This window comes from Stenotrophomonas sp. KH_052, from assembly GCF_057838755.1.
In genome coordinates, this window is record NZ_CM174475.1 from 1,432,791 (window position 1) to 1,489,417 (window position 56,627).

General features: G+C 66.9%; 47 protein-coding genes and 1 pseudogene (2 of these 48 cut by a window edge). 21 read left to right on the forward strand and 27 right to left on the reverse strand.

What is annotated here, in order from left to right:
- From AC3ITW_RS06580 to AC3ITW_RS06595, 4 genes are all read right to left on the reverse strand, one after another.
- Nucleotides 1-526, reverse strand: the 5' portion of a protein-coding gene (locus AC3ITW_RS06580; protein WP_004150414.1) for an HlyD family secretion protein. Its footprint begins 635 nt before the window's first position; 526 of the gene's 1,161 nt are visible here — the first part of the coding sequence; its start codon is at nt 524-526; the stop codon falls past the left edge of the window.
- Nucleotides 527-536: 10 nt separating this feature from the next.
- Nucleotides 537-2,210 (reverse strand): MFS transporter, encoded by a 1,674-nt coding sequence (locus tag AC3ITW_RS06585; protein WP_004150416.1) that lies wholly within the window; start codon nt 2,208-2,210, stop codon nt 537-539.
- On the reverse strand, nt 2,210-2,776 hold the full coding sequence (locus AC3ITW_RS06590) for a TetR/AcrR family transcriptional regulator (protein WP_010483118.1): 567 nt from the start codon (nt 2,774-2,776) through the stop codon (nt 2,210-2,212). The genes AC3ITW_RS06585 and AC3ITW_RS06590 overlap by 1 nt, the downstream gene beginning before the upstream one ends.
- 229 nt (nt 2,777-3,005) lie before the next feature.
- Complete coding sequence (locus AC3ITW_RS06595) at nt 3,006-5,210, reverse strand: TonB-dependent receptor (protein WP_004150460.1); 2,205 nt, start codon at nt 5,208-5,210, stop codon at nt 3,006-3,008.
- A 139-nt stretch (nt 5,211-5,349) separates the two neighbouring features.
- On the opposite strand from AC3ITW_RS06595, the gene AC3ITW_RS06600 reads away from it, so the two are divergent.
- Nucleotides 5,350-5,763, forward strand: a complete 414-nt coding sequence (locus AC3ITW_RS06600) for a MerC domain-containing protein (protein ID WP_008264835.1) — start codon at nt 5,350-5,352, stop codon at nt 5,761-5,763.
- Nucleotides 5,764-5,873: 110 nt separating this feature from the next.
- A complete protein-coding gene (locus AC3ITW_RS06605) occupies nt 5,874-6,053 on the forward strand; it encodes a 30S ribosomal protein THX (protein ID WP_004150462.1) in 180 nt (59 codons plus the stop codon).
- Between the two features lie 153 nt (nt 6,054-6,206).
- Here the strand turns inward: AC3ITW_RS06605 and AC3ITW_RS06610 are convergent, their stop codons facing one another.
- From AC3ITW_RS06610 to AC3ITW_RS06620, 3 genes are all read right to left on the reverse strand, one after another.
- Entirely contained in the window at nt 6,207-7,460 is a 1,254-nt protein-coding gene (locus tag AC3ITW_RS06610; protein ID WP_012510483.1) for an alkaline phosphatase family protein, read from the reverse strand.
- Nucleotides 7,461-7,894: 434 nt separating this feature from the next.
- Entirely contained in the window at nt 7,895-8,386 is a 492-nt protein-coding gene (locus tag AC3ITW_RS06615; RefSeq protein WP_012510484.1) for a methylated-DNA--[protein]-cysteine S-methyltransferase, read from the reverse strand.
- On the reverse strand, nt 8,383-9,861 hold the full coding sequence (locus AC3ITW_RS06620) for an AlkA N-terminal domain-containing protein (RefSeq protein ID WP_012510485.1): 1,479 nt from the start codon (nt 9,859-9,861) through the stop codon (nt 8,383-8,385). Before AC3ITW_RS06620 ends, AC3ITW_RS06615 begins: the two co-directional genes overlap by 4 nt.
- Before the next feature lie 438 nt (nt 9,862-10,299).
- Between AC3ITW_RS06620 and AC3ITW_RS06625 the strand changes: the two genes are divergently transcribed.
- From AC3ITW_RS06625 to ubiM, 4 genes are all read left to right on the forward strand, one after another.
- Complete coding sequence (locus AC3ITW_RS06625; protein WP_012510486.1) at nt 10,300-11,463, forward strand: COG3904 family protein; 1,164 nt, start codon at nt 10,300-10,302, stop codon at nt 11,461-11,463.
- Between the two features lie 58 nt (nt 11,464-11,521).
- Nucleotides 11,522-12,067, forward strand: coding sequence for a DUF4019 domain-containing protein (locus AC3ITW_RS06630; protein WP_012510487.1), 546 nt, complete (start codon nt 11,522-11,524; stop codon nt 12,065-12,067).
- Between the two features lie 11 nt (nt 12,068-12,078).
- Nucleotides 12,079-12,468, forward strand: coding sequence for an MAPEG family protein (locus tag AC3ITW_RS06635; RefSeq protein ID WP_004150677.1), 390 nt, complete (start codon nt 12,079-12,081; stop codon nt 12,466-12,468).
- An 80-nt stretch (nt 12,469-12,548) separates the two neighbouring features.
- The gene (ubiM, locus tag AC3ITW_RS06640; RefSeq protein WP_004150679.1) at nt 12,549-13,727 is read left to right on the forward strand and encodes a 5-demethoxyubiquinol-8 5-hydroxylase UbiM; all 1,179 of its coding nucleotides are present in this window, start codon (nt 12,549-12,551) and stop codon (nt 13,725-13,727) included.
- Between the two features lie 25 nt (nt 13,728-13,752).
- Here ubiM and AC3ITW_RS06645 read toward each other — a convergent pair whose 3' ends face one another.
- Entirely contained in the window at nt 13,753-13,974 is a 222-nt protein-coding gene (locus AC3ITW_RS06645; protein ID WP_004150681.1) for an RNA-binding S4 domain-containing protein, read from the reverse strand.
- Nucleotides 13,975-14,239: 265 nt separating this feature from the next.
- On the opposite strand from AC3ITW_RS06645, the gene AC3ITW_RS06650 reads away from it, so the two are divergent.
- From AC3ITW_RS06650 to AC3ITW_RS06675, 6 genes and pseudogenes are all read left to right on the forward strand, one after another.
- On the forward strand, nt 14,240-16,180 hold the full coding sequence (locus tag AC3ITW_RS06650) for a DEAD/DEAH box helicase (protein ID WP_004150682.1): 1,941 nt from the start codon (nt 14,240-14,242) through the stop codon (nt 16,178-16,180).
- A 227-nt stretch (nt 16,181-16,407) separates the two neighbouring features.
- A pseudogene (locus AC3ITW_RS06655) lies at nt 16,408-18,830 on the forward strand (putative bifunctional diguanylate cyclase/phosphodiesterase).
- 109 nt (nt 18,831-18,939) lie between these two features.
- Nucleotides 18,940-20,604 carry a sensor domain-containing diguanylate cyclase gene (locus AC3ITW_RS06660; RefSeq protein ID WP_489390165.1) on the forward strand — a complete coding sequence of 555 codons (1,665 nt, stop codon included), beginning with the start codon at nt 18,940-18,942 and terminating at the stop codon, nt 20,602-20,604.
- Between the two features lie 34 nt (nt 20,605-20,638).
- Nucleotides 20,639-21,361, forward strand: a complete 723-nt coding sequence (locus tag AC3ITW_RS06665; protein ID WP_012510490.1) for a pseudouridine synthase — start codon at nt 20,639-20,641, stop codon at nt 21,359-21,361.
- A 144-nt stretch (nt 21,362-21,505) separates the two neighbouring features.
- Nucleotides 21,506-22,576, forward strand: a complete 1,071-nt coding sequence (locus tag AC3ITW_RS06670; protein WP_489390166.1) for a sensor domain-containing diguanylate cyclase — start codon at nt 21,506-21,508, stop codon at nt 22,574-22,576.
- Nucleotides 22,577-22,696: 120 nt separating this feature from the next.
- The gene (locus AC3ITW_RS06675; RefSeq protein WP_489390351.1) at nt 22,697-23,857 is read left to right on the forward strand and encodes an AAA family ATPase; all 1,161 of its coding nucleotides are present in this window, start codon (nt 22,697-22,699) and stop codon (nt 23,855-23,857) included.
- A gap of 30 nt (nt 23,858-23,887) precedes the next feature.
- On the opposite strand, the gene AC3ITW_RS06680 is transcribed toward AC3ITW_RS06675, so the two are convergent.
- The 3 genes from AC3ITW_RS06680 to AC3ITW_RS06690 are packed head-to-tail and all read right to left on the reverse strand — an operon-like array spanning nt 23,888 to nt 26,136.
- The gene (locus tag AC3ITW_RS06680; RefSeq protein WP_100434323.1) at nt 23,888-24,835 is read right to left on the reverse strand and encodes a DMT family transporter; all 948 of its coding nucleotides are present in this window, start codon (nt 24,833-24,835) and stop codon (nt 23,888-23,890) included.
- Between the two features lie 45 nt (nt 24,836-24,880).
- The gene (locus tag AC3ITW_RS06685; protein WP_100434324.1) at nt 24,881-25,693 is read right to left on the reverse strand and encodes a DUF72 domain-containing protein; all 813 of its coding nucleotides are present in this window, start codon (nt 25,691-25,693) and stop codon (nt 24,881-24,883) included.
- A complete protein-coding gene (locus tag AC3ITW_RS06690) occupies nt 25,693-26,136 on the reverse strand; it encodes a VOC family protein (RefSeq protein WP_100434325.1) in 444 nt (147 codons plus the stop codon). The genes AC3ITW_RS06685 and AC3ITW_RS06690 overlap by 1 nt, the downstream gene beginning before the upstream one ends.
- Nucleotides 26,137-26,246: 110 nt before the next feature.
- On the opposite strand from AC3ITW_RS06690, the gene AC3ITW_RS06695 reads away from it, so the two are divergent.
- From AC3ITW_RS06695 to agp, 3 genes are all read left to right on the forward strand, one after another.
- Nucleotides 26,247-27,806: a serine hydrolase gene (locus AC3ITW_RS06695; RefSeq protein WP_489390167.1), complete on the forward strand. Its 1,560-nt coding sequence runs from the start codon at nt 26,247-26,249 to the stop codon at nt 27,804-27,806.
- 171 nt (nt 27,807-27,977) lie between these two features.
- Nucleotides 27,978-29,810: a multidrug efflux ABC transporter SmrA gene (gene smrA, locus AC3ITW_RS06700; RefSeq protein WP_012510494.1), complete on the forward strand. Its 1,833-nt coding sequence runs from the start codon at nt 27,978-27,980 to the stop codon at nt 29,808-29,810.
- 34 nt (nt 29,811-29,844) lie between these two features.
- Entirely contained in the window at nt 29,845-31,068 is a 1,224-nt protein-coding gene (gene agp, locus AC3ITW_RS06705) for a bifunctional glucose-1-phosphatase/inositol phosphatase (RefSeq protein ID WP_012510495.1), read from the forward strand.
- A gap of 141 nt (nt 31,069-31,209) precedes the next feature.
- On the opposite strand, the gene AC3ITW_RS06710 is transcribed toward agp, so the two are convergent.
- The gene (locus AC3ITW_RS06710; RefSeq protein WP_046983157.1) at nt 31,210-33,018 is read right to left on the reverse strand and encodes a DUF885 domain-containing protein; all 1,809 of its coding nucleotides are present in this window, start codon (nt 33,016-33,018) and stop codon (nt 31,210-31,212) included.
- 113 nt (nt 33,019-33,131) lie between these two features.
- Between AC3ITW_RS06710 and AC3ITW_RS06715 the strand changes: the two genes are divergently transcribed.
- Both AC3ITW_RS06715 and AC3ITW_RS06720 read left to right on the forward strand, forming a co-directional pair.
- Complete coding sequence (locus AC3ITW_RS06715) at nt 33,132-33,488, forward strand: GFA family protein (RefSeq protein ID WP_004150849.1); 357 nt, start codon at nt 33,132-33,134, stop codon at nt 33,486-33,488.
- Between the two features lie 32 nt (nt 33,489-33,520).
- A complete protein-coding gene (locus tag AC3ITW_RS06720) occupies nt 33,521-34,288 on the forward strand; it encodes a DUF4349 domain-containing protein (RefSeq protein ID WP_174238320.1) in 768 nt (255 codons plus the stop codon).
- Between the two features lie 112 nt (nt 34,289-34,400).
- On the opposite strand, the gene AC3ITW_RS06725 is transcribed toward AC3ITW_RS06720, so the two are convergent.
- Together AC3ITW_RS06725 and AC3ITW_RS06730 are read right to left on the reverse strand one after the other, a co-directional pair.
- Nucleotides 34,401-34,694, reverse strand: a complete 294-nt coding sequence (locus AC3ITW_RS06725; protein ID WP_012510497.1) for a hypothetical protein — start codon at nt 34,692-34,694, stop codon at nt 34,401-34,403.
- A gap of 68 nt (nt 34,695-34,762) precedes the next feature.
- A complete protein-coding gene (locus AC3ITW_RS06730; protein ID WP_004150868.1) occupies nt 34,763-35,707 on the reverse strand; it encodes a LysR substrate-binding domain-containing protein in 945 nt (314 codons plus the stop codon).
- Nucleotides 35,708-35,823: 116 nt separating this feature from the next.
- Here AC3ITW_RS06730 and AC3ITW_RS06735 point away from each other — a divergent pair, with 116 nt between their 5' ends.
- The gene (locus AC3ITW_RS06735) at nt 35,824-36,696 is read left to right on the forward strand and encodes a DMT family transporter (protein ID WP_012510498.1); all 873 of its coding nucleotides are present in this window, start codon (nt 35,824-35,826) and stop codon (nt 36,694-36,696) included.
- 577 nt (nt 36,697-37,273) lie between these two features.
- On the opposite strand, the gene AC3ITW_RS06740 is transcribed toward AC3ITW_RS06735, so the two are convergent.
- Nucleotides 37,274-38,176, reverse strand: a complete 903-nt coding sequence (locus AC3ITW_RS06740) for a peptidylprolyl isomerase (protein WP_197583473.1) — start codon at nt 38,174-38,176, stop codon at nt 37,274-37,276.
- A 136-nt stretch (nt 38,177-38,312) separates the two neighbouring features.
- Between AC3ITW_RS06740 and AC3ITW_RS06745 the strand changes: the two genes are divergently transcribed.
- Both AC3ITW_RS06745 and AC3ITW_RS06750 read left to right on the forward strand, forming a co-directional pair.
- Complete coding sequence (locus tag AC3ITW_RS06745) at nt 38,313-38,678, forward strand: PadR family transcriptional regulator (RefSeq protein WP_004150914.1); 366 nt, start codon at nt 38,313-38,315, stop codon at nt 38,676-38,678.
- Nucleotides 38,675-39,664, forward strand: a complete 990-nt coding sequence (locus AC3ITW_RS06750) for a sensor domain-containing protein (protein ID WP_197583477.1) — start codon at nt 38,675-38,677, stop codon at nt 39,662-39,664. The genes AC3ITW_RS06745 and AC3ITW_RS06750 overlap by 4 nt, the downstream gene beginning before the upstream one ends.
- Nucleotides 39,665-39,802: 138 nt before the next feature.
- Here the strand turns inward: AC3ITW_RS06750 and AC3ITW_RS06755 are convergent, their stop codons facing one another.
- Together AC3ITW_RS06755 and AC3ITW_RS06760 are read right to left on the reverse strand one after the other, a co-directional pair.
- Nucleotides 39,803-41,110 carry a polyhydroxyalkanoate depolymerase gene (locus tag AC3ITW_RS06755; RefSeq protein ID WP_065722413.1) on the reverse strand — a complete coding sequence of 436 codons (1,308 nt, stop codon included), beginning with the start codon at nt 41,108-41,110 and terminating at the stop codon, nt 39,803-39,805.
- A 93-nt stretch (nt 41,111-41,203) separates the two neighbouring features.
- The gene (locus AC3ITW_RS06760) at nt 41,204-41,794 is read right to left on the reverse strand and encodes a class I SAM-dependent DNA methyltransferase (RefSeq protein ID WP_100434331.1); all 591 of its coding nucleotides are present in this window, start codon (nt 41,792-41,794) and stop codon (nt 41,204-41,206) included.
- Nucleotides 41,795-41,941: 147 nt separating this feature from the next.
- On the opposite strand from AC3ITW_RS06760, the gene AC3ITW_RS06765 reads away from it, so the two are divergent.
- On the forward strand, nt 41,942-42,397 hold the full coding sequence (locus AC3ITW_RS06765) for a CopD family protein (RefSeq protein WP_012510503.1): 456 nt from the start codon (nt 41,942-41,944) through the stop codon (nt 42,395-42,397).
- Nucleotides 42,398-42,537: 140 nt separating this feature from the next.
- Here the strand turns inward: AC3ITW_RS06765 and AC3ITW_RS06770 are convergent, their stop codons facing one another.
- From AC3ITW_RS06770 to rseP, 10 genes are all read right to left on the reverse strand, one after another.
- On the reverse strand, nt 42,538-43,497 hold the full coding sequence (locus AC3ITW_RS06770; protein WP_012510504.1) for an acetyl-CoA carboxylase carboxyltransferase subunit alpha: 960 nt from the start codon (nt 43,495-43,497) through the stop codon (nt 42,538-42,540).
- Nucleotides 43,498-43,610: 113 nt separating this feature from the next.
- Nucleotides 43,611-44,480 carry a hypothetical protein gene (locus AC3ITW_RS06775; protein WP_004150956.1) on the reverse strand — a complete coding sequence of 290 codons (870 nt, stop codon included), beginning with the start codon at nt 44,478-44,480 and terminating at the stop codon, nt 43,611-43,613.
- Between the two features lie 55 nt (nt 44,481-44,535).
- Nucleotides 44,536-48,126, reverse strand: coding sequence for a DNA polymerase III subunit alpha (gene dnaE, locus AC3ITW_RS06780; RefSeq protein WP_065722410.1), 3,591 nt, complete (start codon nt 48,124-48,126; stop codon nt 44,536-44,538).
- Nucleotides 48,127-48,385: 259 nt separating this feature from the next.
- Nucleotides 48,386-49,060: a ribonuclease HII gene (gene rnhB, locus AC3ITW_RS06785; protein WP_012510506.1), complete on the reverse strand. Its 675-nt coding sequence runs from the start codon at nt 49,058-49,060 to the stop codon at nt 48,386-48,388.
- Nucleotides 49,057-50,259, reverse strand: coding sequence for a lipid-A-disaccharide synthase (gene lpxB, locus AC3ITW_RS06790; RefSeq protein WP_065722854.1), 1,203 nt, complete (start codon nt 50,257-50,259; stop codon nt 49,057-49,059). The genes rnhB and lpxB overlap by 4 nt, the downstream gene beginning before the upstream one ends.
- A 53-nt stretch (nt 50,260-50,312) precedes the next feature.
- Nucleotides 50,313-51,104: an acyl-ACP--UDP-N-acetylglucosamine O-acyltransferase gene (gene lpxA, locus AC3ITW_RS06795; protein WP_012510508.1), complete on the reverse strand. Its 792-nt coding sequence runs from the start codon at nt 51,102-51,104 to the stop codon at nt 50,313-50,315.
- A gap of 16 nt (nt 51,105-51,120) precedes the next feature.
- A complete protein-coding gene (gene fabZ, locus AC3ITW_RS06800; RefSeq protein WP_004150978.1) occupies nt 51,121-51,579 on the reverse strand; it encodes a 3-hydroxyacyl-ACP dehydratase FabZ in 459 nt (152 codons plus the stop codon).
- The gene (lpxD, locus tag AC3ITW_RS06805) at nt 51,576-52,598 is read right to left on the reverse strand and encodes a UDP-3-O-(3-hydroxymyristoyl)glucosamine N-acyltransferase (protein ID WP_004150979.1); all 1,023 of its coding nucleotides are present in this window, start codon (nt 52,596-52,598) and stop codon (nt 51,576-51,578) included. Before lpxD ends, fabZ begins: the two co-directional genes overlap by 4 nt.
- Nucleotides 52,599-53,061: 463 nt before the next feature.
- Nucleotides 53,062-55,425, reverse strand: coding sequence for an outer membrane protein assembly factor BamA (gene bamA / locus AC3ITW_RS06810; RefSeq protein ID WP_489390168.1), 2,364 nt, complete (start codon nt 55,423-55,425; stop codon nt 53,062-53,064).
- A 74-nt stretch (nt 55,426-55,499) separates the two neighbouring features.
- On the reverse strand, nt 55,500-56,627 hold the 3' portion of the coding sequence (gene rseP, locus AC3ITW_RS06815; protein ID WP_004151030.1) for an RIP metalloprotease RseP. 231 nt of this gene lie beyond the right edge of the window; 1,128 of the gene's 1,359 nt are visible here — the last part of the coding sequence; the start codon falls outside the window, past its right edge; it ends in the stop codon at nt 55,500-55,502.

Sequence of the window (56,627 nt, forward strand, 5' to 3'; positions counted from 1 at the left end):
TCAGCTCGTTGCGCGAGCGTTGCAGCTCCGCCTGGCCGGCTGACAGCGTGGCCTGCGCAGAGGCGATCTGCGCACGGTTCTGCGCCTGCGACTGGTCCGAGTTGGCCAGTGCCGCGCGTGCGCTGTCCAGGGTCGCCTGCGCCTGGGCGACACGCTGCGTGTAGATGCGGTCATCGATGCGCAGCAGCGGCTCGCCCTCCGTCACGTGCTGGAAGTCCTTCACCAGCACTTCGGTCACGTAACCGTTCACCTGTGGCGCCATCACCGTGATCTGTCCGCGTACATAAGCGTTGTCGGTCACCATCACGCTGCTGGTGAACGGCCACAGGTGCCAGGCACGCAGGATCAACGCGATGCCCAGCAGCGCCACTACCACCATCACCACCACGCTGCGCGCGCTGGGCTTGAGATATTTCGGCGCGGCAGCCGGTGCCGCCGGCGTGGGCGCTGGTGCCGCATCGGTCGGCGGCGGTGGAGTGACGTTGTCGGCGTCGATGTCGTCGGGGCGGGGCGGAACGGGAGGCATGGAGGAGGACTCAGCGGGGTGCGGCCGGCGTGGCCGCAGCGAGGGAGGTGGGGTGGCGCTTGCGCCATTGCTTGAGCACGGCGGTGCGCAGTGACAGCAGCAGCAACCAGCACAGGAAGCCGATCGCCAGCCAGCCGCTGAGGGTGAACACGTCGTTGAAGCCACGCACGTTGGCTTCGCGGCGCGTGGTCTGCGCCAGCTGCGCGCTGCCCTGCGCACTGCGCAGCACCGGGTCGGTGATCTGTGCGCTGTACAGTTGTTGCTGGATGCGCAGGCGCTGCGCCACCACCGGGTCGGCCGGGTCGAGCTGGCTGGTCAACGCGCTGGAGTACAGCTGCTCGCGGTGCAGCTGGAAGGTACCCAGCACCGCCGAACCGGCCAGGCCGCCCAGCGTCTGGGTGATCGACAGCGTCACCAGAAAGGTGATCATGTGGTCCACACCCTGCTTCAGCGCGGCGGAAATGCCGAGCATGATCAGAGGGCCCATGAACATGCCGGCACCCACCGAAGCCAGGAACTGGCTGACGTAGAAATCGTGCGGCCGATCCATGCTGGTGCGGTGCTGATCGAAGAAGGCGGCAGCGCCCAGCAGCAGGATCGCCATCAGCAGCTGCGGAATCAGCCGCTTCGGGCCGAAGGTCAGCGATGCACCAGCGATGCCGGTGACCACGCCCGCGAGGATCACCACGAACAGCGGGCGCATCTGGTCAGGCCCCATGCCCAGTGTGCGCATCAGGTTGACCACGCCGTAGGACTGTTCGGTGGTCAGGAAGCGGATCAGGAACGCGCCGACGATGAAGTGCAGTACCGGCAGCTTCGACAGCCAGCGGATCTGCAGCAGCGGATTGCGCCGGTAGTGTTCGATGATGAAGGCGGTGGTGGACAGCACGATCGCGGCGACCAGCGCCCAGCCCAGCCACGGTGTGTTGAGCCACCAGCGGGTGTAGCCCTGCGCCAGCACGATCACCAGCAGGGCGACGGCGGGGGCGAGCAGGGCGAAGGTGAGGAAGTCCAGCGGCTCGAAGGCTTTCACCTGGATGCCGGGCGGCAGCTTCAGCACCACCACCGCCGCGAACGCGCACAGCGCCAGCCCGGCTTCGAACGAATACAGCTGGTGCCACTGGCCGGTATCGACCAGGCCTGGCGAGACGATCCAGGCGATCGGCACCGCCAGCTGCGAGAGGCCCACGCCAACCACCAGCAGGTTGCCGGTGAATCGGCGTGGCAGCGCCTGCAGCATGTACAGCGTGCCCAGTGTCGAACAGGCCGCGCCGGCGAAGCCGCTGGCGGCACGGGTCAGCATCGTGGTCTCGAAGCTGCCGACGAACAGATGCAGGACGGCCAGAGCTGCGTACAGCCCCAGCCCGATCTCGGCGAACAGGCGGATGCCGTACTGCTGGCGGAACTTGAAGGCCAGCAGGTTGGCCGTGACGTTGACCATGGCATAGGCCGCCACCAGCCAGCTGCCCTGGGTCGGGGTCAGTGCCAGCTGGCCCTGCAGGAAGGGCAGGTTGGCGGTGACCAGCGCATTGCCGAGGCCACCGGTGATCGCCACCAGCAGCGACACCAGTGCGTAGGCCACACGTCGATACGGTGGGTGCCAGGGCATCGACGCCGAACCGGGCATGGTCGGCTTCTCGTGCTCCTCCCAATCCGGAACCGGCTTCAGATACGGCTGGACCATCAGCGGGCCTCGCTGGTTGCTCCCTGGAGACCCCCGCGCAGCAGCTGCAGGGCACGCCCGGCAAGGTGGGCGCGCTCGTCGCGGGTTTTGCCGCGCAGGGCTGCGCCCAGCATGCCCGAGATCAGTGAAATGTCCGTCTTCTCCAGGTCGGCACGGCACAGTCCGGCGGCCTTGGCACGGGCGATCGGTGCTTCCAGCAGATCGCGCACGGTCTCGCGCGCGGTGCGCATGGCCGGCACGTCCGAATCGACTGCACGCCAGTAATCGGCCAGTGCCGGCGAATCGATGATGCGCTGGGCCATACCCTCGAACACTTCGAACAGGGCATCGTCGCGGTCGCCGAGCTGCTCGACCTGGCGCCGGATGCGATCGACCGTACGTTGCAGCAGTGCCTGGATCAGCGCGGTGCGGTCGGGGAAGTTGCGGTACAGGGTGGCGCGGCCCACCTGGGCGCGTTCGACCACCAGGTCCAGCGGGGCGGTGACACCGTGTTGGCCGAACACATGATCGGCGGCGTCGAGGATAAGGGCGCGGCGGGCAGCAGCATCGGCACGTTGGGCTGTCATGGGTTCATTTTCGGACAAAAGTGTCCGATTGGCGAGACATTGAGTGACGGGATTGTCCGCTTGTTGTGGTACGCACATCTTTGTGACGGATGCGTGATGGACGCTGCACAGAGAGATGGGGGCCAGAAGGCCCCCATCGAATCTGCTTGCAGTGGATCCACGCCATGCGTGGTCTGAGGCTGGGGTCAGAGCCCATTCCTGAGGAATGGGATCCGACCCCGCGGCACGATCAGAAGAACGCGCGGATGCCGAATGCGACACCGCGGCCCGGCAGCGGCGAGTAGTCACGCAGCAGCGAGGTATGCGGACGCACTTCGCGGTTGGTCAGGTTGCTGCCATCCAGGAACACCTCGTAGCTGTTGCTCGCGTTGCGATCCCAGCGGTAGGCCAGGTGCGCGTCGACCAGGGTGTAGCCGTCGCTCGGCGCTTCGTTCTGGGCGACATCCTTCTGGCGGCTGTAGCGGACCGCACCGACCGAGGCGCGCCAGCCGTCCTTCGACCAGCGCAGATCGGCGCCGACGCGGGCCGGGGCGATACGCGGCAGGTAGCCGGTGTTGGCCAGCTCCACGCTGTAGTTGTGGTTGTGGTCGCCATGCGGCACGGCGATGTCGAGGTTGCGGCTGCCGCTGCCATCCAGCTTGGCCTTCACATAGTCGCCGAACACGCGCAGGTCCCAATCACCGGCGCCGCCTTCAAACAGGTGCACCAGCGCTTCGGCTTCGGCACCGCGGAACACCGCATCCTGCTGCGTCCAGGCGCGGACCGGCAGGCCCTCGGTGACGCCGGTGTCGGCCAGGTAGATGAAGTCCTTGAACCTGGTCTGGTAGACCGACGCGGAGAAGTCCAGGCGTTCGCTGTGGGTGTGGATACCCAGTTCCACGCGCTGGCCGCGCTCGGTCTTCAGGTTGGCGTCGCCGATTTCCAGCGAGCGGGTGGCGATATGCGCGCCGGCGGCATACAGCTCTTCGTTGGTCGGTGCACGCTCGGAGCTGTCTACGCCGATGCGCAGGTCGACGGTGTCGTTGAGCTTCCAGATGCCGGCCGCAGACAGGTTGGTGGCGCCGAAGGTGCGGCGGCGATAGTCACCGGTCGGGTCCAGCTTGACCTGGTCGTGGCGGCCGCCCAGTTCCAGCTTGAACGGGCCGAACTGTTTTTCCTGCAGTACGAACAGGCCGATGTTCCTGGTGCCGGTATCCGGAACGAACGCCTCTTCGCCCTTGGCACCGAAATCACTGTTGCCGAACTGCAGGCCGAAGGCGCCGTCCCAGCCACCGATCTGCTGCTGCACCGCTTCCAGGCGCGCCTCGATGCCACGGTTGGTGAAGCGGGTGGACGGCGTGCCGGCTTCCAGCTCCACGTGTTCGTAGTCGGTGTAGGCCACGCGTGCATTGATGTTCTTCAGGAACGAGACCGGGTTGTAGATGCCGGCCTTGGTCTCGAAGCGGTTCTGCACCATGTCGATGCGCACGTCATGCTCGTCGCCGCCTTCCTCTTCATCGCCATGGTCGTGGCCGTGGTCATGGCCATGATCATCGCCATCGGCATGCACGTGCGCGCCATTGGGAATGCCGTAGTTGGTGCGATAGGTGCTGGCCGATACGCCGAAGTAGCCGCCGTCGCCCAGCCAGGTCGCGCCGACGCCGCCGGCGCGGGTGCGGATGGAGCTGTTGTCGAGGCGGCCGCGGCGCGGCTCTTCGCCTTCCTCGCCCGCGTGCTCATGGTCGTGATCGTGATGGTCTTCAAGGCTGTCGATCACTGCATAGCCGGGAATGCGGTAGTCGTCGCCGTTGCGGACCAGGCCGTCAACATGCAGCACGACATTGCCGCTGACGCCATCGAGGCGGAACATGCCGCTGCGCTCGTTGTTCACCGAATTGCCGCGCAGTTCGGCGCGGCCGCTGAGCGGGCGCTCCGGCAGTTCGCGCGCGATGCGGCCATCCACCACATTGACCGCGCCACCGATCGCGCCGCTGCCGAACAGCAGCGTGGCCGGGCCCTTCAGCACTTCGATCTGGTCGGCCAGGAAAGGCTCGATGCTGGTGGCATGGTCGGCGCTGACGGTGGAGGCATCCATGTTGCCCATGCCATTGGACAGCACGGCCACGCGCGGGCCTTCCTGGCCGCGGATGATCGGGCGACCGACACCGGGGCCGAAGAAGGTGCTCTGCACGCCGGGCAGCTTGGCTACGGTATCGCCCAGGGTGCCGGCCTTCTGCTCGTCCAGGCGTTCGCCGGCCAGCACATCAACCGGGCGCGCCAGCGATTCGGCATCGCCCTGCAGCGGCGAGGCAGTCACCTGCACCGACGACAGTTCGGTCAGGTGGCGGTCACGATGCGAGGAGTCCTGGCCGGCTGCAAAAGCGACGGACGGCAGGAGGGTGGCGAGGGCCAGGGCCAGGGAATGCGGCTTGAGCCGCGGGGTGTGGGCGGGCATGAAAGAGTCCTTTGTTACTGTATATCAATCGCTGGGCGCACGAATCCCGTCGGCGGGACAGGGGGGAGGGAAACCGTGCGGGTCGGGAATGGATGTTATATTATTATTCCATAACGATTCGCCGACCCTGCTGGAAGTCATGTCCCTGTCCTCACGCCTGCGCCACCTGCTTGACCGTTTCGGCGCCACCGGTTCGATGCTGTGCGCGGTGCACTGCGCAGTGATCCCCGTGCTGCTGGCGGCGGCGCCGTCGCTGGGCCTGTCGTTCTGGCTGAGCGATGGGGTGGAACAGGCGCTGGTGGTGTTCGTCACCCTGCTGGGGCTGTTCAGCCTGGTCTGGGGTTATCGCCGGCATGGCGCACTGCGCGCGCTGGGCTTCCTGATTCCCGGCCTGGTCGCGTTGTGGGCTGGCGTGCTGTACGACCCGCTGCACCACAACGCGGTGCCACATGCGGTGGTGATGACCATCGGCGGCCTGCTGGTCGGTGTCGCGCACCTGGTCAACCTGCGCCTCAACCACGGCCACGTACACGACGCCAGCTGCGCGCACTAGGCGCTCCGTGATAGGCTTTCTGATCGTGCGCGGGGGCGCCCAGCAAGGCGGCCCCGCCGAACCCGTGTCAGTACGGGGTAACCAGATTTCACATTTGAGGAGTTGAAGACATGGGTAAGGGTGACCGCAAGACCGCCAAGGGCAAGCGCTACAACGCCAGCTACGGCAACGCCCGTTCGCACACCGCGAGCAAGGTCGCCGTAGGCGCCGCCGCCCCGGTTGCCAAGAAGACCGTGGCCAAGGCTCCGGCGAAGAAGGCTGTGGCGAAGAAGGCCGTCGCCAAGGCCTGATCCGGCTGGTCGACCGCTTCAAAGAAAAACGCGGCGCCTGGCGCCGCGTTTTTTTGTGCTCGTCGTTCCGCTTGCTGCGTTCGCCGGGCATGGCCCGGCGCTACCCATTGCTGGCACTGTAGCGCCGGACCATGCACGGCGGATGACGTACGATCAGCGCAGCGTCTTCGTCAGCGTCTCCGCATTCCCGTCGTTCGGCGCCGCCGGTACCTGCAGCAGGTGCGCCAGCAGCGGGTAGACGTCGACATTGTCGAAGCCGTCGATCACCAGGCCCTGGCGGAACGACGGGCCGCTGGCCACGAACACCGCACGCATCGACGGCAGGGCATTGTCATAGCCGTGCGAGCCACGATCCTGATGGTCGCGCTTGGCGATCTTCTCCTGATGCAGGGCATCCCAGCCTTCATCCATCACGCAGACAATGGCGGGAACGCGCGGATGAGTGCCGTAGTGCAGGCGCGCCGGCAGATTCTCTTTCTTCCAGCACTCATACCGGTCGTGACGACCGAGCAGGGCGCGCTCGGCGGCGGCCTCGTGACCGACCAACGGCGCAAAACCCACCGACTGGCCCTGGCTGACGTTGCGTGCGATGGCCGGGTCGACCATTGATTCGGTGGAGATCACCTGGCCGACCGGGACGCTGGCCATGCCATGGTCGGAGACCACGATCACGTTGGTGGTCGCGGCCAGGCCGCGTTGCTGCAGGCCGTCGAGTACCTGGCCGATGATCTGGTCGGCGCGCACGATGGCGTCGGCGTACTGCTTCGATTCGGGGCCGTAGTTGTGGCCGGCCTTGTCCACGTGTTCCATGTACAGCGTAGTCAGGCGCGGTGCGTCGGCATCGGTCTGTGCAAGCCAGTCCAGCACGGTGCCCGCGCGTTGTTCCAGCGGTTCCTTGCCGTCGTACACGCGCCACTGGCTCGGGCGCACACCGCGGATTTCCGATTCACTGCCCGGCCACGAGGTGGTGGCCGAACGCACCCCGGCGTTCTCGGCGCCGACCCAGATCGGTTCGCCGCCCCACCAGCCGCTGGTGGTGACCGCCTCACGGTTGCTCAGCTCGAACCGGCCCAACGCTGCATCGTCCATGCTGTTGTTGACGATGCCGTGGTGGTCCGGGCGCAGGCCGGTGACGATGGTGTAGTGGTTGGGGAAGGTCAGCGACGGATAGGACGGGGTCATCCAGCGTGCACGCACGCCGCCGTCGATCAGTCGCTGCAGGTTCGGGGTCAGGCCGCGGTCCAGCGCATCGGCGCGCAGGCCGTCGATGGAGATCAGCAGCAGCTTCGGCGGTGCAGCCGCAGCGACGGAAGTGGGAACGGAGGTGGAAGGGGCGGGCGCGGTGGTGGTGCAGGCCGCCAATGGCAGCAGCAGCGCCAGCGCGCAGGTCAGGCGTACGGAAGTCATCCGCGCATGATAAGCCGGCGCAATGACGCGCCCAAGACACGGCGCGCTATCGCGCGCCGTGTCCGCGCATTTTTCCTTATCCCCGCGCCTTTCGGCGCGCCCCCTTCAACAAGAAGGGGGCTTTTCCCCAGGCATGTTCCCGATGCTTCCATCCCCGCATGGCGTGGATCTGCCGTGTCGACCAAGGTCGGCACCTACCCACAGCCGCGCGTACCAATAATCGCCGTTACCAGCAGCCGCGTGAACCTGTCGAAGGCGGGGCGGTGTCGGATTGCGGGGTGTCCGCGGCATGGATGCCGCGGCCAAGCCTACAAGGACGTACTTGCGGCGTCCCCGCAATCCGACACCGCCCCGCCAACCCACGGATAGCCCGCTTTTGACGTTGACGGTGATTCGGCGGGTGCAGGGCGCAGCCCTGCCGGAAAACCTGCCCCTCAGGCGAACAGCGGGGCCTGGCGTTGTTCCAGTCGCAGCAGTGCGGCCTTGGTTTCCAGGCCGCCACCGAAGCCGGTCAGTGCCCCGTTGCTGCCGATTACACGATGGCAGGGCAGGATGATCGGCAGCGGATTGCGCCCATTGGCAGCGCCGACGGCGCGGGTCGCACTGGGTTGGCCCAGATGCTGCGCCAGCTGCAGGTAGCTCCAGGTCTGGCCGAACGGGATCAGAGCCAGCGCCTGCCACACGCGCAGCTGGAACGGCGTGCCGCGTGGCGCAAGCTCAAGGTCAAAGCTGCTGCGTTCGCCGTGCAGGAACTGCAACAGCTGCTCGCGTGCTTCCGGCAGCGCATCCGGCGCGTAGTGCCAGTCGTCGCGCCCGCGTGCCGGGTGGCGGTTTTCCGGGAACAGCACGTGGGACAGGCCACGCTCGTCACCGGCGATGGTCAGCACGCCGATCGGGCTGTCGAAACGGTCGAACAACAAGGTCATGTCGGTTCTCCAACGAAAGTGCCGGACAGGTGCCAAAGATGCAGCACGGCATAGGCGCGCCAAGGGCGCCACGGTTGCGAGCGTGCTTCGGTGGCACGTTCGCTCAGGCGCTGGCCCTGCGCATGGCCGAGCACCTGCTGCAGTACCAGGTCGCCGGCGGGGAAAGCATCGGGCTGGCCGAGCCCGCGCAGGGCGATGTACTGCGCGGTCCACGGACCGATGCCGGGTAGTGCCACGCAGCGGGAAACGAACTCTTCCAGCGCCTGGCCCGGGCCGAAGTCGAGCGCGCCACTGGCACAGGCGGCGGCAAGCGCACGCACGGTGGCGGCGCGGCTGCGTGGCAGGCCGATCGATTCCAGTGGCGCTTCTGCCAGCAGCTCGGGGGCCGGGAACTGGCGATCGAATTCCGGCGGCATGCCCGGCAGGTGTGCGCCATAGGCATCCACCAGCCGCCGCGCGAAGGTGGTGGCCGCGGCCACGCTGACCTGCTGTCCGAGCACGGCGCGTACGCCCACCTCGAAGCCATCCCAGCCGCCGGGGACGCGCAGCCCGGGGCGCTCGGCGATGCCACGCGCCAGCAAGGGTTCCTCATCCAGTGCGGCGTGGACCTGCTGCAGGTCGGCATCCAGATCGAATACGCGACGCACACGGCGGACGATGTCGGGGATCAGGCGCGGATCGACCGCGCCCAGCTGCAGGCGCAGTTCCGGGCGCTTCGGGTCGGCGGTGACGCGCAGCAGGGTGGGGCGCTCCGGCGTGCCGAGCACGCGCTGGTAGCTGTCTTCGCCGATCAGCTCGATGCCGGGCAGGCTGCGCTTGCGCAGGAAGGCCAGCATGCGTGGGAAATCCAGTGGTGGCCGGTATGCCAGACGCAGTACCAGGCAGCCATCGTCGGCGGCCAGCGGCTGGTGCTGGCGACGCAGTGCCGTCGGTGCCATGCCACAGCCCTGCAGGAAGGCGGTATTGAAACGGCGCAGGCTGTTGTAGCCGGCGGCCAGCGCGACGTCGGTCACCGGCAGCGTGGTCTCGGTCAGCAGCTGCTTGGCCAGCAGCAGGCGATGGGTGGCGTGGATCTGCCCTGGCGTTGCGCCCAGATGTTCGACGAACAGGCGCTGCAGCTGGCGCGCGCTGAGTCCGATCTTCTCTGCGAGGTCGGCTACCGGCTGTTCCTGCAGGAAGCCACCATGGATCAGGGCCAGTGCGCGCTGCACGGTCTGCCCGGCCAGTGCCTGCTGCGCCTGCGGTGCCAGCTCGGGGCGGCAGCGCAGGCACGGGCGGTAACCGGCTGCCGCGGCAGCGGCCGCAGTCGGGTAGTAAGTGATGTTGCGCGGCTTCGGCGGCGGTGCCGGGCACATGGGGCGGCAATAGATGCCGGTGCTGCGCACGGCGGTGAAGAACACGCCGTCGAAGCGTGCGTCGCGGGCCAGGCGGGCGCGGTCGCAGGCGGCGGTGTCGAGGGCGAGGGCGGTGTCCATGACGCCAGTCTAGGCGTGTGCGGGCGGCGATACTCGCCGGATTCGGACATGGATGCTGGAGGGGGTTCTGGCAGGGCTTGCAGCCCTGCACCCGCAACGTCACCGTCACCGTCAACGTCTCAATCAAAAGCTGGCAGTCCGTGGGATGGCGGGGCGGTGTGGGCTGTCAGGACACGCCGTAAACCCGTCCATGGGGGCTCGATGGCGCCATCCATGGCGCCAACGGTCCTGTCAGCCCACACCGCCCCACCTCTGACAGTTGGTCGCTGCAGTTGGTGGGTGCCGACCGTTGGTCGGCACGCTTTTGCTGTTGGTAGGTGTCGACCTTGGTCGGCACGCTTTTTTCCCAAGGGTCAGAAGGGGTTCAGTGCCACGCGCTGAATGCGCGCCCTGGACGGGTAGACTGTGGCTCTTGCTCCCATGAATCCCGGTTGCCCGATGTCCGCCAAATTCCGCTGGTTGCCCCTGTTGTGCCTGGCCCTGGCGGGCTGCAGTCAGCTGGAGAATCCGGGCAATGTGACCGCTGCCGACAAGGCGGCGCGGGCGCCGGCCAGCGATGGCGAGAACATGGTGTCGATCAATGCGGCTGACGCACCGCCACCGCCGGCGCCGCCGCGCAGCCGGGCGGATCGGCCGTGGCCGCAGGCGCAGTTGGAGAATGGCCGCGCCTGGGTCAGCTGCAGTACCGAGTACGCCGGTGAGGCGGGCGATGGCGTCGAGCTGGAGGGCCTGCAGCGCGAGCAGATAGCCCAGGCCCTGGCGCCGTGTGCCGAGCGTGGTCTGATGCGGGTGCGTTACGCCGGCAAGATCAATCCGGGCTTCGCCGAAATGATGTGGCGACTTGCCGTGGTCGCCGATGAACAGAAGATCCACAAGCGCATCCTTGACCTGGACTCCAGTGGTGGCCAGGTCGAATCGGCGATCGTCGCCGGTGACAGCATCGGTGAATCAGGCTGGACCATCTGGGTGCGCGAAGGCTCGATCTGCCACAGCGCCTGCGTGTTCGTGCTGGCCGCCGGTGACAACCGGTTGCTGTCAGGCAAGGTCGGCATCCACCGCATGATGCGCATCAGTTCCAAGGCGACCTCGCGCGCTGAGCTCAACCGCGAGCTGCACGAGGTCTACGACAACGTGAAGGACTATCTGCAGCGCAACGGCGTGGCGGTGGGCGTGGCCGATCTGATGATGACGGTGCCCAATCGCAGCCTGCGCCTGCTGACGCCGGACGAACTGCGCCAGTACGGCCTGGACGGCACCAACGCGGTGCAGGACGACCTGGAGCGGATCAAGCAGATGCGTGCCTGTGGTGACGACTTCGTGCAGCGCAAGGATGCGTTCCTGATCGCCTTCGACCAGCAGTGCAAGCACGAAGGCGCCGACATGGAATCGATCAACAGCTGCGGCCAGGCGTTGAAGCAGCGCTTCGGCTTCCCCGATGCGGTGTGCCCGGAAGAAAGCCCGCTGTCGGAGATCGATGTAGCAACGCTGCCGCCTGCGCCTTCGGAGCCACCGCCGGTGGCCGAACAGGCACCGGTGAACACTGCCGCGCCCGCTGCACAGGTCGATGCAGCAGTGGTGGAAGGCAACGCCCCGGCACGCTGACGGCGTAGTCACTGCGCTGGCGTAGACTGCGGTTCTTTCCCGAGAACCGGCGGTGTCCATGAAGCGCGTGCTCCTGCTGCTGTCCTTGCTGCCCTTGATTGCACTGGCGCAGGCGCCTGCACCCGTCACGCCCGCCCCGGCGCCCGCCCGCCCGGCACCCACGTCGCCAGCAGCAGCAAAACCGGCCACGGCCGGCGCGCCGGCGCTGACCGCCGCGCAGCAGGCCCAGGTGCAGAAACAGGACGCGGAAATGGGCGCGGCCGCAGTGAAGGCTGCGCAGCTGGTCGATGCCAACCGCGCCGGCGAATTGTGGGATGGCGCTTCGGCCGTCGCGCGCCGCGCAGTACCGAAGGCGGCCTTCGTCAGCCAGCTGACCAGCGAGCGTGCGCGGCTGGGCGCCCTGGCTGGCCGCGGCCAGCCGACCATCACCCGGGTCAAGTACAACGCCGGTGCTGCGGTGCCCGAAGGCCTGTACATCAACGTCAGCTTCCCGACCCGTTTCGCCAACAGCGCACAACCGGTGCGCGAACTGGTGTCGTTCCGTTTCGACGAGGACCAGGTGTGGCGTTTGGCCGGCTACAGCCTGCGCGCGTCCGGGCCCTGAGGAGATAGACCATGGCAACCGAACTGACAATGCTGGCCTGGGCGATGCTGCTGGGCTTTGTCTACATCTTCGCTACCTCCACCGTGGTCACCCGCGAGCGCGGGATGAAGTGGAATGCCTCGGCGCGTGATGGCGAAGCCAGGCCACTCAGCCCGCTGGCCGGTCGCCTGCAGCGGGCCCAGGCCAACTTCCTGGAGACCTTCCCGTTCTTCGCCGCTGCTGCGATCGCAGTGGTGGTGGCTGGGCGCGGCAACGACACCACCGCATTGGCGGCGCAGGCTTACTTCTGGGCACGGGTGGTCTATCTGCCGTTGTATGCCGCAGGCGTGCCGTACGTGCGCAGCCTGGTCTGGCTGGTGTCGCTGTTGTCGATCCTGGCCCTGGTGTTCGCGCTGCTGTGATCGCGGCCTGATCCAGATCAAGGCCGCTCGGGTCCGCAGCGCTATGCTGGCGGCGACTGAATCAACGGCAGGAGGCGCGCATGCGCAGGATGGACGTGGTGGTGGTCGGCGCCGGACCGGCGGGTCTGTGCTTCGCGCGTGCGCTGGCCGGTAGCGGCCTGCAGGTCGGCATGGTCGAAGTGCAGCCGCGCCAGGCACTGGCCGAGGCTGCCTTCGATGGCCGTGAGATCGCGTTGACCCATGCCTCAAGGCAGAGCATGGAACAGCTGGGCCTGTGGCAACGCCTGCCGGACGCCGAAGTCGCCGAATTGCGCGATGCCAAGGTGATGAACGGCGGCTCGCCGTTCGCGCTGACCTTCGCCAGCGGCCAGGTCGATGGCCAGCCGCTGGGCTGGCTGGTACCCAACCATCTGATCCGCCGCGCCGCATGGGATGCCGTGCAGGACCAGGATGGACTGGAACTGTTCGACGGGCGCAAGGTGCAGAGCGTGCAGGCCGATGCGCAGGGCCATGTGGTCACGCTGGACGACGGCAGCACGCTGCACGCGCGCCTGCTGGTGGCCGCCGACAGCCGCTTCTCCGCAACCCGCCGCATGCTCGGCATCGGTGCGCAGATGCGCGACTTCGGCAAGTCGATGCTGGTGTGCCGCATGCAGGTCGAGCGCGATCATCACCACACTGCCTGGGAATGGTTCGGCTACGGCCGCACCATGGCGCTGCTGCCGCTCAACGAGGGCCAAGCGTCTGCGGTGATCACCTTGCCGCCGCGCCAGATTGAAGAACTGCTGGCGATGGATGAGGTGGCCTTCGGTGAGGCCATCAGCGGTTGCTTCGAGCACCGCCTGGGCCGCATGCAGCCGGTGGCGACGCCGCAGGCGTATCCGCTGGTCGGCGTCTATGCGCACCGTTTTGTCGGCGAGCGTTCGGCGTTGATCGGCGATGCCGCGGTGGGCATGCATCCGGTCACCGCCCATGGCTTCAATCTGGGCCTGGCCAGCGCGCAGCGGCTGGCGCAGGGCATCGTCGAACAGCAGCGTCGCGGTGCCGATATCGCCGCCGCCGGCATGCTGGCCAGCTACCAGCGCGGTCATCGGCTGGCATCGCGGCCACTGTACGAGGCCACCAACGCGATCGCCAGCCTGTATACCGACGATCGCCGCCCGGCGCGGCTGCTGCGCGCGGCCGGCCTGCGTCTGGCACAGGGCGTGGCACCGTTCAGGCAGTTGATCGCCTCACACCTGACCCAGCGCGTGGCCTGAACCGGTTCAGATCAGGCCGTTCACATCAGCCGGCGGCCAGCACGCGGATCTGGCTGTCGGCGAATTCAACCACCTGGCCTGCGCGGATCTTGCAGGCCTTGCGCAGCTCGACCTCGCCGTCGACCAGCACCTGGCCGTCGCTGATGACCATCTTGGCCTCGCCGCCGCTGGTGACCAGGTCGGCCAGCTTGAGCAGCTGCTTGAGCTCGACGTAGTCGCCGTCGAGGTCGAATTCGAGAATCTGCATGGAACGGGTTTCCTGGGAAGGGGCGCCGGATTCTGGCCGGGCCGGGAGAGGGCGCGTATTGTGCGCCAGCACGGGGCATGACGGCACACGCACGGCAACCTGTATGCATGGTTCAGGATCAATGCGGTATGATTCCGCTCTGAGCGAGTGAAATCTCCTCCAACCGAGCAGCGCCAGGGCACGCGATAAGAAGGGCGCCCAAAGCGCGGACCATCACCTTTTTTATCGCACTGCCAGGAAGACGGCAGTGTCTTCGGAGTTCCCCATGTCCCAAGAATCCCAAGCGCAGCTGCAGTTCGCGCAGCTCGGCCTGTCCGAGTCTGTCATGCAGGCGGTCACCGCCATCGGCTACGAAACCCCGTCGCCGATCCAGGCTGCCACCATTCCGGCGATGCTGGAAGGCCGTGACGTGCTGGGCCAGGCCCAGACCGGTACCGGCAAGACCGCCGCCTTTGCGCTGCCGGTACTGTCCAACATCGACCTGCAGCAGATCAAGCCGCAGGCGCTGGTGCTGGCCCCGACCCGCGAGCTGGCCATCCAGGTCGCCGAGGCGTTCCAGTCCTATTCCTCGAAGATCCCCGGCTTCCGCGTGCTGCCGGTGTACGGCGGCCAGCCGTACGGCCAGCAGCTGTCGGCGCTGCGTCGCGGCGTGCACATCGTGGTCGGTACCCCCGGCCGCGTCATCGACCACCTGGATCGCAGCACGCTGGACCTGTCCGAGCTGAAGACGCTGGTGCTGGACGAAGCCGACGAAATGCTGCGCATGGGCTTCATCGACGACGTCGAAGCCGTGCTGAAGAAGCTGCCGGCCAAGCGCCAGGTCGCCCTGTTCTCGGCCACGATGCCGCCGCAGATCCGCCGCATCGCGCAGACCTACCTGCAGGACCCGGTGGAAGTGACCATCGCGGCCAAGACCACCACCTCGGCCAACATCCGCCAGCGCTACTGGTGGGTGAGCGGCATGCACAAGCTGGACGCGCTGACCCGCATCCTGGAAGTCGAGCCGTTCGACGCGATGATCATTTTCGCGCGCACCAAGGCCGGTACCGAGGAACTGGCCAGCAAGCTGCAGGCCCGTGGCCTGGCCGCTGCCGCCATCAACGGTGACATGCAGCAGGCGCAGCGTGAGCGCACCATCGCCATGCTGAAGGAAGGCAAGCTGGATATCCTGGTCGCCACCGACGTGGCTGCCCGCGGCCTGGACGTGGAACGCATCAGCCACGTGCTGAACTACGACATCCCGTACGACACCGAAAGCTACGTGCACCGCATCGGCCGTACTGGCCGTGCCGGCCGCAGCGGCGAGGCGATCCTGTTCGCCACCCCGCGCGAGAAGGGCATGCTGCGCCAGATCGAGCGTGCTACCCGCCAGCCGATCGAAGAAATGCAGCTGCCGAGCGTGGAAGCGGTCAACGACAACCGCATCAACAAGTTCACCTCGCGCATCACCGAGACCCTCGGCCAGGGCGGCCTGGACTTCTACCGCCAGCTGTTGGAACGCTTCGAGACCGAGCAGAACGTGCCGGCCATCGAAGTGGCTGCTGCGCTGGCGAAGATGATGCAGGGCGATACCCCGTTCCTGCTGCAGCCGCCGGTGCGTGCACCGCGCGAAGAACGTGCGCCGCGTGAGCGTTTCGAGCGCACTGAGCGCCCGGAACGTGGCGATCGCAACGAGCGTGGTCCGCGCTTCGAGCGTGGCCCGCGTCGTGACGATGCCGAGGGTGGCTTCGAGCAGCGCCCGCGCCGTGATGTGCCGCCGCGCGGTGCACCGGAGCAGGGCATGGAGACCTACCGCATTTCGGTCGGCCACCAGCACGGCGTGAAGCCGGCCAACATCGTCGGCGCCATCGCCAACGAGGCCGGCCTGGAAAGCCGTTTCATCGGCCGCATCGACATTCACGATGACTTCTCGCTGCTGGACCTGCCGGCGCAGATGCCGTCGGACGTGCTGACCCACCTGCAGAAGGTGTGGGTCTCCGGCCAGCAGCTGCAGATGCGTCCGCTGGCGGCTGGTGAAGAGATCAACCCGGCGCCGCGTCCGTTCAAGCCGCGCTTCGACAAGCGTGGTCCGGGTGGTCCGGGTGGCCCGCGCCGCAGTGGCCCGGGTGGCCCTGGTGGCGACCGCGGTGGTGACCGCGGTGGTGACCGCGACAGCCGCCCGCCGCGTCGTGACGGCTTCAAGCCGCGCGGCCCGCGCAGCTACTAAGCCCCACCTGCGGTCCTGAACAACGCCAGCCTCCGGGCTGGCGTTGTCCGTTGTGGGCCCGGAAAAGGGGACGGAGGGGATTAAGTCGTTTATGCCCGGCAGTGCGCTTATGCCGAAAACGACTTAATCCCCTCCGTCCCCTTTTCGCATGGCAAACACATTGGCGGTCATAGGCTGGCTCGGTTCCAAGGGAGGTTGTCACCGCAGCACATTCGGGGGGATCCGGGATGGGTAGGAGTGGCACGGACCAACACAGCCGGCGGGTGCCGATGACCCGTGGGCTGGGACTGCGATTTGCGTTGCTGACGGGCATGGCGATCGGGCTGGTCGCCTTGTCCGCCCTGATCCAGGAGCTGCAGGCGGCGTCCACGGCCTGGATTGCCGGGCAGGGCTACTGGTCGCGGGGGCAGCAGGATGCGACCGCTGCGCTCAGCCGCTATCTGGCGCGCGGCGACGCACAGGACCTGGACGATGCGCGGCAGGCGCTGCAGGTGCCCTTGGGCGACCTGCAGGGGCGGCTGGCACTGGAGCAGGCTGAACCCGATGAGTCACGGGCCCGGCAGGGCTTCCTGCAGGGCGGCAATGCCCGTGCCGATGTACCGCGGTTGGTGTTCTCGTTCCGCTATGCGCGCGATCTGGGCGCTTTCCGCGAAGCAACCGCGCTGTGGCGGCAGACCGATGGCGACCTGATGGCGGTGCAGAATCTGGTCGCGGAGCTGCAGCGACGGCATGCCGGAGGCAGCTTGCCGGTGGCCGATCGCGATCGCTACCTGCAGCAGCTGCGGGATCTTGATCGACGCCTGCAGGTACAGGCGCAGGCGTTCTCGCAGGCGCTGCTGCGGATGGCCACGATGGTGCGGGTGGCGACGCTGATGGTCGGCGGCCTGTCGGTACTGGCGATCAGCCTGATGGCGGTGGCCCTGGCGCGTCGCGTCGGCAAGGACCTGACCGAGCACGAGAGCCGCTTCCGAGCCGCGTTCTACCAGGCCAACGTCGGCATGCTCAAGCTCGACACCGATGGCAAGGTGATGGAAGCCAACCAGGCGATGGCCGATATCCTCGACTATCGCCGCGACGTGCTGCTGCAGATGTCACTGGGTGATCTGCTGATGGAGGGCGAACTGGTCATCGATGGCGTGGGCCGCATCGACTGGGACCGGCAGCTGCGACCGAGCGAGCTGCGCTTCTGCCGCCGCGATGGCAGCCTGGTCTGGGGGCGCTGGAGTGGTACCGGCGTGCGCAGTGCCGGTGGTGGGCTGTCGGTGTTTGCGATCATCGAGGACGTCAGCCAGAACCATGCACTGGCGCGCGAGATCGAGCATCACGCCAGCCACGATCCGTTGACAGGTCTGATCAACCGCCGCGAGATCGAGCGGCTGCTGGAACGTTCGCTGCTGCAGGTGCGCAGCGAGGGCGGCACGCATTCGCTGTGCTACATCAACCTGGATCACTTCAAGCTGGTCAACGACAGTTTCGGCCACGCTGCCGGTGACCAGATGCTGCGCAGTTTCGCCGACTACCTGGTGGCAGCGGTGCGTGATGGCGACTGGGTGGGCCGGCTCGGTGCCGACGAATTTGCGGTGTTCCTCGCCCATGCCGGGCAGGACGAGGCCAAGCGGGTACTGCAACGGGTAATCCGCAACCTGGGCCAGGCCACGTTCCCGATCAGCGAGGGCAGCCCGCAGTTGAGCTGCAGCATCGGCGTGGTCGAGGTCAATGCCGAGGCGCCGGACGCGAACTGGTTGATGAGCGCCGCCGACAGCGCCTGCTATGCGGCCAAGCAGGCCGGCCGCAACCGTGTGCACTGCTTCAACGAGAACCGCCTGGCGCTGGAGGAGCGGCGCCAGGAAGCCGAGCGCCTGCAGGGCGTCAGCCTGGCGATGGCCGAGAACCGCATGCTGTTGTATGCACAACGCATCGCCCGGGTGGGGGATCCGTCCTACCTGCACTACGAAGTGCTGGTGCGCATGCGTGGTACCGATGGCAGCCTGCACCTGCCCGGCCAGTTCATGCCGGCCGTGGAGCGCTATGGCATGGCGGTGGCGCTGGACCGGCACGTGCTGGGGCTGCTGTTTCGCCACCTGCAGGTCTGCCCGGCACACGTGCGCCAGCTGGGGCTGTGCAACGTCAATGTGTCTGCGCAGTCGATCGCCGAGCCCGGCTTCCTTGCCTTCGTCTGCGATCTGCTCGAGCGCAACCGCGCGCTGGCCTCGAAGCTGTGTTTCGAGATCACCGAGACCGCGGCGATCAGCAACCTCAGCCAGGCCCGCGCTTTCATCGATGCGGTGAAGGCACGCGGCTGCCGGATGGCATTGGACGATTTCGGCTCTGGCCTGTCCTCGTTCGGCTACCTGCGCCAATTGCCGGCCGACATCCTGAAGATCGACGGCACCTTCGTGCGTGACATGGATACCGACCCGATCAGCCACGCCACCGTGCGTGCGATCAGCGAGCTCGGCCGCGAGCTGCAGATGGAGGTGGTGGCCGAATGGTGGAGACCGCCGAGGTGGCCGCCGCACTGACCCGGCTTGGCGTGCAGGGGCTGCAGGGGTATGCGATCGAGCGACCGCAGCCGCTGGAACGGATGACCCTCAGTGACCTGAGGCCGGTGCGCCTGGTGGCGGTGAAGGGGCCTCCGGCAGCTGGCTGAACGGCCGGTGGCGACTTTGGTCTACACATGCGCTGCGCGCCCGGCTGCGATAATGCGCGCCAGGGGCGACGCGCAGTGGGCGCGGACGTAAGCAGGAACAGGATGTGGCGTGGGCGTCAGGCAGTGGCGGTACGAAACAGGGACGCTGCTGGTCGTCCTGCTGATGGGAGTGCTGTTTCCCGATCCGGCGCACGCGCGCATGGCCGAGGCCGGCCGGGATTTCCTGCTGGTTGGTGCACCTACGGATGAACCGACGCCGCATCGTGGCTGCACGCCCGCGATGCTGGCCGGGCCACGCGAGCAGGTAGAGGTATCGGCGCCTCCCGGGGGCTGGTCGGGGCAACCCCAGGCCCTGGATGTGTTCAACGTGTTCGCTGGCGAAGTGCGCGTACAGCATGGCGACCGCGAGATCTGCGGCAACATGCACGATGCACGCACCCGTGATTCGCGCTTCCGTGCCGGCATCGGCCTGGTGGCGGTGCCGGCGGCTGGCAGCCATGAGCCGTTCCTGGTGTCGTGGCAGGCGCCGCTGAAGGCGCGCTGGGTGCCGACGTTGCGGCTGGGTGCGCCCAGTCCGGTCCAGCAGAACGATACCGCCCGCCTGCTGGTGCGCGCGGCGTGCATCGCGGTGGCGATCGCGCTGGCGCTGTCGGCATTGATGGCTTACCTGACCACCCGTGACCGCAGCTTCCTGGTCTACATCGGCGCGACGTTCGTGGTGGTGTTGTGGCAGGCGATTCTTGGCGGCTTGAGCGGCTACCCCGAACCCTGGCTGCCGGTGGGGGAGCGCGGCGCATGGTGGCTGCTGGCGCTGACCGCTGCGACCCAGGCGCTGGTACTGCCTGCTCTGTGGCGCCTCAACGGCGGGGACCGCCTGCTGCCACGCTCGCGGCCGGCACAGCAGGGCGTGCTCTGGGGCCTGCTGGGGCTGGCCGCGCTGGTGCCGTGGCTGCGCTGGGAAACCCTGGCGCTGGTCGCGGAGGGCCTGCAGCTGAGCTTCATCCTCGGTTGCCTGCTGTCACTGGCCGCCGGCATACGGGCGTGGTTGCGTGGTGACTGCTGGGCGCTGGCAGGCCTGGCGGCGCTGGTGCCGCTGCTGGTGATGATCGCCGCCGATGCCAGCAGTGCGGGGTGGCTGCTGGAATACCGGGTGGAAGCGCTGCAGCTGTCGGTGACCTGGCTGCTGATGATGGCCGCCTATGCCATGAACCAGCGGCTGGGCCGACTGCGCCAGCAGCGCGATGAACTGCGCCAGCTGGCCGAAACCGATGGCCTGACCGGGCTACCCAATCGCAGGGCCGGCCTGCAGCAGCTGGCCCGCCACCTGGCGCAGGTCGACCGTGAGCGCGGCCCGCTGGTGATCGGTTTCCTGGACATCGACCTGTTCAAGGACATCAACGACCGCCATGGCCACGCGGTGGGCGACCAGGTGCTGGTGGCGGTGGCGCGCGCGCTGCGCACGGCAGTGCGCAGCCAGGACGAGGTGGTGCGGATGGGCGGCGAGGAGTTCCTGCTGCTGATGCCGGGCATGCCGCGCGAAGCGGCGTCGGCCCGGCTGGATCGGCTGCGCCAGCGCATCATCGAGGCCGGCCAGGCATTGCAGGTCCCTGGGCTGGAGGTCACAGCCAGCATCGGGCTGGCACAGTGGCGGCCGGGCGAGGATGATCTGGCCGCGCTGCTGCGCCGGGCCGACCATGCCATGTACGTGGCCAAGCGGGCGGGCCGCAACCGGGTCTTCGATGGTGAAGAACTCGATCCACCCGTGCCGGAATGAAGCGCAGCGGGCGGCGATGCCGGATAATGGGCCGATGACCACCCGACTCAACAAACATATCGCCGACACCGGCTTCTGCTCCCGCCGCGAGGCCGATCGCCTGATCGCCGCCCGCCGGGTCACCGTCAACGGCCACCCGGCCGGTACCGGCGCGGTGGTGGGCGAAGAAGACCAGGTGCTGGTCGACGGCCAGCCGCTGCGCGCGCGCGTTGCACGCAAGCCCGGTACCCGCCGCCACGTCTACATCGCGCTGAACAAGCCGGTGGGCGTGACCTGCACCACCGAAACCTCGGTCAAGGGCAACATCGTCGACTTCGTTGGCCATGAGCAGCGCATCTTCCCGATCGGCCGCCTCGACAAGGAGTCGGAAGGGTTGATCCTGATGACCAGCAACGGCGACATCGTCAACCAGATCCTGCGCGCCGAGAATGGCCACCAGAAGGAGTACCTGGTAGCGGTGAACAAGCCGGTCACCGACGAATTCCTGCGTGGCATGGCCCGCGGCGTGCGCATCCACGACCAGATGACGCTGCCGTGCAAGACCTCGCGCATCGCCAAGTTCGGTTTCCGCATCACCCTGCAGCAGGGCCTGAACCGGCAGATCCGCCTGATGGCTGCCGAGTTCGGCTATCGCGTGACCCAGCTGCGCCGCGTGCGCATCGACAACATCAAGATCGGCGCGCTGAAGCCGGGCCAGTGGCGCAACCTGACCGAGCAGGAACTGCAGGGCCTGCTGCCGAAGCAGCTGGACTGGTAACGCGAGGTAGTGCCGGCCGCTGGCCGGCTGCACCAGGCATCGGATGAGCGCGGGGTGCCGGCCAGCGGCCGGCACTACCCGTTGTGCGGATTGCGGACCGGCATCGGCTAGACTCCGCAGTGACCTGCCGGAACGTGACGCTGCATGATCAAGCCCGACAAGCCTGCCAACGAAGCCCTGCGGCTCGAGGCGCTGTACCGCTACCGGATCCTCGATTCGCAGCGTGAGAAATCCTTCGACGACCTGGTCGCGATCGCCAAGGCGGTGTGCGGTACCTCGATGGCGGCGGTGACCCTGATCGATGTGGAACGGCAGTGGTTCAAATCGATCCAGGGCATCGACGCGGCGGAGAACCTGCGCAGCGATTCGATGTGTGGCCACGCCATCCTGCAACCGCAGGAAATCATGGTGGTGGAGGACGCGTTGCAGGACGTCCGCTTCCATGACAACCCGGTGGTGACCGGCGACCCGCACATCCGCTTCTATGCCGGCGCGCCGCTGATCAGTTCCGATGGCCTGCCACTGGGCACGCTGTGCGTGTTCGATGAGCATCCGCAGCACCTGCCCAGCGACAAGGCCGAGGCGCTGGCAGCATTGTCGCGGCAGGTGATGCTGGTGATGGAGCTGCGCCGTTTCGCGCTCGACATCCAGAAGCACATGCTGGAACGTGATGATTACGAGCGCCTGCTGTCGGAATACCAGGACGTGCTGCTGGCGCAGAATGCCGACCTGGCCGAGCAGAGCCGCACCGATGCGCTGACCGGCCTGCCCAACCGCCGCGCGATGGCGGTGGCGCTGGAAGAAGCGGTTGCGGTGGTGGATGATCAACCCGGCGTCGCCTGCGTGGCGCTGCTCGACATCGACCATTTCAAGCACATCAACGATTTCCAGGGCCACGCCACCGGTGACCGGGTGCTGGCCGAGCTGGGTGTGCTGCTGCGCTCGCACTTCGCCGGCCGCGGCATGGCTGCGCGCTACGGCGGCGAGGAGTTCGTGGCGGTGATGCCGTCGACCGACCTGCACACGGCCGAACTGCAGTGCGAGTTCCTGCGCCTGGCGGTGGCCGACCTGCCGCTTGGATTCCCGGTCACGGTCAGCATCGGTGTTGCCCAGCACCAGCCAGGTGAAAGTGTGGATGACACGCTGGCCCGTGCCGACAAGGCGCTGTACCGGGCCAAGGGCAATGGCCGCAACCGGGTGGAACGGGCGGGCTGAAGCCCCCCAGGTAGATCCACGCCACGCGTGGATGAAATATCCATTCGAACGCCGTGCGCGTCGCATTCCCTGCGATCCACGTGCTGCACCATGCCGTTCCTGTTCCCACGGACGCCGACCATGCTGCAGACCCTGGCCATCGCCCACTACCGCTCGCTGCACGGGTTGGTGTTGCCGCTGCAGCAGCTGAACGTGGTCACCGGCGACAACGGTAGCGGCAAATCCAGCCTGTACCGCGCGCTGCGCCTGCTGGCGGAGACCGCGCAGGGCGGCGTCGCGGCGGTGCTGGCCCGGGAAGGCGGCCTCGCTTCGGCGCTTTGGGCGGGTCCGGAAAAAATGGACCGTCGGGTTGCTGCCGGCGAAATCCCATTGCAGGGCGGCCCACGGCAGGAATCGGTGGGATTGAAGCTGGGCTTCACCACCGACGAGTTCGGCTATGCCATCGACCTGGGCTACCCACCGCCCAGCCGTTCGGCCTTCGCACTGGACCCGCAGATCAAGGCCGAGGCGATCTGGGCCGGGCCGTTCCTGCGCAGTGCCAACCTGCTGGTCGACCGCCGTGGTGCAATGGTGCGGCAACGCCATGCGCATGGCTGGGATCTGGTTGACGAACACGTGTCACTGTTCGACAGCCTGTTCACCCAGGTCGGCGATCCGCAGCGCATGCCGGAGACCATCGCCCTGCGCGAGTACATCCGCCGCTGGCGCTTCTACGATCATTTCCGCAGTGATGCCGACGCACCGGCGCGACAGCCGGCGATGGCCACACGCACGCCGGTGCTGCATCACGACGGCCGCGATCTGGCCGCAGCGTGGGTGACCATTCTCGAGATCGGCGATCCGGGCGCACTGGCACGCAGCGTGGACGATGCTTTCCCGGGTGCCACGGTCAGCTTCGAGCCGCTGGATGGCCGGCTGGGCCTGCGCTTCCACCAACCCGGCCTGCTGCGGCCGTTGTCGATGGCCGAGCTGTCCGACGGCACGCTGCGCTTCCTGCTGTTGGCCGCTGCGCTGCACACGCCGCGCCCGCCGCCGCTGTTGGTGCTCAACGAGCCGGAGACCAGCCTGCATCCCGATCTCCTGCCGGCGCTGGCGCGGCTTATCATCGCCGCCAGCACACGCAGCCAGGTATGGGTGGTGTCACACGCCAGCCGCCTGATCGCGGCGCTGGAACAGGCACCCGGATGCCACTCGCTGCACCTGCAGAAGGAACAGGGACGCACGCTGTTGAGTGGGCAGGGCCTGCTGGATGCACCGGCATGGCATTGGCCGCAGCGCTGACAAGGCGATTCGCACCCTGCGCGGATACGCTCAGTCGGCGATGTTGCGTGCTTCCGACGTACCGAGAATCTCCGGGTGCTGCACCGGCTTGCGGCGGTTCAACAACGGGTGCAGGAACACGGCACCGACGATGATCGCCACGCCCAGATAGAACCACGGGGTCACTTCGTGCTGCTCGCGCAGCAGCACCACTGCCAGCAGTACGGCGTAGACCGGCTCCAGGTTGGTCACCAGCTGCACGGTGTAGGCGCTGAGGTGACGCAGTGCGACCAGTGCCAGCGCGAACGGCAGCAGCGTGCAGAGCCCGGCCAGCACCAGCAGCAGGATACCGTCGTGCAGGTTCGGGACCACCCACAGCGGGCTGGCCAGCGCCGGCAGCAGGTAGGGCATCAGCGGCGCCAGCAGGGTCAGGGTGAGGGTACCTGCACCCAGTTCCAGTGCCGTGACCGTAAGCGGATCAGCGTGGCTGACCATGCGCTTGTTGAGCGAGCCGAACACCGCCACCAGCAGCGCCGAGATCGCGCCGATCAGAACGCCCAGGCGCATGCCATCGGGTACGCCACCGACCACCAGTGCAACACCCGGCAGCACGGCCAGGCCGAAGGCGAGTTCACGCAGCTGGAACGGCCGCTTGGCCACCCAGGGTTCGATGATCGAGGTGAACACCGGTGCCAGCGCGATGCAGGTGGCAGCCACCGAAGCGTTGGCCAGTTTCACCGCACCGTAGAAGGTCAACCAGTGCAGGGCGACCAGCGCGCCGATGCCGGCATAACCGGCCACCAGTCGCAGTGGCAGGGTACGCAGCCCGCGCCAGACCCGCGGCAGCAGGGCCAGCATCGCTGTCACCAGCAGCATGCGCCACCACACCAGCGGCAGCGCGGGCAGGGTGATCAGCTTGCCGAGGATGGCGGTGACGCCCCACAGCAGGACACAGAAGTGAATCTGCCACAGCGCTTTGCGGGTGTCGGGTGTGCTCATCCGCCTATTGTGAGGCAAGGCGGCGCCCGTCGCGCATCGGTTGTGCTATGCGCCGCCGTCCACGTGCCGCTGTAGCGTGATCGCCGCCGCCGGGTTGTGCGCTTTGGCCGCGCCTATGCACAGCAGGTAGACCTCGCGCGGTGTTTCCGGGGCTGCCGTGGCGAGGCAGGGCAGGTCGGCCACCGGCTCGCCGCGTGACCAGCGTCGTGCGCGCTCCGCCCATCGCTGCTGCACCGGGGCCGGCAGGCCTCCGTTCAAGCGTGCCTGGCTGCGCTTGATCCGCGCGTAGACGAAGCCGGCACTGACATCACCATGCAATGGCGCCTCGTCGCTGTCCTCGATCACCAGCGCCACGCCATGGCGGCGCGCGGCGGCGACCAGTGCCGGGCCATGTGCTTCGGCGTTGCGGACCTCCAGCGCATGCTGCAGCGTCACGCCGTCCAACTGCTTCGGCAGCTGTGCCATCAGTGCGCCCAGCGTTTCGGCATCGGCCGGATGGCGTGGGTCGAACTGCCACAGCAAGGGGCCAAGCCGGTCACCCAGCGCGAGCGCCGCCTGCAGGAACGGCGCTGCAGCTTCCACGGTGCTGGACAGGTCGCGACGTTGCACCAGGTAGCGCGGCGCCTTCATCGAGAAGCGGAAACCCTCCGGCGTCTGCGCCGCCCATTGCGCGCACTGGGCGGCAGTGGGTGTGCGGTAGAAGGTGCCGTTGATCTCGATGCAGCGCAGCGCGCGGCTGGCATGGGCCAGTTCCTCGCGTTGCGGCAGGCCCGGCGGATAGAACATGCCACCGCGCCATTCGGGAAACACCCAGCCACCGATGCCGCAGCGGATCGCGGCCTGCGTTGTTGCAGCCATCACTGGCCGTGGTCCGCGCGCCACGGGTCGTAACTGCCGAACCACCACAGGTAACCTTCCGGGTCGGCACAGGCGTAGCCACGGCCACCGTAGTCCTGGTCGGCAATGTCGATGACGATACGGGCACCGGCAGCCTTGGCCCGTGCGTAATGCGCGTCAGCATCGGCAACGATCACGCAGGCGCTCTGGGTCTGGCGGCCGCCGACCTCGTCCGGCATCACCGCCAGCTTGGACCATTCGCCGCTACTGCTGCTCGAGCCGAGCATGATCATGCCGTTGCCGTATGTCAGCTGCGCATGGAACACCGTATCGCCGTCGGCATACACCGCCTGGACGTGAAAACCGAAGGCGCGTTGCAACCACTCGATGGCGGCCTGCGCGTCGCGGTAGCGCAGGCACGGAATGATGGTCGACCCGTTGCTCGGTTGTCCGTTCTCGCCCATGACACCCCTCCTATGGCACAGGGCAGGCTGCGCCCGGGGCCGTTACCATCGCGCGAAACCCTGGTGACGGCCTGCACATGGCCGCCACCCCTGTTCGGAGATCGTGCTGGATGAAAACCTGGATTGGAGGAGCCGTGCTGCTGGCGTGCACGACCATGGCGAATGCTGCGACCCCGGAGCAGCTGCAGGACCTGGATGCCACCGTCGAGCGCGTGCGCGCACAGTTCGACGTGCCCGGCATTGCCGTGGCCGTGGTCAAGGATGGCCAGGTGGTGCTGGAACGCGGCTGGGGTGTGCGCGAGCAGGGCAAGTCGGAGCCGGTGCAGGCCGATACCCTGTTTGCCATCGCTTCCAATACAAAGGCGTTCACCGCTACTTCGCTGAACCTGCTGGCAGAGGACGGCAAGCTGAAGATGGACGACAAGGTGATCGACCACCTGCCGTCGTTCCGCATGTCCGACCCGTTCGTGACCGGCCAGATGACGATCCGGGACCTGCTGTCGCACCGCAGCGGCCTGAGCCTGGGCGCCGGTGACCTGCTGTTCTGGCCGACCACCTCCTACAGCAACGCCGAAGTGGTGGAGCGTCTGGGCAAGGTGCCACTGAAGGGTGGGTTCCGCGAAAGCTACGCCTACGACAACATCCTGTACGCGGTCGCCCAGCAGGTGATCGAACATGTCTCCGGCATGAGCTACCAGCAGTTCCTGCAGACCCGCATCTTCGACAAGGTGGGCATGGCCGGCACGCGCTACAACGCCGATCACCTGAAGCCGGGCGACAAGGCGGCGGTCGGCCACGCCAAGTACGATTTCAAGGACCTGCGTACCGTTGCACCGCTGACCTGGTCGAACAACGCCGGCGCCGGTGGCATCTATTCCAGCGCGCACGACATGGCGCGCTGGATGCAGGTGCAGCTGGCCGAGGGCAAGCTGGCCGATGGCACGCAGCTGTTCAGCGACAAGAGCCAGCAGCAGATGTGGCGGATGATCACGCCACAGTCGATCCCGGCGTCGAGCGTGCCGGAGCTGGCACCGGCGCGGGCCAACTTTGCCGGTTACGGCGAAGGCTGGAGCCTGAGCGACTACCGCGGGCAGAAACTGGTCTGGCACACCGGTGGCTGGCCGGGCATGGTTTCACGGCTGACTCTGGTGCCGGGCGAGAAGCTGGGCGTGGTGGTGCTGACCAACCAGGAAGTGGGCGCAGCGTTCAACGCGATCACCCTGAGCGTGCTTGATGCCTATCTGGGCGGCGAGAAGCACGACTGGGTGGATGCCTATGCCAAGGCCGTGGCCAAGGGCCAGGACAAGGCCGACGAGGCCTGGGCCAAGCACCAGGCGGCGCGCGACAAGGGCAGCAAGCCGTCGCTGGCACTGGCTGGCTACAGCGGCACCTTCCGCGACCGCTGGTACGGCGACATGCAGGTCAGCGCCGAGGGCAAGGGCCTGCGCCTGCGCTTCATGAAGACCGCGCAGCTGAGCGGCCGGCTGGAGCATTGGCAGCACGACACCTTCATCGTGCGCTGGGACGACCGTTCGCTCAACGCCGATGCGTTCGTGAACTTCAGCCTGGACCCGGACGGCAAGGTGCGCGAGGTGCGCATGCAGTCGATCTCCGACCTGACCGATTTCAGCTTCGATTTCCAGGACCTGCTGTTCACCCCGGCAACGTAAACCGATGCGGTCCAGATGATCGGTAGCGCCGGGCCACGCCCGGCGAGCGCGCAGCGCGGTTGCAGGGGACCCGCCGGGCATGGCCCGGCGCTACCAGAACCGGAGCATCATCGGCTGGCGTACACATCCGGCGTGGGATACTTCGCCGCTTGCAAGAGGCGAGGGAATGCGATGTTCCGTTGGTTTGAATCCCTGATCCCGGTGTTTCCGCCCGTGGACGGGCGCATGCCGCCGCGCAAGGTGGTGCCGTTCTACCTGCACTACCTGCGCCCGGTGTGGCCGGTGCTGCTGGCCACCCTGATCGCCGGCCTGCTGCTGGCGCTGGTGGAAGTGGCGATGTTCGATTACCTGGGCCGCATCGTCGACATGGTCGCCGAGCAGCCCGGTGCCGGCTTCTTCCAGCGCCATGCCAACGAGCTGGGCTGGATGCTGTTCATCACGGTCATCGCTCGGCCGATCCTGGTCGGCCTGCACAACCTGCTGGTCAACCAGGCGATCGTGCCCGGCCTGAGCAACCGCTCGCGCTGGCTGATGCACAACTACGTGGTGCGGCAGAGCCTGAACTTCTTCCAGAACGACTTCGCTGGAAGCGTGGCCAACCGGGTGATGCAGACCGGTACCTCGCTGCGCGAATCGGCTGTGCAGATGGTCGATTCGCTGTGGTACATCGTGGTCTATACCGGCACTGCGCTGTACCTGTTCGCACAGGCCGACTGGCGCCTGATGGTGCCGTTGATCCTGTGGCTGCTGACCTATGCGGTGATCCTGGTGTACTTCGTGCCGCGCGCGAAGGAACGTGCGTGGATCGCCTCCGAAGCACGTTCCAAGGCGATGGGCCGCATCGTTGATGGCTACACCAACATCCCCACGCTGAAGCTGTTCGCCCATGGTGGCCGCGAGCAGGCCTATGTGGCCGAGTCGATCCAGGAACTGGCGGTCAAGCACCGCGCGCAGACCCGGGTCACCACCGGCATGGACCTGGCCATCGCCATCGTCAACGGTTTCCTGATCGCCGGTACCTGCGGCCTGGCGCTGTGGTTGTGGAACGGTGGCCACATCACTGTTGGCGCGATCACGCTGGCGACCGGCCTGGTGATCCGCATCCACAACATGTCCGGCTGGATCATGTGGACCATCAACGGCATCTTCGAGGACATCGGTACGGTGCAGGATGGCATCACTACCATCGCCCAGCCGCTGACCGTGCAGGACCGCGAGGATGCGGTGCCGTTGCAGGTGACCCGTGGTGGCGTGCACTTCCAGGACATCCACTTCCACTACGGCAAGAAGGGAGGTGTGATTGCCGGCCTCGATCTGGTGGTGAAGCCGGGCGAGAAGATCGGCCTGGTCGGCCCGTCCGGTGCCGGCAAGTCGACCCTGGTCAACGTGCTGCTGCGGCTCTACGACCTGGAAAGCGGCCGCATCCTGATCGACGATCAGGACATCGCCCATGTCACCCAGGAGAGCCTGCGCCAGCAGATCGGCGTGGTCACCCAGGACACCTCGCTGCTGCATCGCTCGATCCGCGACAACCTGCTGTATGGCCGCCCCGATGCCACTGACGAGCAGCTGCATGCCGCCGTGGCCAAGGCGCGCGCCGCAGCCTTCATCGATACGCTGGTGGACGGGCAGGGCCGGCGTGGCTACGACGCGCACGTGGGCGAGCGCGGAGTGAAGCTGTCCGGTGGCCAGCGCCAGCGCATCGCCATCGCCCGCGTGCTGCTGAAGGACGCACCGATCCTGGTGCTGGATGAGGCGACCTCGGCACTGGACTCGGAAGTGGAAGCGGCGATCCAGGACAGCCTGGACCAGCTGATGGGCGGCAAGACGGTGATCGCGATCGCGCACCGGCTGTCGACCATCGCACGCATGGACCGGCTGGTGGTGATGGACCAGGGCCGCATCGTCGAGACCGGCACCCATGCCGAGCTCATTGCGGCCGGTGGCCTGTACGCGCGGTTGTGGGCGCGGCAGACCGGTGGTTTTGTGGCTGCTGATCAGTGATCGTTTCGGGGTGGAGCCCTTTCCGGAAACCAGCATGATCCGATCCCTGTGCCCCCTGTTGCTGGCGCTCACCCTCGCCACCACGGTTGCAGCCGCTGCGCCAGCGCCCGTGGAAGGCGACCACCTCGAGCAGGTTGTCCTGCTCAGCCGCCACAACCTGCGCGCTCCGGTGGTGGCATCGGGTGCTTTGGCCAATGCCACGCCGGAGCGCTGGCCAAGCTGGGACGTAGGTGCTGGCGAGCTGACCACCAAGGGCGGGGTGTTGGAGGTCTACATGGGCCGCTACATCGGCCAGTGGCTGCGCCACGCACAGCTGCTGCCGGTATCAGGCTGCCCGCAGCCGGCGGATTTCCACGCCCATGCCAACAGCCTGCAGCGCACCCAGGCCACCGCGCAGTTCTTCATCGCCGGTGCGTTCCCGGGCTGCCATGTCACGGTCGAGCAGCGCATGCCGCTGGGCACGATGGATCCGTTGTTCAATCCGGTGATCCACAACGGTGATGCGGCCTTCCGCGAACGCGCGTTGTCGGCGATGCAACAGGCGCAGGTCGCATCGGATCTGGCACCGGCGTTGGCAGTGGTGGAGGCGATCACCCGCTACCCGCAGTCGGCTGCGTGCGCAGGCCGCAGCGAATGCCACCTGACGCCGGCCGATTCCATTCTCAGCGCAGAGCCGGGCAGGGAACCGCGTACTTCCGGTTCGCTGGCTCTGGCCAGCGGGCTGGTCGATGCCCTGTTGATGGAGCACTACCAGGGCAGTGGCATCCCCCGCGAAGGCTGGGGCCGATTGAACACGGAGACCCAATGGCAGGCGCTGGCGCAGATCCGCAACGGTTACCAGGACATCCTGTTCGGAACGCCCGAGGTGGCGCGTGACGTGGCCGCGCCGCTGCTGGCAAGAGTGAATGCGTTGTTCGAGGACCCGGCATCGCCGAAGGTGAGCCTGCTGGTCGGCCACGATTCCAACATTGGTTCGGTGCTGGCGGCGCTGGGAATCACGGACTACACGTTGCCGGGCCAGTACGAGAAGACGCCGATCGGCGGCCTGCTGCAATTTGAACGCTGGCGTGATCGTGGGGCCGGCGAAGTGCGTTTCCGCCTGGCCTACGTCTACCCGACCACCGCGCAACTGCGAGATGCGCTCCCGTTGAGCGATGTACAGCCACCCGGTCGGGTGGAGCTCGCGCTTCCCGGGTGTGGGCAGAATGGATGCAGTGACGTGCAGTTCGAGCGCGTGCTGCATCGCGCGGTGAATTGAATGCCATCCACGCATGGCGTGGATCTACTGGCAGGCGGGTAGTAGATCCACGCCATGCGTGGATGGGTCCATCCCGGGACGCCGAACAGAAAACGGCCCGGGTTTCCCCGGGCCGTTCTGCTTCCGCTCACACCGGCGCGATCACTCGATCGGCTGGTCCAGCATCAGCTGGCGTGCGAAGCGCACCGGCGGGGCGCCGTAGGACAGCATCTGGTCGTGATAGGCCTTGAGGTTGAACTTGTCGCCCAGCTTGTCCTGCATCGCCTTGCGGGTGTCGAAGTGTTCCTGCGCACCGACGAAGTAGGTCGGCAGCTGTGCCGAGGTCAGCTGCGCGCGCACCCACTTGCCCGAGGCTTCGCTCTCCTGCTGGAAGGCGTCGTGGGTCATCAGGTGCATCGCCTTTTCGCGATCCCAGTTGTCCACATGCACGCCCTGGTCGAGGATCGCGTTGGAGATCGTGCGCAGGTAGAACTTCAGCTGCACCAGGTGGAACAGCGGGTCGTTGTTGAGGTAACCCTGCTCCTGCATCATCCGCTCGGTGTAGACCGCCCAGCCTTCGGCGAACAGGCCCGAACGCAGCACTGCACGCAGGGTGGAGGGGAACTTGGCCGAATGCCAGCCTTCCAGGTAGTGCCCCGGGGTGCCTTCGTGGATGCTGAGCAGGTGAATCATGCGCGAGTTGTACTCACGCAGGAACGAGTCGACCTGCTTGTCGTTCCAGTCCTCCGGAATCGGCGAGACGGCGTAGAAGGTCTTCAGGTTCTTGTCCAGCGGGCCGGGCGAATCGCAGTAGGCCACGGCCACGCCGCGCTGGAATTCCGGCATCAGGATGATGTCCACCGGCGCGTCGGGCAGGGTCATCAGGTCGTGCTCGCGCACGAACGCGGTGGACTGGTCCAGCGCGGCCTTGGCATCGTCCACGACCTTGTCGCGCGCCGGCTTGTCGGCGTAGGCCAGTTCCAGCGCGGCCTCGATCGCCTTCTGCTGCTGCTCGTCGGTCGGCTGTGCCGGCATTTCCGGTGCGCCGGGCTTGTCCTTCAGCACGGTCTGCGCGATGCCGTACATGTCTTCGCGCACGCGCTTGAGTTCGGCGCGTGCTCGCTCGCCGATCTCCTGGCGCGACAGCGACGAGTTCAGCGCGAACTTCAGCTTCTGGTCGTACTTTTCCGCACCGATGCGGAAGTCGCCCTTGGCGTTCGGCACCAGGGTCTTGTCCAGCCAGGTCTGCTGCTCGTCCACGGCCTTCTTCAGGCCATCGATGGCGGCCTGCAGGCGCTGCTGGTCGGCCTGCGGCAGTTCGCCGATGTGCGGGGTGATGAAGGTATCGACGATGCTGAGGATGCCCTTGTTCTGCTTGGCCACCGTCTCGGCATGGATCTTCGGCACGCGGGCCGGATCCAGGTTCTCGCGGGCCTGGGCGAAGATCGCCGGCAGCTTCTCCATGCGCGCGGTGGCCGACTTCAGGCGCTCGGGCAGCGGTGCGAACTCACGGGCCATCAGGCCGTAGATCGCGCTGCCGGCCACGCCGTTGTACAGCTGCGGGTCCCACTTGCCGGACTGCATGACCTCGGCATTCCAGATCTCCGACTGCAGCTGGTTGCGCAGGATCGCCGCGTCCACCTGGTTTTCGCGGCCGAGCTTGGCCACCTCGATCTTGTCCAGCTCGCCCAGCAGCGCCTTGTAGGCGGCCAGGGTCTTCTGCTGGCCGGCGGCGCTCAGGTCGTCGATCTCGCTGTCGTAGCGGTGGTCACCGATCTGGGTGGCGCTGACCGGCGAGAGCTGCATCCAGGTGTCCAGGGCGCGCTTGGACAGGTCGGCGAAGGCGGCATCAACCGCCGCGTCACCGGCCTGCTGGCTGGCGGCCGGGGTGGAACCGTTGGTCGGGGCGTCGGCCGGCTGGCAACCGGCCAGGGCGGCGACCAGGGCGAGGGCAAGAAGATGCGGGCGCATCGGCGTTCCTGTACTGGGGTCAATTCCCGAGCATAGGCCTCCGGGGCTGCTTTGTCCCCGTGCCATAGGATTACCATGGGCACTGACAAGGACCCTCCAGCGGAGCGCAGGACATGGAATACCAGGGAAGCTGCCATTGCGGCAGGATCGCATTCACCGTACAGGCCGAGGCGCCGATCAGCGACGTCATCGACTGCAACTGCTCGATGTGCCGTCGCCGCGGCAGCCTGCTGTGGTTTGCCCCGCGCGAGGCGTTCCAGCTGAGCACCAATCCCGCGGACGTGGCCACCTACCACTTCAACAAAGCCCACATCGATCATCACCACTGCCGCGAGTGCGGCGTTGCTCCCTACAGCGAAGCGGTGGACCCGCACACCGGCACGCCGATGGTGGCGGTGAACGTGCGCTGCGTACCGCAGGTAGACCTGGCCACGCTGGCGGTGATGTCCTACGACGGAGCTGCACTGTGAGGCCGCTGCGGGCGTGGACGCGTGTGGTGGCAATGCCGGTGCTGCTGCTGGCGCTGGCGGCCTGTGCCAAGAACGGCGAGAGGGCGCAGGAGGCGGGTGCCGCTGCTGCCGATGCTGCTGTTGCTTCGCCGGAAGGTGCGTTCCTGGCCTACGAGCATGACGTGCAGATCCAGCTGGAAGCGGCGCAGATCGCTGTGCGCATCCAGCAGGTGGCGCAGGCCTGCCAGAGCGCGAAGTTCGGTGACTGCGCGGTGCTGCAGGTCGACCAGCGCAGTGGCGAGCAGCCCAGCGGTGAGGTCAAGGTACGCATCGCGCCGAAGGGCACCGAGCCCCTGATCGCGATGGCCGGTGAGGGTGGCACGCTGCAGTCGCGTAACACGCGCGCCGAAGATCTCGCGCAGCAGGTCGCCGACACCGCACTGACCAAGGCGCGGTTGGAGAAGGAACACGCGCGGCTGCTGTCCTACCAGGATCGCAAGGACCTGAAGATCGAGGACCTGATGGCGATCACCACGCGCCTGTCGGAGATCGAAGCGGGCGTCGAACAGGCCAACAAGGATTCGGCGCAGCAACGCCGGCGCATCGATACCCAGCTGGTCACGATGCACTTCGATACCACCTCGGGCCAGCGCAGCCGCAGCGAGATCGGCGAAGCGCTGAGCGAATCGGGCAGCATCCTCAGCACCAGCATTGCGTTCCTGATCCGCGCTGCCGCCGCGTTGTTGCCGGTAGCGGTGCTGGCGTTGATCGCGGCCTGGGGTGTGCGGGCGTGGTGGCGTCGCCGCCGTCGCAAGCCGTAATCGCACGTGTTCGCCGGGCATGGCCCGGCGCTACCGGAACAGACGGCGCATGGCCCGGCGTTACCGGGGTGCTTCGAGCATCGGGTAGCGCCGGGCCATGCCCGGCGAGCCCTCAGCCCTCGTCGGTCTCGTACTCGACGAACACATCAAGCTCCAGCGCAAGCTCCTGCACTGCATCGCGCACCTTCTGCGCGGTGCTCTCGTTGCCCACTTCCACCTCCAGTTCGTGGGTGCCCGGGCCGATGTCATCAGACAGCCCGGCCGAACTGGAATCGTCGTCGTCCATGTGCGGCATCAGGTCGTCGGTTTCCTCGACATGTTCGATGCCATCCAGGCCGAGCAGCAGGTCGCTGATCGCGCGGGCGTCGTCTTCGGTTCCGGTGATGCGCAGTCGCAGCATGGCCATGGCGTAGGTACGGTGTGGGGTTGCCTGCAGCCTAGCCGGCCGCGGGCAAAGACCGGGTGAGGGCACGGTCAGCCGGCTGTAGGCATGCGCCCCAGCAGGCTGTCCGGCAGCGCTGGGATCGGCGTGCGTTCGTCCTGGGCCTGTTCCAGCAACCAGTCGATGAACAGGCGCGCGGCCGGGCTCGGCGCTTGTCCTTCGGCATGCACCACGTAGTAGGCATAGCGCGCCTTCAACGCCGGGCCAGGCAGGCGCAGCAGCTCATAGCGTTGCAGATAGGGCTGTGCGACATGCGTGCGGGCCAGTACCGCGCCCATGCCGTACACCGCCGCACGCATCGCATCGGTGCTGTCGGCGAAGGTGTGCATCGGCGGCATCGGCGAGGGCGGGCGTACGCCGGCGTGGCGGAACCAGTCGCGCCAACCCTGCGGTGACAGATCACTGAGCAGCGGCAGCTCGGCGATGCGTGCCGGGTCCTGCAGCGTTTCGACCCCGGCCAGCGCCGGTGAGGCGACCGGGAACAGGTTGTCGTCCATCAGATGCTGCGCATGCAGGCCGGGCCATTGGCCAAGGCCGTAACGGATGCCGACCTCCGGCCCGTTGTCGTCGTAGCGGTCCAGGCCGCTGCCGGTGTGCAGCTCGATGCGTATGTGCGGATGGGCCTGGGTGAAGCGCGGCAGCCGTGGCAGCAGCCAGCAGTATGACAACGAGCGCAGCGTGGTGATCCGCAGCGGCACGCTGTCGGCGTCAGGCTGCAGATGATGGGCGACCGCAGCCACATCAGCGAAGGCCGCACTGGCGGCATCGGCCAGCTGCCGTCCCTCGGCGGTGAGGCGGACGCCTCGCGCATGACGCAGGAACAGCCGGGTCTCCAGCACCTCTTCCAGCCTGCGCACGTGGTGGCTGACCGCACTGGCGGTCAGGTGCAGCTCCTGCGCGGCCTGGGCGAAGTTCTGATGGCGCGCGGCGACCGCGAACACGGCCAGTGCCGGCAGCAGGGAAGGACGTAGCAACATGTCGAGCCTCAAACCATATTTGTGGCTGGCAGCGATACTACGCGCTTGTGTGGCGGTCGTCTGCGGCCGATCCTGTGAGGCCGGACGAGGAATGCAGTGATGGTTGGAGAACGGATATGAATGCGGTGCCACAGACGGCCGAACGTGACTGGCGCACACCGCTGGAACTGACCCTGCTGGGCGCCATCTGGGGCTGCTCGTTCCTGTTCATGCGGGTGGCAGTGCCGTCGTTCGGCCCCTTTGCGCTGGTCGAGATGCGTTTGGGACTGGGCGCGCTGGTGCTGCTGCCATTCCTGTGGCAAGCGCGGGCGCAGTTTCCGCCGCGGCGCTGGCTGTGGCTGGCACCGATCGGCCTGGTCAATTCGGCATTGCCGTTCGTGCTGTTCGCCTACGCAGCCGAACGTGCACCGGCAGCGATCGGCGCGATCTGCAATGCGATGACGGTGCTGTTCGCTGCGTTGATCGCCTTCCTGTTCTTTGGCGAGAAGATCGGCGCGCGGCGTGCGGGTGCGCTGCTGGTTGGTTTTGCCGGCGTAGTGGTGTTGGCCACGGCCAAGATCTCCGGCCTGAGCATCGGCACGGCGGTGCTGGCCGGCGCGGCCGCTTCGCTGTTGTACGGTATGGGCGTGAACCTGGTGAAGCGGCACATGACCGGGTTGCCCTCGGCTGCTGCGGCGGCCGCCACGCTGTCGTGCGCCTCGCTGTGGGTGCTGCCGATGGCGCTCACCCATCTGCCGCAGGGGCCGATCCCGGGCAAGGCCTGGGGCGCGGCGATCGCGTTGGGTGTGGTCTGCACCGGATTCGCCTTCCTGATGTTCTATCGCCTGATCGGCCGCATCGGCCCGTCGCGTGCATCGACGGTGACCTATCTGGTGCCGTTGTTCGGCGCAGCGTTCGCCTGGCTGTTCCTGGGTGAAGCGGTGACGGTGCAGATGTTGATTGCCGGTGCGTTGATTCTGGGGAGTGTGGCGGTAAGTCAGAAGGGCTGATGCGTTGGCGTTTTGCGCGTGGCGCGTGCTGAAGGTGCTTCATCGTTCATGGGCGTCACTTTTCTTTTCGCGCGAAAAGAAAAGTAACCAAAAGAAACGCGCCGCCAAGTCGCGAGCCGCCGTGCTTCGCACGTCGGTCCCCTGCGCTTCTCGGTGAATCAGGGGACGGTGCCGAACTCGCTACGCTCAGACATCGGCACCTCTTCGCCCCTGATTCCCCTGCGATGCTCGGCTCACTCAAGGCGGACCCAGATCAAAGGCCACAGCCGCGAGTGCGGGCAGCGACAGTGCCGGACCATGCACGGCGAATGATGCGGTCGCCTTGGACGTTGGGTCCGCCTTGAGCGAGCCGAGCACCGCAGGTCCGGCGAGGGCGAAGAGGCGCGGGTGTCTGAGCGCAGCGAGTTCCCGCGCCGTCCCTCGACGGGCCGAGGAGCACAGGGCACCGGTGCGCAGCATCGGCTCGCGGCTGGCGGAACGTTTCTTTTGGTTACTTTTCTTTGCGTACAAAGAAAAGCAACGCCCATGAACAGTGAAGCACCTTCAGCACGCGCCACGCGCAGAACCCGCGACGGCGTTACTTCACCGGTACCGGAATATTGCAAAGATCGATATGCCCCGCCGGGCGCTTGTAGAAATCGTCCACACGATTGCGTCGCGCTTCGACCGTATCGGCGAACGTCTTTGAATCAGTACGCAGTACCTGGATCGGCGTGCGCTCGGCCACCGGCACATCGCTGGCACGGCGGATCGACACGATCGGCGTACGCAGCTTCGGGTCGGCATAGAAACCCATCGGCGCCGGTCCGCGCGGCGTTGCGCTGAGCAGTTCCATGCCCTTCAGCACGCGACCGACCAGGGTGATGTTGCGGTCCAGCTGACGCGGTGACTGGCCGGTCACCACGTACAGTTCTGCGCCGATGCTGCTGTCTTCCTCGTTGCTGCGGCCAGCGCCGAGCATGCCGTAGCAGTGCGCCAGCCAGGCCTTGCCGGCCTGTGGGTCCTGGCCGACCGGGAAGCCGTCGACGAAACCGGTCTGCGCCGCCCAGCCATCACGGTCCGGCAGCACGCTGACCTTCAGGCCAGCGCTGGCGCGCTCGAACTCGGCCGGCAGCTTGCGCGCGGCACTGCCGAACGGCTTTGCCTTGGCCGCGTCATCGGCGTCGGCATCGCCGAACTGCACCACGAAGTTGTCCTGCGAACGGTAGATGCTGGTGCCGTCCCAGAAGTGCTCGTGGGCGAAGGTCTGGATGTTGGCGACATGGCGCGGGGCGAACTGCGGCGCCAGCTCGATGATCACCCGTCCGGCCGGCAGATCCATGTACAGCAGGTTGGCCGGGTCCGGGGTGCGCCAGTCGCTGGTTGCCGACGCATCGAGTATCTGCTGCGGGCTGCGGTACGGCGTGGCCGCGCTGGCCAGGGCGGGCAGCAGGCAGGACAGGGCAAGGGCGGTCAGGGCAAGGCGACGACGGTGCGGCATGGGAACCCCGGAACATGAACGAGGGTCTGATTCTGCGCGAGCCGTTCCGCCACGCCAACCGGCAGAGTGACTAACGACACATTCGCTATACCGAACTTCGCACTACTGTGGACTTCAACGTAGTGGAGGGCCGGTCATGTCCGAGGACGATGTCCACCTGAAGAAGTTCCAGAAGGAGCTCAGCGCCGGAACGGTGTCGCTGGCCCTGCTGGCGGTGCTGGCCCGGGCCGGGGAGCCGCTGTACGGGTACTTGATTGCCAAGGAACTGGAGCGGGTGGGTGAGGGCGTGCTGAGCGGCAAGCAGAGCGCGCTGTACCCGGTGCTGCGCAATCTGGAGGGCGCTGGCCTGCTGGAAAGTCATGTGGAGCCGTCCAGCAGCGGGCCGCCGCGACGCTACTACCGCATCAATGAACGTGGCCGCGAGGTGTTGGCGCAATGGCGCCAGGCCTGGCAGGCCACCCGCGATTCCGTCGATTCCGTGTTGGAGGGGGTACCACAATGAACGACCCGAGCCTGGCAGGCAGTGCCCTGCCGACCACCATTCCGCAGTATCTGGCGCAGCTGCGCGCGGCGCTGGAAGGCGCCGACCCGGCGATGGTGCAGGACGCGCTGTACGACGCCGAGGAGTATCTGCGCTCGGAGCTGGCAGCGCAGCCCGGGCGCAGTGAAACCGAGGTGATCGCCGACGTCGCCGGCAGCTATGGCGCGCCGGACGAAGTGGCCGAGATCTACCGCGAGACCGAGGTGACCGTGAACCGTGCGTTGCGCTCACCGCGTGCGGATACCGCGCCGATGCTGCGTGCGGCCGCGCAAGCGAGCGGTGTGGAGCCTGCCGCGCCGCCGCCGACGCCGGTGCAGCGCTCGCTGCTGGCGCGTTTCTTCGGCGTGCTGGCCGATCCGCATACCTATGGTGCGCTGTTCTACATGCTGCTGTCGCTGGCCACCGGCACCTTCTTCTTCACCTGGGTGGTCACCGGACTGTCGCTGTCGCTGGGTCTGATGATCCTGATCATCGGCATTCCGTTGACGGTGCTGTTCTTCGGTTCGGTGCGCGGGCTGGCGTTGCTGGAAGGGCGCCTGGTGGAAGCGCTGCTGGGCGAACGCATGCCGCGCCGGCCGCAGTACACCGACCGCAGCCGCAGCTGGCTGCAGCGCATTGGCGACATGTTCACCGATGGCCGCACCTGGCTGACGCTGCTGTACTTCGTGCTGATGCTGCCGCTGGGCATCATCTACTTCACCATCGCGGTGACGCTGCTGTCGCTGTCGCTGAGCCTGATCTGGGCACCGGTCGCAGCGATCTTCAGTGGCGACATCCCCGGCGTGTACATCAACGACGTGAACGTGCTGCCGATGGCGGCCTCGCCGCTGGTGGCGATCGCGGTTGCCGCAGTGGGGGCGCTGCTGCTGGTGCTGACCCTGCATCTGGCACGCGGCATCGGCAAGCTGCATGGGCTGATCGCCAAGAACCTGCTGGTGCGGTTGTAAGCGGTCAGGGGTCGGATCCCTGTTCGCAGAACAGGGCTCTGACCCCGGATTCGATCGTGCTGGGGTCAGAGCCCTTTCCGCTGGAAAGGGATCCGACCCCGGGAGCGCCGACCAAGGTCGGCACCCACCACGGGCGGTTTACCCCGCCTTTCGGCGCAACGGGGTGACGTTGCTCTTCTTCTTTGAGGCCTTCGCCGCCGGTGCTTCGGCATGCGCGGCGAAGAAATCGCGCACCTTCGGGTACACCACTTCGCGCCAGCGACGGCCGCTGAAGATGCCGTAGTGGCCGGCGCCTTCAACGATGAAATGCTCGCGACGGTCCGCGCCGATGCCAGTGCACAGCGCCTGCGCCGCTTCGGTCTGGCCGAGGCCGGCGATGTCGTCCAGCTCGCCTTCGATGCTCAACAGTGCGGTATCGCGGATCGCCGACGGATCGACCTTTTCGCCGTTGACCACCCACTCGCCACGCGGCAGCAGGAAGTCCTGGAACACCACGCGGATGGTATCCAGGTAGTACTTGGCCGGCATGTCCAGCACGGCGTTGTACTCATCATAGAAGTTGCGATGAGCGTCGGCGTCTTCGAGATCGCCCTTGACCAGGTCGGTGTAGAAATCCCAGTGCGAGCTGAAGTGGCGGCTGGGATTCATCGACAGGAAGCCGGCGTGCTGCAGGAAGCCCGGGTACACGCGACGGCCGGCACCGGGATAGCTGGCCGGCACGGTGTGGATGACGTTGTTCTCGAACCACGACAGCGGGTTCTGCGTGGCCAGGTTGTTGACGGCGGTCGGGCTGCAGCGCGCATCGATCGGGCCACCCATCATCACCAGCGTGCGCGGTGTCGGTTCACCACGGCTGGCCATCAGCGAAACCGCCGCCAGCACCGGCACCGTCGGCTGGCACACGCTCACCACATGCAGGCGCTCGACGCCGAGGTGGCGGATGAACTCCTGGATGTAGGCGATGTAGTCGTCGAGGCCGAACTCGCCCTCGCTGGCCGGCACCATGCGCGCGTCGACCCAGTCGGTCACATACACGCGGTGGTCGCGCAGCAGGGTGCGCACGGTGTCGCGCAGCAGCGTGGCGTGGTGGCCGGACAGCGGCGCCACCACCAGCACGAACGGCTGGTTGAGCATGGTGTGCAGCTGGTCGGCTTCATTGCTGTGGCGCTTGAAGCGCAGCAGCTTGCAGAACGGCTTGCTCACTTCCTCGTGCACGACGATCGGCACGCGCTCGCCTTCGACATCGATTTCGTTGATGCCCCATTCGGGCTTCTCGTAATCCTTGCCGATGCGATGGAACAGCTCATTGACGGCCGCCAGTCGATCGGCACCGGGCATCTGCGACCACCAGTGGCCCGGGGTGGCGAAGAACTTGGCGTTGGCCTGGGCCTGGTGCACCCAGGGGGCGAGCAGGTTGCGGGTCAGTTCGTGCAGTTGATAGAGCATGCCGACCGAATATGTATGGTCATATGTTGCCGCGCAGCATATCCCATCCGGGTGTCCCGCAGGTTAAGTTGGCTGAAAATAATGAATCCGGATTCACATCCGCTCCAGCGCCGCCGCATCGCCTGCCAGAGCGGGGCCGAGCCAGCAATGCGACCCTACCGGCTGCAGGCCCTGCCGGGCCAGTTCACGCCGGTACCAGCGCGCCGGGCGGGCCTGGAAGCCATCGTGGTCGCCTTCGAACGCATCCTCGGCCGCGAAGGTCTCCAGGAAGGCCACGCCCGCGGTCAGTTCAGCCACGCCGGCCAGGCCTGCGCGCAGTTCGCGATTGGGTACGTAGTGCATCACGTCCGAGCAGATCAGCAGGTCGACCGGGGCACAGGGCCGCAGCCAGGCGAAATCACCGAAGCTGGCCAAGTGCAGGTTGCGGGTCCGGCCGTAGCGGCGCACAGCGTACTCGCTGCTGTCGAACCCGAGGTATTCGACCTTCGGACGCAGCTTCAGCAGCGGTGCGCGCCAGGCGCCTTCGCCACATCCGATGTCCAGCACACTGCGGATCGGCCGTTCCAGGTAGTACTCGGCGCTGGCCACGGCCAGGGCAACCTTGCGCGCCAGCCGAGCGCTGCCGCCGATGTCGGCGCTGCGGTACCAGCGTTGGAAGTAGGCGGCGTCGTAGGTCTTGTCCATGGGGCGGTCGCAGTGGTGAAAACGGCGCTTATCGTACGGCGTTGCGGCGTGCCATGCGTCGATGTGTCGCGGCGCTGGCGCGTGGGGTGGCCCGGCCACGGCATGCGAGAATGGCCGCCAACCTACGCCAGCCGCCGGAGCGAGCGCATGCAGAGTTACTACTGGGTCAAGACCTTCCACATCGTGTTCGTGGTGGCGTGGATGGCGACGGTGTTCTATCTGCCGCGCATCCTGGTGAACCTGGCCGAGACCGCTGGCCAGCCGGCGGTGACCGAGCGCCTGCAGCTGATGGGCCTGCGCCTGTACCGCTTCGGCCACTCGATGTTCGGGTTGGCATTCCTGCTGGGTCTGGTGCTGTGGCTGGGCTACAAGGTCATCCCGGATTTCCCGACCATGGTCGCCGCGGGCGGTGCCGGTTGGTTGCACGCCAAGCTGGGCCTGGTGGTCGTGCTGCTGGCGTACTTCATCTGGATCGGGCGCCTGCTCAAGGGCGTGGCCAAGGGCAGGGCGCTGCCGTCGTCGCGCGCGCTGCGCTGGATCAACGAGATCCCGCTGCTGGCCTTCATCCCGATCGTGTGGCTGGTGCTGGCCAAGCCGTTCTGAGGCGGGGTCATCTGCACCCGGTAGATCGACGCCATGCGTGGATGCTGTCAGGGTGCAAACGAAAGAGCCGGGCATCTGCCCGGCTCTTTCATTTCTGCAATCACCTGCGTGTTGCCGGCCAGCGGCCGGCACTACCGGGCTTATGCCGCTTCGTACGTGCCGTAGCTGCGCAGGCGGGTGTAGCGCTGCTCCAGCAGCTGCTCGGTGGACAGCTTTTCCAGCGCGTCCAGTTCGTTCAGCAGCACCGCCTTCAGGCGTTTGGCCATCTGCGTCGGGTTGCGGTGGGCGCCACCGGTCGGCTCGCGCACGACCTTGTCGACCAGGCCCAGGCTCTTCAGGCGCGGGGCAGTCAGGCCCAGCTGCTCGGCTGCGTCCTTAGCCTTGCCGGCGTCCTTCCACAGGATCGAGGCGCAACCTTCCGGGGTGATGGTCGAGTAGACCGCATATTCCAGCATCACGGTGCGGTCACCCACGCCCAGCGCAAGCGCGCCGCCGGAGCCGCCTTCGCCGATCACGGTGCAGATGATCGGCACCTTCAGCTCAGCCATCTCGATCAGGTTGCGCGCGATCGCTTCGGACTGGCCACGCGACTCGGCGTCGATGCCCGGCCAGGCGCCGGCGGTGTCGATCAGGGTCAGCACCGGCAGGCCGAAGCGCTCGGCCATCTTCATCAGGCGCAGCGCCTTGCGGTAGCCCTCCGGCTTGGGCATGCCGAAGTTGCGCTTGATCTTTTCCTTGGTGTCGCGGCCCTTCTGGTGGCCGATCACCATCACCGAACGGCCGTTGATGCGGGCCAGGCCGCCCATGATGGCCTTGTCGTCGGCGAAGGCACGGTCGCCGGCCAGCTCCTGGAACTCATCGAACATCACGCGGAGGTAGTCGGCGGTGTACGGGCGCGACGGGTGACGGGCCAGCTGCAGTACCTGCCACGAGGTCAGGTTACGGAAGATCTGCGCGGTGCGCAGGCGCAGCTTGTCCTGCAGCGCGTGCACTTCCGCCTCGACATTGACCGCCGGCCCGGCACTGGCGTTGCGCAGTTCCTGGATCTTGGCTTCCAGGTCGGCGATGGGTTGCTCGAAGTCGAGGTAGTTCGGATTCATCGGAAGCCGTCGTGTAAAGAAGAGGGGAATTCTAGCCGAATGCGTGCAAAGCACCCGTACGCCTTCGTCTGGAAGGCGACGGTAACGCAGCCGGGCGGGGGGCGCCAGTCAACTCAGGGCACCACCAGGGCGCTGCGGCCCATCAGCTGGCTGCGCTGGGAAACGAAGTCGTTGTAGGCCTCGTTGGCCTCACGGCCCAGCCCGCTGCCCAGCGTGGCGGTGGCCGAGGTGAAGGCCATCTGCGCGGCGAAGTCCTGCTTGCGCAGGGCTCTCTGTTCATCGGCGGTGGTGGCCTTCAGCCAGCGCGCATAGACCTCACGCAGCGGCGCGGCATGCGCCTCGAAGGCTGGCACCAGCGCCGGCAGGCTGGCCGGGGCCGGTTCCAGGCTGAACGCCGGCGCCACGTAGCCGGCCGGCTGCTCGCGCTTGAATGCGCCGGGCTCGCCCATGCCTTCTTCCACGTAGGCGATGAAGTCCGGCGCGGTGAACACCTTGGCCACGATCTGGCCGCCGCTGGAATCGACGTGGGCGACCACCTTTTCCTTGGGGAACGGTTCGCGCACGCCGTAGGTCCAGGTCTTGTCGATGAACAGCGCGTGGCTCTTCTCGAACGGGCCTTCGAAGTCGACGCCGCCCAGCTCGATGCCGGCCTTGCCGGTGCCGAAGTTCTTCAGCTTGCTCTCGTCGGTGACATAGATCTCGCGGGCGACCACGTACTCGCTCAGGGTCGGGTTGATCAGCCCGCCACGACCGTCGGTGTAGACGATGAAGCGCACGTCGCCGAGCTTTTCGGTGTGCAGGCGATGCTCGCCGACGGCCAGCGAAATCGGGCGCGAGCCCTGTGCAGCCACCGGCAGGTCCTTGCCATCGATGCTCACTGCCAGCGGCGTGTCGGTCGGGTTGTCGATCTGGAACTCGATCTTCGACGGGGAGCAGGCGGCCAGCGCGAGCGCAGCGGCGAACGGGAACAGCAGGGTCTTCATCGGCAATCGTCCTTGATACTTGGAACGGAGGAACAGGAACACGAGGGAGCCAGCCTCAGCTGGCCCACGGCGGGCTATAGCGCACCTTCAGCGTGCGCACGGCCGGGTCGGCGCGCAGCGCCTCCATCAGCTTGGAATCGATGCGTACCGCACTCTGTCCGGAGACATCGAGCATGCCGGCAACACCGCCATGCGGGCCCTTCAGCAGCAGGTCCAGGCGCAGTGGCGTGCGGCCGGGGCGATGGCGGTCGAGCAGCGCATCGATGCGTTCCCAGACCGGGCGCTGCTGGCGCAGGTCCAGGCGCAGCGACAACCTCGTGGCGTAGTTGGCGCAGACTTCGTCAAAGTCCCAGCACTGGCGGATGCGCAATGCGAAACCACCGTTGAATTCGTCCTCGCGCAGGCCGCCCTTGACCACCAGGATGCGGTCCTTGGTCATCAGGTGGCCGAACTCGGCCATCGCGTCGGAGAACGCGCTGCACTCGACGCGACCGCGACCATCTTCGAGCTGGATGAAGATCTGGCTCTCACCCTTGCGGCGCACGCCGACCACCTGGCCGGCCAGCACCGTCTGCACCTCCGGTCGCCAGCGCTTCTCGCCGCCGCCACCGCCACCGCTGTTGGCGCTCCAGATCTTTTCCACCGAACCCAGGTCAGTACCGACCAGGTCGCGCACGTCGTCGCGCCACGGGTCGAACGGATGCCCGCTGAGGTAGAAGCCCAGCGTGTCGCGCTCGCCATTGAGGCGCTGCAGCAGCGGCCATTCCTCGGCTTCGGGAAGGTCCAGCTGGATGGTCACCGTGCTTGGGTCGGGGCCGCCGAACAGCGAATTCTGGCCGGAGGCACGCTCGCGCGCCATCTGCTCGGTGGCCTTGATCACTTCCGGCAGCTGCAGCATCAACGAGGCGCGGTTGTGGCCCAGCTCGTCCAGCGCGCCGCAGTTGATCATCGCCTCCAGCGTGCGCCGGTTGAGCTTGGCCGAACCGACGCGGGTGCAGAAGTCGAGCAGGTCCTTGTAGTCGCCGCCCTTCAGGCGTTCGTCCACCACCGCCTCGCAGGCACCCTGGCCGACGCCCTTGATCGCGCCCAGGCCGTACTGGATGGTGTCCGGGGTAACCGCTTCGAACATGAAGGCCGAGTGGTTCACCTTCGGCGGCAGCACGGTCAGGCCGAGGTTGCGCACCTCGTCCAGGAAGCCCACCACCTTCTCGGTGTTGTCCAGGTCCGAGGACAGCGTGGCCGCCATGAACTCGGCCGGGTAATGACGCTTGAGCCAGGCGGTCTGGTAACTGACCAGCGCGTAGGCGGCGGCGTGCGACTTGTTGAAGCCGTAGCCGGCGAACTTCTCCATCAGGTCGAAGATCGCATCGGCCTTGGCTTCGTCCACACCGTCCTTGGCCGCACCTTCGCGGAAGATCTCGCGGTGCTTGGCCATTTCGGCCGGCACCTTCTTGCCCATCGCGCGGCGCAGCAGGTCGGCGCCGCCCAGCGAGTAGCCGCCGACGATCTGCGCCATCTGCATCACCTGCTCCTGGTACACCATGATGCCGTAGGTGTCCTTCAGGATCGCTTCGGTACGCGGATCGGGATAGATGATTTCTTCCTGGCCGTGCTTACGCGCGTTGAAGGAAGGAATCAGGTCCATCGGGCCGGGGCGGTACAGCGACACCAGCGCGATCAGGTCTTCGAACCGGTCAGGGCGCGCGTCCTTCAGCAGGCGCCGCATGCCCGAGGATTCGAACTGGAATACCGCGCCGGTATTGCCGTTGGCGAAGATGTCCTTGTAGGTGGGCGTGTCGTCCAGCGGGATCGCGGCGATGTCCACCGGCGGAATGCCGGCGCGCTCATGGCGCTTGTTGATCGCCTTCACCGCCCAATCGATGATGGTCAGCGTGCGCAGGCCCAGGAAGTCGAACTTCACCAGCCCGACTTCTTCCACGTCGTTCTTGTCGAACTGGGTGACCGGGTTCTTGCCGAGCCCGTTCTCGTCGTGTTCGGCGTACAGCGGGCAGAACTCGCTCAGCGGCTCGGGCCCGATCACCACGCCACCGGCATGCTTGCCGGCGTTGCGGGTCAGGTCTTCCAGCTGCAGTGCCAGGTCGATCAGGTCGCGGACGTCGTCCTCGGTCTCGTAGCGCTGGATCAGTTCGGCCGAGGCCATTTCCGAGCTCGGGCCTTCCTTGCCCTTGCCCAGCGCATCCTTCAGGTGGATGCCGAGGATGTTCGGGATCAGCTTGGAGACGCCGTCGACCAGACCGTACGGGAAACCGAGCACGCGGCCGGAGTCACGCACCACTGCCTTTGCGGCCATGGTGCCGTAGGTGATGATCTGGCTGACGCGCTCGCGCCCGTACTTGCGCGCAACGTAGTCGATCACCTCGTCGCGGCGGTCCATGCAGAAGTCGATGTCGAAGTCGGGCATCGACACGCGTTCCGGGTTCAGGAACCGCTCGAACAGCAGGTTGTACGGCAGCGGGTCCAGGTCGGTGATCTTCAGCGCCCATGCCACCAGCGAGCCGGCACCCGAACCACGGCCCGGGCCGATCGGGATGCCCTGGTTCTTGCCCCACTGGATGAAGTCGGCAACGATCAGGAAGTAACCCGGGAAGCCCATCTTGATGATGGTGTTGAGCTCGAACTCCAGGCGCTCGAAGTACTCCTCGCGGGTCTTGCCCGGCGCCAGCGGATTCTTCTCCAGGCGCTCTTCCAGGCCGTCGCGCGACATCTTCTGGATCCAGGTGTCCAGGGTCTCGTCGTCGGGCACCGGGTAGTTGGGCAGGAAGTAGGTACCCAGCCGCATCTCGATGTTGCAGCGTTCGGCCAGCGCCAGCGTGTTGTCGATCGCATCGGGGATGTCGGCGAACAGCGCGCACATCTCCTCGGCCGACTTCAGGTACTGCTGGTCGCTGTACTCGCGCGGGCGCTTGGGATCGTCCAGCACGCGGCCGGTGGAAATGCACACGCGCGCTTCGTGCGCGCTGAAATCCGTCGGCGACAGGAAGCGTACGTCGTTGCTGGCCACCACTGGCAGGCCACGCTGGCCTGCGGCCATCAGCGCGAACTGGTTGAAGGTTTCTTCGCCCTCGCGGCCGGTGCGGGTCAGCTCCAGGTGCAGGCCGTCGCCGAACACGCGTTGCCAGTCGGCCAGCTGCTGCTCGGCCAGTTCATGCTTACCGTCCAGCGCCAGGCGCCCGGCCAGGCTCTGCCGGCCAGCGAGTGCGAACAGGTTGGCGTTGCCGGCCTTTAGCCAGTCCGGGTGGATGGCCACGCCGCCTTCGGGGCGGTGGCCTTCCATCCAGGCGCGGGTCAGCAGCCGCGACAGGCTCAGGTAGCCCTCACGGTCGCGGCACAGCAGGGTCATCCGCCACGGGTCCTGGCCTTCCTCGGCGATCAGCACGTCGGCGCCGGCGATCGGCTTGATGCCCACGCCTTCGGCCGCCTTGTAGAACTTGACCAGAGCGAACAGGTTGTTGAGGTCGGTCACCGCCAGTGCGGGCAGGCCAAGCTCGACCGAGCGCGACAGCAGGTTGGCCTGCTTGGCCTTCTTCGGGTCGGCCTGATCGGGTTTGGCCGGCACACGGATGGTCGAGTCCGCCAGCGAGAACTCGGTGTGGACGTGGAGATGTACGAAGCGGGAGTTGGACATGCCGGACCAGGTTGGAGCGCGCGGGCCCCGGGTGCTGACGGGGGAATCGTCGCCGGGGTCGGGAAGCGCTGGAGTGCCCGGTCAGGGTAGCGAGGGCAGGGGGTGGCGACAAGGCTTGACGGTACGGCGATTGCGCGCATGCCGCCGGGCATGGTCCGGCGCTATCGGATGCGTTCATATTGCCGAGTACGCGGATTCCCGGTCGCCGGGTGCGTCCACGTTGCCGTGGTAGCGCCGGGCCATGCCCGGCGGCCATTGTTCAGGCGATCGCGATGGCGATGTCAGCCGCAGCCGGCGGCGCTTCCAGGCACTCGCGCACCGGGGCGAAGCTGCGCCGGTGCTCCACGCAGGGACCGTGCTCGCGCAGGGCGGCCAGGTGGGCCGGGGTGCCGTAGCCCTTGTGCTGCTCGAAGCCGTATTGCGGGTGGCGGGAGTGCACGTCCAGCATGTAACGGTCGCGCGAGACCTTGGCCAGGATCGAGGCCGCCATGATCGCGCGGTCGATGCCGTCGCCTCCGACCAGCGCCTGTGCCGGCAGCACCAGGCCCTTCGGCACCACGTTGCCATCGATGCGGGCGAAGCCCGCCACATGGGCTACGGCCGCGACCACGTCGCGCATGCCCTGCAGGGTCGCCTGGTAGATGTTCAGGCGGTCGATGGTGTCCACGTCCACCAGCACCACGTGCCAGGCCAGCGCCCGTTCGATGATGCGGTCATGCAGCTGCTCGCGACGGGCCGCGGTCAGCTGCTTGGAATCGTCCAGGCCATTGATGCGTGGCCGCGCCGGGTCGAACACCACCGCCGCCACCGCTACCGGCCCGGCCAGCGGGCCGCGGCCGGCTTCGTCGACGCCGGCGACCAGGCGCTCCGGCTCGATCACCGCGTTGCCGTCGAACAGCGCCAGGCTGGCCGCTGCGGCGTGGCGGCGGCTCATGCCCGGTCCTGCTCGCGCATCAGCAGTTCGCCGACGGCGTCGGCGGCGCGGGCCGAGGCATTGCGGCGCAGGCGCTCATGCAGCCGGGCATAGGTGCCCTGCAGGTCGGTCACCCGCTGCGGGTGGTCGAACCACTGCTGGACGGCAGCGGCCAGCTTGTCCGGCGTGCAGTCGTGCTGCATCAGTTCCGGCGCCAGGTCCTGGCCAGCCAGGATGTTGGGCAGTGCGAAACGGTCCACCTTGATCAGGCCCAGCGCCTTGACCAGCCGGTAGGTCAGCTCGTTGACGCGGTAACCGACCACCATCGGCCGTTTCACCAGCATTGCCTCCAGGGTCGCGGTGCCGGAGGCCAGCACCACCACATCGGCGGCAATCATCGCGTTGCGGGCCTGGCCGTCGAGCACATGCGAGTACGCCACCGGCAACGCCGAGCGTGACAGCTGCTCTTCGATCAGGCGCTTGCAGGCCGGGTTGGCGGCAGGCACCACCACATGCAGGCCCGGGATGCGCTCGGAGACCTGCCAGGCGGCCTCGAAGAAGGGTTCACCCAGCCGCGAGATTTCACCCAGGCGGCTGCCCGGCAGCACCGCCAGCACCTTGGCCGAGGTCGGCAGGCCTAGCGCGGCCCGGGCTTCCTCACGGTTGCCCTGCAGCGGAATGTCATCGGCCATCGGATGACCGACGAAGCGCGCGTCGACGCCGTGCTTGGCATAGATCGGCGGTTCCATCGGGAACAGGCACAGCACCAGGTCGGCACTGCTGCCGATCTTCTCGGCGCGCTTCTCGCGCCAGGCCCAGACCGATGGGCTGACGTAATGCACGGTGCGCACACCACGCTGCTTCAGCCAGCGCTCGATACCGAGGTTGAAGTCAGGGGCGTCGATACCGATGAACACGTCCGGCTGCCATTCCAGCGCGCGCTGGCGGAACGCCGAGCGCAGCTTCAGCAGGCGTGGCAGGTGGCGCAGCACTTCGGTCAGGCCCATCACCGCCAGTTCGCTGGCATCGTGCCAGGTCTGGCAGCCGGCGCTGCGCATGGCATCGCCGCCGATGCCGGCGAACTCGGCATTCGGGAAGCGCGCCTTCAGTTCACGCACCAGGCCTGCACCGAGCAGGTCGCCGGAGGCTTCACCGGCGACGAGGGCGATCCGCAGTGGGCGCTCGCTGAGCACCCGCTGCGCAGGGACGCTGCCGGCCATCGAGGCCAGCGGGATCACGGCGGCGCCGGCCGGCGCCTGGCCGGTCGCGCTGCTCATCGCAGCAACGGCCTCTCGGCATGCTCGATGAAGTCCAGCATGGCCTTCACGTCATCGCTGCCGCGCGCCTGCTCGGTCAGCTGCTGCTTGGCCTCGGCCAGCGGCAGGCCGGCCACGTACAGGGTGCGGTAGGCACGCTTGATGGCGGAGATGCGCTCGGCATCGAAGCCACGGCGCTTCAGCCCTTCGCTGTTGATGCCACGCGGGCGGCCCAGCGAGTCGGTGCCGACCATGGTGAACGGCGGTACGTCACCGTTGGTCAGCGCGCCCATGCCGAGGAAGGCATGCGCGCCGATGCGGCAGAACTGGTGGGCACCGGCGAAGCCGCTGATGATCACGTAGTCGCCCACGGTCACGTGGCCGGCCAGGGTGGTGTTGTTGGAGAACACGCAGAAGTTGCCGACATGGCAATCGTGCGCCACATGCGTGTAGGCCAGCATCCAGTTGTCGTTGCCGATGGTGGTGATGCCACCGCCACCGCCGGTGCCGCGGTTCACGGTCACGAACTCACGGAACACGTTGCGGTCGCCGATCACCAGTTCGGTGCGCTCGCCGGCAAACTTCTTGTCCTGCGGTTCGCCACCGATCGCGGCGTGGCCGACGAAGCGGTTGTCGCGGCCGATCCGGGTCGGGCCGTGGATGCTGCAATGGGGGCCGACCACCGTACCGGCGCCGATTTCCACATCGGCACCGATCAGGGTGAAGGCGCCCACCTGAACGTCATCGGCCAGGCGCGCGGCCGGATCGATGACGGCAGTCGGGTGGATCCGGGGTGCGTTGTCAGTCATTCCTGCCTCCAGTGGATCAGCCCTTGGCGCCGGCACACATGACTTCGGCCGAGGCAACGACTTCACCGTTGACCTTGGCTTCGCCGTAGTACCAGCCCATGTTGCGGATCAAGCGCTTCATCTGCACATCCAGCAGCAGCACGTCGCCGGGGACGACCTGCTTGTTGAAGCGGGCGTTTTCCACCTTGACCATGTAGAACAGCTTGGACTGCGAGTCGCGGCCGAGCGTGAGCTGGGTCATCACGCCACCGGCCTGGGCCAGCGCTTCGATGATCAGCACGCCGGGCATGATCGGGCGGCCCGGGAAATGGCCCTGGAAGAAGGGCTCGTTGATGCTCACGTTCTTCTGCGCCAGGATGCGCTTGGCCTCGATGTCGAGCTCAAGCACCCGGTCGACCAGCAGGAACGGGTAACGGTGCGGGAGCAGTTCCTGGATCTGGCAGACGTCGATCGGAAGCTGCAGCGTGTCGTTCATTCTTTCTCCTTGCCAGCAGCCAGGACGCGGCGAGCCAATGCGTCCAGCTGCTTGAAGCGCGCGGCGTTCTTGCGCCACGTGCGGTTATCGGTCAACGGGGTACCGGACGAATACTCGCCCGGCTCATGGATGGAGTTGCGGACCACGGACTTGCCGGTGATCACGACCTTGTCGCAGATCTCGAGGTGGCCGACCACACCGACGTGGCCGCCGAGCAGGCAGTAGCGGCCGATCTTGGCGCTGCCGGCGATGCCGGTGCAGCCGGCGATGGCCGAGTGCGCGCCGATCTGCACGTTGTGCGCGATCTGCACCAGGTTGTCGAGGCGCACGTCCTCGTCCAGCACGGTGTCTTCCAGCGCGCCACGGTCGACGCAGGTGTTGGCGCCGATTTCGCAATCGTCGCCGATGCGGACGCCACCGAGCTGCGGCACCTTGATCCACTTGCCGGCGTCCATCGCCAGGCCGAAGCCATCGGCGCCGAGCACGGCACCGGGGTGCACGCGCACGCGCTTGCCGAGCTTGACCCGGGTCACCAGGGTAACCCGGGCAATCAGTTCACAGCCGGTGTCCAGGCTGCAGTCTTCGCCGATCACGCTGCCGGTGCCGATGATGCAGTTCTCGCCGACCACGCTGCGTGCGCCGATGGAGACGAACGGACCGATATGCGCGCTGGCCGCGACCTGGGCGCTGGGATCGATGACGGCGCTGGGATGGATGCCCGGCGGGCGCGTCGGCGCGATGTCGAACAGTGCTGCGATCTTGGCGAAGGTGGTGTACGGGTCCTTGGCCACGAGCGCGGCGCCGGGGGCGGCCTCGGCGTCTTCGGCACGCAGCACCACCAGCGAGGCGTGGCTGTCGGCCAGCTGCGCGCGGTAGCGCGGGTTGGCGAGGAAGGTCAGCTGGCCTGGGCCGGCATGGGCGAGGGTGGCCACGCCATGGATGGCGGTGGCGGGGTCGCCATGGACCTGCAGGCCGAACTGCTCGGCGAGTTGCTGGGCGGTGTAGGTGGGAGTATTCACGGCGGGAGTTTAACGTGTGACGCCATTGCGGTCATGCGGGGGCGAAGGCTTGGCGCCTGCCTGGTACGAGCGGGAGGCGGCGGGTGGCCCTGGCCAGGACACGCAAAAGCCCCTCCATGGTGCTCGATGGCGCCTTGCTCGTGTGCGCTGTCCTGCGCACACGGCAAGACCGGGGTTGGGCGTCCTGCCCAACCCGCCCGAGGCATGCCTCGGGCCCATGGCGCCAACGGTCCTGTCCAGGGCCACCCGCCGCCTCTGGTCAGTTTCCTGCGAGCGCGGCCAAAAGCCTGTCCCCTGCAGTGACATCTGCATCAACGAAAACGCCGGGCAATGCCCGGCGCTTCGCATCCCGTCTGGTGGAGAGCCCCCCTTCTGTTAAGGGGGGCGCGCCAGCGGCGCGGGGGATAGGTGAAATGCGCGGGCAATTCACCGGAGGTGGATCAGTTCTGAGGAACGACGTTCCTCAGAACTGGCCACCGAACGTGAATTGCAGCCGCTCGACCTTGTCGCCGTCTTCCTTCTTCAGCGGGAAGGCGTAGCTGATCGAGATCGGGCCGACCGGGGCGCGCCACAGCAGGGCCACACCGGTGGACACGCGCAGTTCGTTGGCCTTGAAGTTGTCCACGCCGGTGTAGACGTTGCCGAAGTCGACGAAGGCCGACACGCGTGCCGACGGGCTGTCGAACAGGCGCGGGAAGTAGGCTTCGACCGAACCGACGGTCTTCAGCGAACCACCCAGCGGCTGGCCTTCCGGATAACCGGCGGTGACTTCGCGCGGGCCGAGGGTGTTGTCCTCGAAGCCGCGCACTGAGTTGGTACCACCGGCGTAGAAGTTCTCGTAGAACGGCAGGCCCGATGCAGTGACCGAACGCAGGTTGCCATCCTTGTCCGGCACCATCGCGGTCTTGTCGCTGCCATAGCTGTCGCCGTAACCGACTTCGGCGCGGGTGTTGATGACCAGCGACGGCATGATCGGCCAGTACTTGCTGATCTGGTAGTTCAGCTTGTAGTACTCGATGGTCGAGCCCGGCAGCGTCGTTTCCAGGCCAACGCGCTGGTAGGTACCGCGGGTCGGCATGAAGTAGTCGTTGCGCGAGTCGCGTGCCCAGCCCAGCTCCGTGCGCCAGGCATGGAAGGTCTTGCTGCCCAGTACGTTGATGTAGTCGATGATCGACTGCGGGGTGGAGTTCTGGTAGGTGGTGATCTGGTTGCTGTCGATGCCGAACATCAGCGAGACGGTGTCGGTCTCGGTGATCGGCACGCCGAACACCACCTGTGCCGAACCGTTGGTGCTGTTGTACTGCGCGGTGTTGAAGTCGGAGTAGTCCAGTTCGCGCCAGGACAGGTTGTAGCCCAGCGAGACGCCGTCATCGGTGAAGTACGGATTGGTGTAGCTGAAGCCATAGCGCTGCAGGTAGCTGCTGCGCGAGGCTTCGACCGACACGCGGTTGCCGCCGCCGAGGAAGTTGTTCTGCGACAGCTGCACCGAGGTGGTCATGCCGTAGGACTGCGAATAGCCCAGGCCGAACACGAAGCTGCCCGAGGTGGTTTCCTTGACGTTGTAGACGACGTCGACCTGGTCGTTGCTGCCGCTGACGGCGGGGGTTTCCACGTCCACCGACTCGAAGTAGCCCAGGCGCTGCAGGCGGATCTTGGAGCGGTCGATCGCGGCCTGCGAGTACCAGCTGTTCTCGAACTGGCGCATTTCGCGACGCATCACTTCGTCGGACGTACGGGTATTGCCGCGGAACAGGATGCGGCGCACCGACACGCGCGGGCCGGGAACGACCTGCATGTTGATGGCGACGGTCTGCTCGGGGCGGTTGGTGGTCGGAATCGGGTTCACCTTGGCGAAGGCGTAGCCGATGTTGGACAGCGAGTTGGTGATGGTGTCCGAGCTGAATTCCAGCAGCGCACGCGAGAACGTGTCGCCGGACTTCTGGATCACCATGCGCTCGACGTCCTCCTGCGGGAGGATGGTGTCGCCGCTGACCTTGATCTCGGAGATCTTGTACTGCGCACCTTCGGTCACGCCGGCGGTGAGGAACATGTCGCGCTTGTCGGGGCTGATCGACACCTGGGTCGAGTCGATGCTGAAGTCGACGTAGCCGCGGTCCAGGTACCAGGAGTTGAGCTTTTCCAGATCGCCGGACAGCTTTTCCTTGGAGTACTGGTCGTCACGGCGGTACCACGACGCCCAGTTGTGCTCCTTGGACTCCCAGGTTTCCAGGATGTCCTTGCTCTCGAACTTCTCGGTGCCGACCAGGTTGACGTGGCGGATCTTGGCCGCCTTGCCTTCCTTGATGGCGATCGCGATGTCCACGCGGTTGCGGTCCAGCGGGCTGACCGTCGGGGTGATCTCGACGGTGTACTTGCCACGGTCGTTGTACTGGCGGCGCAGTTCCTGGGTCACGCGGTCCAGGCTCAGGCGGTCGAAAGTGCCACCCTCGGTCAGGCCGATGTCGGACAGGCCCTTGAGCAGCTGCTCGGACTTGATGTCCTTGTTGCCGGTCACGGTCAGCTTGTTGATCGCCGGGCGTTCCTTGACGGTCACCACCAGGATGCTGCCCTGGCGATCCAGCTGCACGTCTTCGAAGAAGCCGGTCTTGTACAGGGCGCGGATGGTCTCGCCGACCTTGTTGTCAGTGACCGTCTCGCCACGTTCCACCGGCAGGTAGGTGAACACCGTGCCCGAGCTGATGCGCTGCAGGCCATCGACGCGGATGTCGCTGACAGTGAAGGGCTCGGCTGCCTGGGCAAGGCCGGGGGCGCCGGTGACGGCGGCGAGGGCGAGGGCCAGCAGGCGGCGATTGGGGAGTCGCGTCATGTCACGTCCGGTAGGAAGGTCGATTTCATTGGTGCGGGATGCCGACGCTGTAGACGGCAACAACGTGGAAAAGTTCATCGCGGGACCAGGCCGAGGATGTCGTTGTAGAACGCCAACCCCATCAGCCCGGCCAGCAACGCCAAGCCGATGTATTGGCCGGCGGCGATGGCACGCTCGCTCAGCGGGCTGCCCTTGACCAACTCGATAAGGTAATACAGCAGGTGGCCGCCGTCCAAGATCGGGATCGGCAGCAGGTTGATGATGCACAGGCTGAGCGACAGCAGGGCAAGGAACTGCAGGAACCAGTCGAGGCCTCGCTTGGCCGAGACATTGGCCACGCGGGCGATGGTGACCGGCCCGGAAACGTTCTGCAGCGAGGCTTTGCCGGTGACGATGCGGCCCATCATGCCGAGCGAATCGGCCGCCAGGCGGCCGGTTTCACGTACCGCGACGGTGACCGAGTCCAACGGGCCGTAGCGCAGCAGGGTGTCGTAGGGCGGGCTGAATTTGGTCGGGAACTGAACGCCGATCTGCCAGGTGGGGTCGCCCTTGGCGTCCTGGCCCTTGCGTGGCGTGACTTCCAGCGCCAGGCGCTCGCCGCCACGCAGGACCTCGATCATGCCCGGGCCGCCAGCACGCCCGAGCGCCTGGATCTCACCGATCACCTGGTCGGCGCCGTCGATGCGCTGGCCGTCGATGGCCACGATCAGGTCGCCCGGTTGCAGTTGTCCGCTGACGACCGAATCCGGGGTCAGCGACTCCACCAGCGCCGGCTGCAGCCACGACTGCCAGTACAGGCCCGCCAGGATCGGCACCCGTCGTTCATCGAAACCGGCTGGCAGCTGCGACAGCGGAAGGGTGCGCACGCGCACCTGGTCCGCCGGGTCCAGCACTTCCAGCTTCACGTCACGGCGGTCCATTGCCGCAGCGGTCAGCGCCATGCTGGCCTCGCCCAGGGTCACCACCTGGCGCTCGTCCACGCGCAGCACACGGTCACCACTGCCGAGGCCGGCTGTGGCAGCGATGCCGCTGACGCGGCCGATGGTCGGCGAGTAGTCCTGCTTGCCGATCACGAACATCGCCCACAGCAGCAGGATGCACAGCAGCAGGTTGGCGATCGGTCCGGCCGCGACAATGGCGATGCGCTGCCAGACCGTCTTGTGGTTGAAAGCCTGGCCGCGTTCGTGCGGATGGACCTCCAC

Coding starts and splice junctions, on each gene's coding strand:
- ubiM (WP_004150679.1), top strand. CDS start 12,549: ATGCGCAGGATGGACGTGGTGGTGGTCGGCGCCGGACCGGCGGGTCTG.
- AC3ITW_RS06775 (WP_004150956.1), bottom strand. CDS start 44,480: ATGAAGACCCTGCTGTTCCCGTTCGCCGCTGCGCTCGCGCTGGCCGCC.
- AC3ITW_RS06670 (WP_489390166.1), top strand. CDS start 21,506: ATGATCAAGCCCGACAAGCCTGCCAACGAAGCCCTGCGGCTCGAGGCG.
- AC3ITW_RS06690 (WP_100434325.1), bottom strand. CDS start 26,136: ATGGGCGAGAACGGACAACCGAGCAACGGGTCGACCATCATTCCGTGC.
- AC3ITW_RS06725 (WP_012510497.1), bottom strand. CDS start 34,694: ATGGCCATGCTGCGACTGCGCATCACCGGAACCGAAGACGACGCCCGC.
- AC3ITW_RS06645 (WP_004150681.1), bottom strand. CDS start 13,974: ATGCAGATTCTCGAATTCGACCTCGACGGCGACTACGTCGAGCTCAAG.
- fabZ (WP_004150978.1), bottom strand. CDS start 51,579: ATGAACGACACGCTGCAGCTTCCGATCGACGTCTGCCAGATCCAGGAA.
- AC3ITW_RS06685 (WP_100434324.1), bottom strand. CDS start 25,693: ATGGCTGCAACAACGCAGGCCGCGATCCGCTGCGGCATCGGTGGCTGG.
- AC3ITW_RS06745 (WP_004150914.1), top strand. CDS start 38,313: ATGTCCGAGGACGATGTCCACCTGAAGAAGTTCCAGAAGGAGCTCAGC.
- agp (WP_012510495.1), top strand. CDS start 29,845: ATGATCCGATCCCTGTGCCCCCTGTTGCTGGCGCTCACCCTCGCCACC.
- AC3ITW_RS06765 (WP_012510503.1), top strand. CDS start 41,942: ATGCAGAGTTACTACTGGGTCAAGACCTTCCACATCGTGTTCGTGGTG.
- AC3ITW_RS06650 (WP_004150682.1), top strand. CDS start 14,240: ATGTCCCAAGAATCCCAAGCGCAGCTGCAGTTCGCGCAGCTCGGCCTG.
- AC3ITW_RS06710 (WP_046983157.1), bottom strand. CDS start 33,018: ATGCGCCCGCATCTTCTTGCCCTCGCCCTGGTCGCCGCCCTGGCCGGT.
- AC3ITW_RS06625 (WP_012510486.1), top strand. CDS start 10,300: ATGTCCGCCAAATTCCGCTGGTTGCCCCTGTTGTGCCTGGCCCTGGCG.
- AC3ITW_RS06605 (WP_004150462.1), top strand. CDS start 5,874: ATGGGTAAGGGTGACCGCAAGACCGCCAAGGGCAAGCGCTACAACGCC.
- AC3ITW_RS06730 (WP_004150868.1), bottom strand. CDS start 35,707: ATGTTGCTACGTCCTTCCCTGCTGCCGGCACTGGCCGTGTTCGCGGTC.
- rnhB (WP_012510506.1), bottom strand. CDS start 49,060: ATGAGCCGCCGCCACGCCGCAGCGGCCAGCCTGGCGCTGTTCGACGGC.
- AC3ITW_RS06665 (WP_012510490.1), top strand. CDS start 20,639: ATGACCACCCGACTCAACAAACATATCGCCGACACCGGCTTCTGCTCC.
- AC3ITW_RS06760 (WP_100434331.1), bottom strand. CDS start 41,794: ATGGACAAGACCTACGACGCCGCCTACTTCCAACGCTGGTACCGCAGC.
- AC3ITW_RS06615 (WP_012510484.1), bottom strand. CDS start 8,386: ATGACCTTGTTGTTCGACCGTTTCGACAGCCCGATCGGCGTGCTGACC.
- AC3ITW_RS06715 (WP_004150849.1), top strand. CDS start 33,132: ATGGAATACCAGGGAAGCTGCCATTGCGGCAGGATCGCATTCACCGTA.
- AC3ITW_RS06695 (WP_489390167.1), top strand. CDS start 26,247: ATGAAAACCTGGATTGGAGGAGCCGTGCTGCTGGCGTGCACGACCATG.
- AC3ITW_RS06620 (WP_012510485.1), bottom strand. CDS start 9,861: ATGGACACCGCCCTCGCCCTCGACACCGCCGCCTGCGACCGCGCCCGC.
- AC3ITW_RS06675 (WP_489390351.1), top strand. CDS start 22,697: ATGCTGCAGACCCTGGCCATCGCCCACTACCGCTCGCTGCACGGGTTG.
- AC3ITW_RS06595 (WP_004150460.1), bottom strand. CDS start 5,210: ATGCCCGCCCACACCCCGCGGCTCAAGCCGCATTCCCTGGCCCTGGCC.
- AC3ITW_RS06590 (WP_010483118.1), bottom strand. CDS start 2,776: ATGACAGCCCAACGTGCCGATGCTGCTGCCCGCCGCGCCCTTATCCTC.
- AC3ITW_RS06635 (WP_004150677.1), top strand. CDS start 12,079: ATGGCAACCGAACTGACAATGCTGGCCTGGGCGATGCTGCTGGGCTTT.
- AC3ITW_RS06755 (WP_065722413.1), bottom strand. CDS start 41,110: ATGCTCTATCAACTGCACGAACTGACCCGCAACCTGCTCGCCCCCTGG.
- AC3ITW_RS06680 (WP_100434323.1), bottom strand. CDS start 24,835: ATGAGCACACCCGACACCCGCAAAGCGCTGTGGCAGATTCACTTCTGT.
- lpxB (WP_065722854.1), bottom strand. CDS start 50,259: ATGGCCGGCAGCGTCCCTGCGCAGCGGGTGCTCAGCGAGCGCCCACTG.
- AC3ITW_RS06720 (WP_174238320.1), top strand. CDS start 33,521: ATGCCGGTGCTGCTGCTGGCGCTGGCGGCCTGTGCCAAGAACGGCGAG.
- AC3ITW_RS06630 (WP_012510487.1), top strand. CDS start 11,522: ATGAAGCGCGTGCTCCTGCTGCTGTCCTTGCTGCCCTTGATTGCACTG.
- AC3ITW_RS06770 (WP_012510504.1), bottom strand. CDS start 43,497: ATGAATCCGAACTACCTCGACTTCGAGCAACCCATCGCCGACCTGGAA.
- AC3ITW_RS06735 (WP_012510498.1), top strand. CDS start 35,824: ATGAATGCGGTGCCACAGACGGCCGAACGTGACTGGCGCACACCGCTG.
- dnaE (WP_065722410.1), bottom strand. CDS start 48,126: ATGTCCAACTCCCGCTTCGTACATCTCCACGTCCACACCGAGTTCTCG.
- lpxA (WP_012510508.1), bottom strand. CDS start 51,104: ATGACTGACAACGCACCCCGGATCCACCCGACTGCCGTCATCGATCCG.
- AC3ITW_RS06610 (WP_012510483.1), bottom strand. CDS start 7,460: ATGACTTCCGTACGCCTGACCTGCGCGCTGGCGCTGCTGCTGCCATTG.
- AC3ITW_RS06740 (WP_197583473.1), bottom strand. CDS start 38,176: ATGCCGCACCGTCGTCGCCTTGCCCTGACCGCCCTTGCCCTGTCCTGC.
- AC3ITW_RS06600 (WP_008264835.1), top strand. CDS start 5,350: ATGTCCCTGTCCTCACGCCTGCGCCACCTGCTTGACCGTTTCGGCGCC.
- smrA (WP_012510494.1), top strand. CDS start 27,978: ATGTTCCGTTGGTTTGAATCCCTGATCCCGGTGTTTCCGCCCGTGGAC.
- AC3ITW_RS06750 (WP_197583477.1), top strand. CDS start 38,675: ATGAACGACCCGAGCCTGGCAGGCAGTGCCCTGCCGACCACCATTCCG.
- AC3ITW_RS06585 (WP_004150416.1), bottom strand. CDS start 2,210: ATGGTCCAGCCGTATCTGAAGCCGGTTCCGGATTGGGAGGAGCACGAG.
- bamA (WP_489390168.1), bottom strand. CDS start 55,425: ATGACGCGACTCCCCAATCGCCGCCTGCTGGCCCTCGCCCTCGCCGCC.